We start from the raw sequence: 57,671 nt of genomic DNA on the forward strand, positions 1-57,671 counted from the left end.
AAGCAATTAGTTTGGGAATCATGGCGTGAGGGATACACCTGTATCCATGTCGAACACAGCAGTTAAGCCTCACCGCGCCGGATGTAGTTGGGGGTTGCCCCCTGTCAGATATGGGCGTTCCCAAGCTAATCGCCTTTTTTGTTATAATAGTTCATTTCAGATAAATGAATATTTTACTCTTTCATGGTATAATAATATGGAAGTTTAAAAAACATTGAGGTCCATTGGTCAAGCGGTTAAGACTCCGGTTTCTCAGACCGGCAACGAGGGTTCGACTCCCTCATGGACTATCTTTTCTTGTAATTCAGTTGACTTGGAGTGATGCTCCCCAGAGAGGCACTAGTTTGTTAACTGAGACGCATTATTCCGGCATAGCTCAGTTGGCTTGAAGCACTGCTTCAAGGTATACCGGATGAGAGAAGCGAGAGCTTTTCCCCTTGCTACCAACTGACAACAAAATAATGTTTTTTTATTCCGGCATAGCTCAGTTGGTAGTAGCGCATGACTGTTAATCATGATGTCGTAAGTTCGAGTCTTACTGCCGGAGTTCTTGTATCTTGGGTTGAGATGCAGTGTTTCAAGTATTTAGATGATGTGAAAGGAAATTTAACTTTCCTTGTTTGGTATGGCTAGCATTTGCTGGCTTTTTGTTTTCGCTCAGTGTTTGCCGGTTCTCGGGCCGAATTTTGTTGACTGAATTGTGTGCAGTGTTTCAAGTATTTAGATGATGTGAAAGGAAATTTAACTTTCCTTGTTTACTATGGCTAGCAATTGCTGGCTTTTTGTTTTCGCTCAGTGTTTGCCGGTTCTCGGGCCGAATTTTGTTGACTGAATTGCGTGCGCTTTTTCAATTGTTTTAATGATGTGCGAGGAAATTTAACTTTCCTTGTTTACTATGGCTGGCAATTGCTGGCTTTTTGTTTTCGCTCAGTGTTTGCCGGTTCTCGGAGCGAATTTTGCTGACTAACATGGGTTAGTGATTCAATTCTGTTAACTCCCATGATGTGTTGTTATCATTTAATTTGAGAGGGGGCAAAGTACTATTCGTTTTTATTGCGGACACGGGCAACGTATGCAGGAAGTTAAAAATCCGAGTGAATTGACTCAATATTCGAAGATATGAGCCGATTCATTCGGATTTTTCCTGTTTAAATGGGATTAGAGTTGCTTATTAACAAAGTCAACGAAGCGGTTCCAGCCGACGACAAAGGGATTTGCTTTCTCGACTGAGTTTTTGGCGATGAGCTGGACGGTGCTGCCGGAGTAGCCTGGGAGGTAGCCTAGTTTATCTGAGACGACAGCGTAGGCGGAGGCGACGGCATCGCCTTTTTTGACAGGGGCTTCAACGCCGCCTTTAACTTTATTGATTTTGATGGTGTATTCGGGATTGTCCATCTTGGTGGTGATGGAGAAGGCGGAAGCTGTGAGAAGCGGTACGGTGGCTTTTTTGCCGTCATTGACTGGGGCTTCGAGGTAGCCTTTGAGCGGCGCATTGTCGGCATTGATGTCGTAGACTTGCCAGGTGCCGAAGACTTTGTCCATGAGGGCACTGGTCTGGGTGAACCGGGAAGCTTCGCCTGAGCCGTCTTCGGCGTTGAGAACGACGGTGATGGCTCGGAAGCCGTTTTGCTGGGCGGTTCCGACAAAGGAGTAGCCTGCGAGTACGGTGGTGCCGGTTTTTAGGCCGTCAACGCCTGCACGTCCGGAGGCTTGTCCCGGCAGCATGTAGTTGGTTGTCAGCATGGTGTTTTGCGAGTCACCGTTTTCGTCAAAGATCATGCTGGTTTGTTTGGTAATGTCCAGAACTTCGGGAAATTCGCTGATTAAATGAGTCGCTATGATGGCGACATCTTTGGCTGACATGGTGTTTTCACTGTCAGAATTGGTGTTTGGATACCAGTTAGCCTCTGGCAGGTCGGCGTTGCTCAGTCCGGAAGAGTTAACCATTTTGGCATCTTCGATGCCCCAGGCTTTGAGTTTTGCGCTCATGAGGTCAACGAATTTCGGCTCGCTGCCGCCGATTTTCTCGGCCAGGGCAATGGCGGCTGAGTTGGCGGATGGAATGAGTGCAGCGTTGACGAGGTCTTTGACGGTGAAGCTTTCACCTTGGGCCATGGGGATGTTACTGGCGACGGTGCTTTGAGTGAGTTCGTAGGCATAGTCTGAAATTGGGACTTTGTCATCCCATTTGAGCTGTCCGGCTTTGATGGCATCGTAGACCATGTAGACGGTCATCAGCTTGGTGATGGAGGCAATGCCTTGTCCTGGCTTGTCACCGTTCTGATTATAAAGAATTTTCCCGCTGTCTGCGTCCACAGCAATGGCGGCAGAGGCCTGTACAGAAAATGTGTCGGTATCGTCAGCTTTTGCACGGATTCCTCCGGTTAGACAGGAGCCGATAATGGTGAGCAGCATCAAGAGTTTAATCAGTTTTTTCATTAACTTGATTATAACATATGAATGTCCATTTTAAAGTGTTTTCAATACTTTTATTTCTTAGATATTCCTCATCTTATGGTATAATGGTGCTTATATAATTACAAAAATGAGTGATTATGATTAGAAAGGCATTGGCAGATGTCTGATGAAAACATCAACTATCGGAAAGAGGTTAATTCATGAATTACATCAAGAGAGCTTTCACCAGCATTATTCGAAGACCCGGAAAATCTTTGATATTGCTTATATTGATTTTTGTTCTAGGGAATATTATTGCGGGGGCTGTGTCGGTGCAGCAGGCCGCCCGCCAGACAGAATCTTCTATCCGCAAGGGAATCGGCGCTGCTACAAAAATTGTGCCGAATTTCAGCAAGCTTGAAAAGATGAGCCCTGAGGAGACTCAGAATGTGAAGGGGCTGCCGGTTGCAACGATTGAAAAGCTAGGCAAATCTTCCTATGTGAAATATTACGATTATAATGCAACTGGATATTTCTACAGTGAGACGATGAAGCCGTATCGCGCGGAAGAAACGAAGGAGATGCGTTCTGGTAATGATGAATCAGGCCTCCCGGGATTTACGACAACAGGTGTGCAATATAATGAAATGCTTCCCTTCAGGGAGGGAAACGGAAAACTGCTGACTGGCCGGCTATTCAGCAAGGCAGAAGTGGATAGCGGTGCGAAAGTGGCGCTAATCACCAAACAATTAGCAGAGACAAACAATCTCCAAGTCGGCGACAGAATTCCGATGAAAAATCAGGTTTATAATTTCGAAGCTGAAGCTGACGGAAATGAGGGAATGCCAGCTCCCATTGCAGTTCAGGATTTGGAGCTGGAAGTTGTCGGTATTTATGAACCAAAGCAGATGGTGAAAAAAGACGACAAAAGCGGAATTACTTCCTGGCGCAATGAGGATATGGTCAACACTCTTTATGTGCCGAATAAAGTGGTGACAGATGCAAAAGACTTTTCAGACCAGGAAATGGTTAAAGCCGGCGGGAAAACATATGACCTCTTTTTTGAACCTGTCTATGTTCTGAAAGATCCGGATGATTCGGCGGCCTTTAGAAAAGAGGCAGAGGCAGTTATTGGAGAGATGTTCTTAGTCAACGATGGGGATGATAAAATCTCAAGTGTTGCGGGTCCTCTTTCGACGATAAAATGGATTGCCGGTATTGTTCTCTACGTGGCAATTGGAGCAACGCTGGTAATTTTAAGCCTGTTAATTACTCTGTTCTTGCGCGATCGTAAGCACGAGATGGGAATTTACCTGTCTCTGGGTGAAAGACGTGTGAAAGTTGCCGCACAAGTTGTCATAGAGACAGTTACAATTGCACTTGTCGGCATTACCTTAGCGCTCTTTTCCGGTAATCTTGTGGCGCAAAAAGTTTCGCAAACCATGCTTAAGAATCAGATGATTTCTGAGCAGCAGAAAAAAGAGAAGAGCGGAATGATGTCGGTGAGTTATTCTTCTGACGACGAGAGCGATTTGAGTAGCGAGGACGTGATGAAAGCCTATAAGGTAAGTCTGGATGCGGATGTTGTCGTCGCATTTTATGCGATTGGTTTAGGGACAGTGCTCATTTCAACTCTGATTCCAATCGTGTATACTGTGCGCTTGAATCCGAAGAAAATTATGTTGTAAGGGGGGAATGACAATGGCAAGTATTATTCAAACAGAGGGACTGAGCTACTATTATCAGGATGGAGACCGCAGGCGTTTTATCTTGCGCGATCTGGATTCGAGTTTTGAGGAAGGGACTTTTTACAGCATCTTGGGTGAATCAGGTTCTGGAAAAACGACTTTTCTTTCAATTGTCAGCGCCCTGGAGGAACCGAAAGAGGGTGAAGTGCTCTTTGACGGGACAGATATAAAGAAGATCGGCTATGAAAATTACCGCCGTGATAAGATAGGGATTGTTTTTCAATCCTATAATCTGATTCCCTATATGACAGCGGTGGAAAATGTGCTCGTTGCAATGAGTATTACCAGCAATGAACTGCCGAAAAATCAGAGGGAAGTTGCCTATAATCTGCTGGATTATATCGGAATTACAAAAGCCAAGGCGGATCGGCCTGTCACAAAGCTCTCCGGAGGAGAGCAGCAGCGCGTGGCAATCGCACGCTCTCTTGCGACGAACGTTGATGTGATTCTTGCGGACGAGCCGACAGGAAACCTGGACAGCGAAATGGAACAGGAAATCATTGACATTTTCAAAAAGCTGGCACATGAGCATCAAAAGTGTGTGATTGTGGTGACGCACTCGAAGGAAATCGCTGCGCAGTCAGATAAAACTTATGAACTACGTGAGGGACAATTCGTCAGTGAGTAAAATGAGTAAAGGGAATTTTTTAAATAATTTCGATAAAGACCATTATGACAAAAATAATTTCGGGAAAAACTTTCCTGAAACTGAAAAAGATGAGCCTGAAAAAAGCGGCTATGAAAAAAGGAACATTGAAGAAAGTCGTATTGTGAAAAGGACATCGGGAGACTTGCCTAGGACAAGAAGCCCAAGGAAACATGGCGGAATAGAAGAGGTAGACAAGTCTTATTTAAAAAAGAAAATACTGAAATATGCCGTGGCAGCAGGTTCAGTACTGCTTGTTGCGCTGATTGCTTTCTTTACTTTTCGTTACATGAATCAAGTTTCTGTGCAGAATTTCGTCAACAAGCCAGTCAACGAGGCGCAAACATGGGCTTTGAAGAACAATATCAATATTGAGACAGAGTCTGTTTTCAGCATTAAGCAAGATGAAAACATCGTAACAGAGCAGAATGTTTCAGCTGATTCAAAGATTCAGAAAGGGTCGACCTTGAAACTTAAAGTAAGTAAAGGCCCGAATCCGGATGAATTAATTAAAGTGCCGGATTTCTCAAAAATGAACCGGCAGTTAATCGAAAACTGGATCAGTGAAAACAAGGCAATCAATGTTAAACTTGTCCAAAACTATGACGACAGTCATCCCAGCGGAACATTCATAGGGATGGAATACAAAGAAAAAGATTTAACGGCCGATACCTACAGGAGAAAAGACATTCTGACGGTCACTGTTTCAAAAGGAAAAGAGGTTTTTGAGAAGAATATCACTGTTCCGGACTTTGTTAATAAGTCGAAACAGGAGGTTGAAAGCTGGGCAAAAACGAATAAGATTGAAGTGTCTTATGGTGAAGCAGGCTCAGATAAAGTACCAGATGGAATGATTGTCAGCCAGTCTATCAGTGCAAATGAAAAAGTAGCCAAAGAAGACAAAATGGCAGTTACTGTCTCAAAAGGCAAGCCGGGAATTGTTCCATGGTTTGGAAATGCTAATGCCGAGACGGCAGCGGATTTGGGTGCGAAAAGCAATTTGCAGGTGCTGGTAAAAACGATGTACAGCGATGTTGTCGCCTATGGTGAACTCATTAGTCAGTCGGTGGAAAAGGGAGCCTATTTATATGGTGAGGACAACAAGAAGGTGGAAGTCGTCTACTCAGAAGGCAGACCTTACATAAGCATTGTCGGCCAAAAAGAAAACAATATTGAATCCTATTTCTTTGATTTAAAGAGCAAGGGGGCAAATATTAGTTACGGTGTTGTTTATGTAGACTCGGAGCAGCCCAAAGGCACGATTGTCTGGGCCTCGAAGGATAATCAGTATGTTGGTCTCGTTGATTCTGTAGAGATTCATGTTGCAAATGGCGTTGGTGCAAATCCAAGTTTAAACACAGCCCCGCCTGAAAGTTCGTCAGGAAGCTAAACGGGAAGTTCATCAGGAGCTAAACGCTAGCAGCTGAGCGGGCGGATGTGTTTTTAATGCTGTGACAAACAGTATGAATCATCGTATATTTTCTTTGTTGTTTACCGAAACGACTACGGGAAAATGCGGTGATTTTTTGCTGCGGAAATGTCCAGCTTCATTTTATAACTTAAGGTTCTGAAATTCTGGTACAATAGGCGCATGAGGAAAACTTTGCTGGCTGTTTTTTTTGCGGGGATTGCTGTGATTGTTCTGGTCATCGGGGGCTTGGCTTTTGTGCTCTGGCCGAGGCCGATTCCTGCGGCGACGAATGAGTCTTTGCCTGTGGTTTCGTCGATTTCGGCTGGTCAGATTCCGCTTTATAAGATTGAGCGCTCGGAGAAGCAGTATGCGAGGGATTTTGTGGTTTCGGATATTCATGGGCGTTTTGAGAGCCTGAAGAAGGCGCTAAAGGCTGTGAATTTCAGTAAGTCGGACCGGCTTTTTGTGCTGGGTGATACGGTTGACCGGGGGCCGGATGGTTATGGGGCTTTGCTTTATTTGACGCATACTTTGCCGGCAGAGGGTTATCATGTGCTTGTTTTTATGGGTAATCATGAGGAGATGTGGCTGCAGATGGCGAATAATGGCGCAACGGATGGTGAGCGGCAGTCTAATCTGAATGGGCAGATTGATATTTATGAGGGGGGCGCTCCGAACGGCTGGGAAGAGTCGCGTAAGCAGTGGAATGCGTTGTCGGCGAGGGAGAGGGCTTTTCTGTTGAATGAGATGGCGACTGGTTTTGGGCAGCCGCATCTGCTGATTACACAAATTCACGGGGAGTGGGTTACTTTTTCTCATACGGCGGATTTTGCGAAGACTTTAGCTGAACAGACGGACAAGGATTTGAACTGGTGTGTGTCCATGAGGGACAGTCAGGATACTTTTCAGAAAAGTGTGGCGGAGAAGTTGGGTGTGAGCGAGAGCGAGCTGCAGGTGTTTATCGGGCATATCGGGGGTTTGCGCTTTGGTGTACATCCGCACTATATTTGTCTAGATAATACGAATACGCGCAATTTCAATGAGAGTCCGGGTGTGCCTATTTATGAGATTGAAAATGGGAAGTTCTATCAAGGAGCCGTGTGATATAATGGGGGGAGGGAGAAAAATGTCACAGGAACTTTCAAATTCTGAATGCCACGCCTGGCAGGTGATTCAGGATAATTATCAGGATATTCCCAGATTATCAATATCTGAAGTAGCAGATATGGCTTTTGTGTCGATTTCTACGGTGAATCGGACGGTGCGCAAGAAGGGTTATGCGGGCTACTCGGATTTTCGCTATTCGATTAAGGAAAAGGCGGTTTTGGAGCGTGAGGGCACGAAGTTTTCTCAGGAGGTGCTGAGTGCGATTGCGAAAAATGAGGAGGAGCTGCTGAAGACGATTAACGGGATTTCGGCGGATTCGATTGAGGCGGCTGTGAAGGCGATTGACAGGGCGGATGAAATCGTACTGCTGGCCTGTGGTCTTTCTATTAACCCGGCCAATGAGATGCTCAGGAAGCTTCAGCTTTTTCATAAGCATGTTTCGCTCTATAGTGAGGCAAAGCCGATGGCTTATTATGCAAAATTTTTGAAGCCGGAGGATCTTGTGATTGCTTTGTCGCTTTTTGGTGAAACGGACGAAATCAATGATTCTGTCAAGATTGCCAAGTCGCGGGGGGCAAAGACTCTGGTTCTGACGGCGACTGCGGATAGTCGGCTGAGTGCGCTGGCGGATATTGCTATTGTGGGCTACAAGAGTCGGCTGGAGGTGAATTATTTTGAGCTGGGTGTGCATAGTCGGATTCCTTTGCATATTTTGGTGCGCGTGTTGTTTGATTGTTATTCGATTTATAAGAAGAGGTGAGTGTTTGTTCTTCGGTGGGAATAATGTTTGATTCAGTTCTTTAAGAGGGCTGGATTTTTGTATTTTTACATGCAGGAGTTCAATATCAACTTGATTTCATTTCTGTTTTCTGAACAAATTCTGAAATACATTGTATAAAATGCGTTTTGAAGGAGGATTCATGAAAAAGAAAAATTTTCTAGTTATCATTATTTTGGCAGTGTTAACGTTATTGACGGGCTGTGTGCAGAAGGCTGACGAAAAGGTTAGGTTTTCAGCTGATAATTACCAGAGTTTTGTTTATAAGCAAACGGATTACTCAATTACGAATAATGAGATTCCCGAAAATCATATCACTGGGGCTTTGTCAAAATTTCATAAAACAATTATTGTGGACAGAGATAACCAGAGATTATTGTCAAAGAGTACTGAAAACAGCACAACTTTATCACTTGTCAATCTCTTTAAAACTTCAGATAATCTGATTTGCATCGGCATAAACAATAAATTTTTCCAAGTTCTGCCGGCAGTCAAAGTGCCAGCGGGAAAGCAGTTGAATATTCAAAGTTTTTCAAAAACTTATGGTGAGCATGATTTTTCAATCAACCGCAAAGATGTCAGACAAATCAATTTTGGAAATTCAACTTACAGAATTACCAATCAGACGGTGCCCGCAGAGGATTTGGATGATTACCTGTTTCTTTTTACAGAAGACAAGCTTTTTAATCCTGAAAATGGAAAAGAAATTCCAAAATCTGAATGGAAGAAAATTGACTGGTATGGTTCTAAATCAAAAGAGAAAAGGGTTGAGTGGAACTATGGAGAAATAGATTCTCTCAAGAATTATCCGCTGAATCAGGCTTTCGCGGTTGAGATAAATGATAAATTTGTGCTGGCCGAAAAAATAGAAAATCCAAAATAATTATGATACTTCTTTTAATTGTATATCATTTATATTTAATTTATAATAGGGGAAAGGAGAATCATGTATAAAATCCTAGTGATAGACGACGACAAAGAAATCCTGAAACTGATGAAAACAGTGCTTCAAATGAAAAACTACGAAGTGACAACCCGCTCTGAGGTTGCGCTGCCTGTCAGAATCGAGGATTTTCAAGTTTTTGACCTCATTTTACTGGACATTATGATGTCAAATGTTGAAGGAACCGAGGTCTGTCAATTGATTCGCAATCGAGTGGCGACGCCGATTATTTTTGTCAGTGCAAAAGACACTGAGGATGATATTGTCCAGGGACTGAAAATCGGCGGAGATGATTATATCACCAAACCTTTCAGCGTGAATCAGCTTGCAGCCAAAGTTGAAGCACATTTGAAGCGGGAAGAAAGGGTGAGACAGTCTGTCCAGGAATTCGAAGAGATTCGACGGACGCTTGGCCCAGTTACTTTTTACCTTGAAAACAAGCAAGTTTATATTAATGGTCAGCTTGTTCCGCTCACAAGTCGTGAGTATGATATTTTGGAGCTGTTGTCTGAACGTCCAGGTAAAGTTTTCACGCGGGAAGATATTTATGAGCAGGTCTATGATGATGACTCGGACGCGCTTTTTCGCTCGATTTCAGAGTATATTTACCAGATTCGGCTGAAATTTGCGCCTTTCGGCTTTGAGCCAATCAAGACAGCACGGGGCTTAGGGTATAAGTGGCATGAATAGGCGTTATTCCATTACCAAAAGAATTTATAGAGCCATTGCTGAGATTTTCATTGGTGTTTTTTTGCTTTTTCTTTTTCAGCTCGTTTTCATTTTTCTGCTGCATTTAACGGGGCAGCTTAACTATGCCGGGGAACCCAATATTTCCTTCGGTCAAAACGCAAGTGTTTCAGGGATAAGACGGGAAATGAAAACCAGGCCTTATGATTACGCCGTTTTTGACCGAAACACGGGAAAACTACTTGCCGGAAGATATGTGAAAACGGACCTGCCAGAATTTGAAACAGCATTCAAAAAATCTCGCAGTATCAAGCGAGGTCTCATTGATTTCAATTTTTTTGAAAACCGAAAACTTGTTTTTGTTCTGCGAAGCAGTCAAATACCAGAAGTCACGAGTCATTCACTGCGCCGCTTTTCGGTTAACAATTTTTCCTACATTTTCATGATTGCCGGTCTGTTCCTCCTCATTATCTACTCTGCCACAAAGCTTATTCGCGAATTTGTGAGAAATTTCCGGGCGGTGCAGACGATGTCTCGGCAGATGGGCTCATCTGAACAGGCTTTGAAGCCGGAACACTCAAAAATCATTGAATTTGACGAAGTTCTGTCTCAGCTTTATACAAAAGGTGAAGAATTGTCTACTTTGATTGAGGCTGAGCGGACAGAAAAGAAAGATTTGTCTTTCCAGGTGGCAGCCCTGTCGCATGATGTCAAGACGCCATTGACTGTTTTAAAGGGAAATATCGAGCTGCTTGAGATGACGGAATTGACAGTGCAGCAGCATGATTTTGTACACTCCATGAAAAATAGTATCAAAACTTTTGATAATTATTTCGGCGCCATGGTCAACTATACACGGCTATTAAGTGATGACGGTGACTACCGGGAAACAATCAGTTTTGAGGGTTTTATGGACGGCTTGCTGATTGAAATTGAAGATCTTGTGAAAACCTATCGGGTTGATTTTCAACTGAAAATAACCGGTCAGATTGAAACTTTTCATGGAAATCAGGTGAGTCTTGACCGGGCACTGATTAATATTTTTGTGAATGCCTGTCATTACGCGGAGGCTGGGGATAAGCAAGTGACGCTGGTCATTTCGGAGGATATGGGGCATGTTATTTTTGAATTCTGGAATAACGGACGGCCTTTCACGGAGTCGGCTCTGAAAAATGCTGGTAAATTATTTTTTACGGAAGATACGGGGCGCAGCGGGAAGCATTACGGTGTTGGGCTGTCGTTTGCTCAGGCGGTTGCGCTTAAGCATGGCGGTGCTTTGCTGCTTGAAAATCCGGAGATGGGCGGGGCAAAGGTGACTTTGACAGTATCTGCATAAAAATAGACAATCTGTCCAGTTTTTGGTAGGTTTGTCTACAATCTAAGTCAGTCTGTCTATTCTAGGCGGCCGGCTTTTTTCTTTGAAAAGATTTCCTAAAGAACACTCATAATTGGAAGCATTTTCATAACGAAATGAGTTATACTTAATTGTAATAATTTATGGAAAAGCGAGTGTTTGAGCGCTTCGACATTACTGTGGTGCGAATGCTATTAAAGTGTGAATTCAAATGGAATAAAAAAAGTTGTTACAGGGATACTGCTTGTAACAGTGTGATTTTGGCTTCTGCTCTGGGTGCACCTTAGACGCCGGATTGTGATATGATTATGGCGAGCCTGGTTATTGCTTCAGGCGTGCTGCGACTCGACTAGGCGCTTCAGCGTCGTAGCGAGAGTCGACAACAGCGTCCTTAGGACGCAGACAATTTCAGGAGCTTTAGCTTCTAGGAATTGCCAGAGCTTTAGCTCTGTGTGAACTCAGTTAAAAATTCAAGGAGGAAATAGATGAAAGTTGATGTAAAAGATTTTGGTGAGGATGCCAGTTTAATCACGCTGGAGAGTCAGGCGGGCGTTATGATTTCTTTCACGGACCTGGGGGCGCGGATTGTTGACTGGATTTTGCCTGACGGGAAGAATATTGTGCTGGGTTTTGATTCTGCTGCTGAGTATCTGGAAAAGGACGATTATCCTGGGGCGACGATTGGACGCACTGCGGGGCGCATCAAGGACGGGCGGGTCAATGTTTCCGGTCAGGATTTTCAGCTTTGTCAGAATGAGGGGGCGCAGACGCTGCATGGGGGTGAACATAGTTTTGAGACGCGTTTGTGGAAGTTTGAGACTTTCAATGACGGCGCGGTTGCGGGTGTTCACTTTGACCTCGTCTCTCCTGACGGCGACAATGGTTATCCTGGTGAGCTGAAGGTGCGCGTGACGCATAGCTTTGACGAGACGAGCAATCAGTGGCGGATTGATTATACGGCGACTTCGGACAAGGACACGGTGTTCAATCCGACGAATCATGTTTATTTTAATTTGACGGGAGACCCTGGGCAGACGGTGGATGAACATGAGTTGAAGCTCGCAGCTTCACGTTTTGTGCCTTTGAAGGATGAGTCGGAGATTGTTCGCGGGGATATTGTTTCTGTCGCGGGCAGCGATTTGGATTTTCGAGGCGGTGCGAAGTTGTCGCAGGCGCTGGAGAGTACGATGCCGCAGGTTCAGCTGGTGGGCGGTGTGGATCACCCATTCTTGCTGGATGCTGCGGGGGATTTGTCGTCGGAGCAGGCTTGTCTGTCGCTTGGGGCTTTATCTGTACATGTAAGGACAGATCGTCCGAGTTTGGTGATTTTTACTGCGAATTTCGGAGATTTGGGCACGGTTTTTCGCGGGCGGCCTGTTGTCCACCATGGCGCGATTACGTTTGAGGCACAGGTGGCGCCGGGTTCTCAGCAGATTCCGGAGTTGGGCGATATTACGCTGAAAGCCGGCGAGACTTATAAGGCAACTACGATTTATCAGGTAAGATGTGAAACACGCCCGGTTTGAAGCGTAGAAATTTGCGACTCGACTAGGTGCTTTAGCACCGTAGCGAGAGTCGACAGCAGCCCCATAGGGGCAGATAGGAAATCGCGGTTCTGCCCGTAGGGCAGGTTCCGATTTATCCCACGGTGGTGGGGAAAGCGATCTGTAAGCGGCTGAAGCCGCAACAGCCTGCTTTTCTAATTTCCTAGCTTCAGGCGTGTTGCGACTCGACTAGGCGCTTCAGCGCCGTAGCGAGAGTCGACAACAGCGTCCGTAGGATGCAGACAATTTCAGAAGCTTTAGCTTCTAGAAATTGCCAGAGCTTTAGCTCTGTGTGAACTCAATTGAAATTGAAAGGATAATGAAACATGTTGGATTTGAAAGAGAAATTTGCCGAGGTTTTCGGCGGTGCGAGTGGTGTGGAGGAGTTTTTCTCGCCTGGCAGGATTAATCTGATTGGCGAGCACACGGACTATAACGGCGGTTATGTCTTTCCGGCGGCGATTACGATTGGGACGACGGGGCTTGCGCGTTTGCGTGACGACAGCCGGATTCGGCTCTTTTCCGTGAATTTCCCTGAGGCGGGCGTGCTGGAGTTTGACCTGTCAGAGGTCGGCGAGAAGGTCGAGGGCAGCTGGGGGAATTTTGTCAAGGGGATGATTGTGATGCTGCAGGGCGCGGGATACACGATTGACAAGGGTTTTGAGCTGCTGGTCTATGGGGAGATTCCGACGGCTTCGGGGCTGTCTTCGTCGGCTTCGCTTGAGCTGCTGGTCGGCGTGGTTCTGGACGAGCTTTTTCAGCTTCATGTGCCGCGTCTTGAGCTGGTTCAGCTGGGTCAAAAGACGGAAAACGACTTTATCGGTGTGAATTCCGGGATTCTGGACCAGTTTGCGATCGGTTTCGGTAAAAAAGATGAGGCGATTCTGCTGGACTGCAATACTTTGAAATATGAGATGGTACCGGTGCTGCTGGGAAATCACAGCATTATCATCATGAATACGAAGAAGCCGCGGGCTTTGACGGAGTCGAAATACAATGAGCGTTTTGCGGAAACCCGCGAGGCACTGAAACGTCTGCAGACGAAGCTGGATATCAAGGCGCTGGGCGAGCTCAGTAACGAAGAGTTTGAGGCCAATAAGGATTTAATTGGTGATGAGACGCTGATTCGGCGGGCGCGCCATGCGGTCTACGAGAATACGCGTACCAAGCTGGCTCAGAAAGAATTGACGGCAGGTCATCTGGCAGAATTTGGACAGTTAATGAATGCATCGCACGAATCATTGAAAAATGACTATGAAGTGACTGGGATTGAGCTTGACACACTGGCAGAAACTGCTCAGAAACTGGATGGTGTGCTGGGCGCTCGCATGACGGGTGCAGGCTTTGGCGGCTGTGCGATTGCACTGGTTGAATCAGACAAAATTGATGAAATCGAGCAGAAAGTCGGCGAAGAATATGAACGTGTTGTCGGATATCCTGCGGAGTTCTATGTGGCGCAGATTGGAGACGGGTCTAAGAAACTAGACTAGAAAGGTTAATGTGTCAATATATCAAAACATTCAAGATTTTGTGAATATCGCCATTAATAATGGGACTGTCGAAGCAGCCGATGAAATTTATTTGAGAAATCAGCTGCTGCATTTTCTGGGCTTGCATGACTGGCAGTCTGTGCAAAAGGATGTCCCGCTGAGAAATTCTCTGGAATTAATGGACAAGCTTCTAGAGTTTGCACAAAAACAAGGCATGTACGAGCCATCCGAGCGCGACTTTTATGAAGCCGCCCTCATGAACTTTATCACGCCCATTCCCAGCAAGCTGAATCAGGCCTTCTGGGAGAAATTCCAGCAGAATTCCAAGCAGGCGACCGATTACTTTTATGCCCTCGCCAAGCAGGTTAATCAGGTCAAAACACGCGACATTGCCAAAAATATCGAGTATTTGCATCCGACGAAATATGGGGATTTGCAAATTACGATTAACCTGTCGAAGCCTGAGAAGGACCCCAAAGCCATCGCAGCAGCCAAGCAGCTTCAGCTTAAGGATACGAGCTATCCGAAATGCCAGCTCTGCATGGAGAACGAGGGCTTCTACGGCGGCGGGAACAAAGCCGCGCGGAGTAATCACCGGATCGTCCGGCTGGAACTCAACGGTGAAAAATGGGGCTTCCAGTACTCGCCCTATGCCTATTTCAATGAGCACGCCATCGTCCTGAACGAAAAACACCAGCCGATGGCCATTGATCACCGCTGTTTCAACAATCTTCTGGCCTTTCTGGACCAGTTTCCGCATTATATGATTGGCTCAAACGCAGATTTGCCGATTGTCGGCGGGTCGATTTTAACGCACGACCATTATCAGGCAGGGCGTCACGAGTTTCCCATGTCAAAAGCTTCACTGCGTGAAGCCGTACGTCTGAAAGACTTTCCAAACATTGAGGCAGGTATTGTCGACTGGCCCATGTCCGTGCTGCGCTTACGCTCAGAAAACCGCGAAGCCATGATTTGCGCAGCCGATGAAATTTTGTCCAAATGGCGCAGCTATGATGATCTCGGGCTGAGTATCCAGGCACGCAGTGCCGACGGTGTACAGCATCACACGATTACACCCATTGCCCGGAAAATTGCCTGCTGCTACGAAATGGACCTGGTCCTGCGCGACAATAATGTCAGTGACGCCTTTCCTGACGGCATTTTCCACCCGCATGCGGGGCTGCACCATATCAAGAAGGAAAATATCGGCCTGATTGAGGTGATCGGGCTGGCGATCCTACCTGCACGGCTGAAGGCAGAGCTGGCCGAGGTGGAGAAGTTCCTGCTTGACCTGCCTAATGACGTGCCGGACATGCACCGTGACTGGGCGGAGTGGCTTAAGTTGATTGGCGGCTATGAAGCGGACACTGTCCACGAATTTGTCCAGCAGGCGGTCGGTGAAGTGTTTACCGAAGTCTTACAGGATGCTGGCGTGTTTAAGACAGATGAGGCAGGACAGGCAGGCTTTCACAGGTTTATTGACTTTTTGAACGCAAACAAAAACAAGGAAATTGTATAATTTCCTTGAAGTTTTCTCAATGCTGATTAAGCATGATTTCGTATTTCATTGAACCGGGCGGTATCCTCCTTAAACACATAGCGGCTCAGCTGCCGGCTCAAGTACTTGCTGATATTGCGGTAGGCGATGGACGGCGTGTTCGGAACGACGTAGTAATAGAGACCGTTTTCCTTGTAAATCGAATCAGAAAGCTTGGTAAAATGGTCGCCCTGAATGGCATTTCCGGCATCCGCAGCAGTATCAATGATAAAAGCCCCTCTTTTTAACTTTTTCTGCTCCTGGAGGGACAATATCGGCTCATTTTCCGGGCCGACTTCAATGCCGTTGATGATAATATCGTAAGCATCAAGTGTGTCTTTGAAAACGGGCATGGTTCTGCGGTAGAACATTCTGACTTTGGAAGTGAATTTAGAGACGGCATAAAAAGCGCCTTGAGAGACATTTCCTGAGCCGAGAATGGCAATATTCACGCTTTCGTCCGGAATAAGACCGTATTTGAGAAGCGCGTCCATGGCTCCGGCAGCCCCGGCATAAAAACTGTTGCGGTAAAGAATACCTTGAGGAATCCCTGCATCGCAGACTTCGTCCTCATAAAAAATCTTTGGAGAATTATTGTCCAAATCCACAACGACCAAGTCTTTCGGCTTCGCCTGCTCTTTCATGAAAGAACTGCCGGAGCCGTATGGATGCGTCCAGCCGATGATTAACTGATTGTTCCGGATGTGGGGATAGTCAGACGGCTGTATCAGCTTCAGTGAAAAAATTGCCTCGGCCTGTTTGAAGACTTCCTCTCTGGATAAGATACGGCAGCCTTTGCGCTCGTAATCTGCATCTTCAATGTCCAACAGGCTTCCAAAGCCTTCTTCAACCAGCAAATCATTGTCGAAATCCTGAATATCTTTCGGCAGAAGCGGTACGCGCCGCTCCCCTGGAAAATTTGATTTAATTAATCCTAAAATCATGATACCAACCTTTCTTGAGACTTCATAGATTATAACCCCAGGCATATTTAAACTGGCTGTCTGTCGCTGTTTATAGCTTTTCTAAGTCAATGCTTTTTCTACTAACAATCTTCTCCGTCTTCGTTTATTATTTTATTATTGGCGAGAGGGGACTCGCTCCCTTAATTATAACACATTATTGATAAAAAAGATAGTTATCCTTTATATTATGGGGTTTTTGAGCGAGATAAAAATGATATTTTGACTGATGGGCTGAACGGTGAAATAAACTCACATTAAAAATAGATTAACGAAGTGACTGTGTTATAATTGTAAATAGGAATTTTTTAAAGCCGAGCGCTTGCGCGAATGCTATTTAAAGGAGAGAATATGACAGTTTTAGTACTTGGAGGCGCCGGCTACATCGGCAGCCACGCCGTAGAAATGCTGATGGACAAAGGCTACGATGTCGCCGTGATTGACAATCTGGTGACAGGACATCGCGAAGCCGTCCCGGAAAACATCCGCTTCTACGAAGGAGACGTGCGCGACCGTGCATTCATGCGCGCGACTTTTGCCGCAGAAAAAAACATTGAAGGCCTGATGCATTTCTGTGCCTACTCGCTGGTCGGCGAATCCATGGAAAAACCTGCCATGTATTTTGACAACAACGTCGGCGGCTGCATTTCCATCCTTGAAATCATGCAGGAATTCGACGTCAAGCATATCGTCTTCAGCTCAACCGCCGCAACCTTCGGCATTCCTGAATCCAGCCCGATTTCCGAGAAAATGCCTCAAAAGCCGATTAACCCATACGGCGAGTCAAAATTAATGATGGAAAAAATGATGCACTGGCAGTCAGAAGCGACAGATATGACTTATGTTGCCCTGCGTTACTTTAATGTAGCTGGTGCTTCAAGCGACGGCCACATTGGCGAAGCCCACACGAACGAAACGCACCTGATTCCGATTATCCTGCAAGTCGCCCTAGGCAAGCGGGATTTCATCACGATTTACGGCGACGACTACAAGACGCCAGACGGCACCTGCGTCCGTGACTATATTGACATGGAAGACCTCATCAACGCCCATATCAAGGCGCTGGAATACCTCAAAGCCGGTGGCAAATCCGATGCGTTCAATCTTGGAAGCAGTCGCGGCTACAGCAACCTCGAGGTGCTGGAGACCGCCCGCAAGGTCACTGGCAAAGAGATTCCGAGTAAAATGGGTGCCCGCAGGCCGGGAGACCCCGACGAGCTGGTGGCAGATTCGACGAAGGCGGCTCAGATTTTGGGCTGGTCGGCTGAGAATGGTTTGGAGCATATTATTGAGAATGCCTGGCAGTGGCACAGTTCGCATCCAGATGGTTATTAAGAAAAAAATCCAGTATTATTTGGTACTGGATTTTTTGAAGCTTTTCTCGCCTGTTCTGGCTACAAAGGGAGTAAGAGAGAATGCAATTGATTCATTTTAGTATCTTCCACGTTTTTATCCAAATATGGTTTATAAATTTTTGAAAAATATTGAAACAAACTCGGAAAAAATACGTATTAAATATTAAGGAAGTAAAATTCCTGTGTTCAAATCGCTCTGTGTGCGACTCCCCCATTATTTTCCACATTTTTTCGGAAAAGTATTTTTTCTTTGATTTTCTGAGTTTGCCATTGTTTTCTTGACCTTTGCTGGAATTTATGGTAAAACAAAAAGTATAAAAAAATCAGAAAGGATTATAAATGAGAAAGAAGTCTGGAAAAATAGTAATCTCAATTTGTATGATTCTTGTTTTTTTCGGGCTTTCGGGATATTTTTGTAGTTTTGTTGTAAAGAATTCATATATTGGTATTAGGGCTGTGAATCAACAGGGAACATGGAAAGTGAAGCGATTTTTTTTGAGTGGTGAGGCAACACGGCAAAATGTAAAAGTTGGTGATGTGATTGTAAAAATTAACCAAATTCCGGCTTCGAAGAATCAGGTTCTAAAAAAATGGCTCATTGTTGAACAAGCTAAAGATGTTAGTGTCAGGAGAAATGGGAAGAGTATAAATATCAGCTTTGATAAAAAAGGGGATAAGTTATCTCTGTATATATCCCTTATAGTCATAGCATCCATTTTAGTTGCTTTTTCAATTATTTTATTTTTGCGGAGTGCTTTCGGTTCTAGTGGCTATTATTTTATTAGCTTTTTGTATTTTTTTGGACTTGCACTGGTCTCAGCCATTCCGTCAAGTATGGGAGTTGATGCTGGAAGAGTACTTGTTATTGCGTCTATTTCATTTTTACCGTTATATTTAAATTTCTTTATAAAAAAATTGACTTTTAGAGAAAAAACGGGCTCATCGTTCTTCGATTACTTTTACCTTGCCTTAGGGGGAGTGAGTGTTGTGTCGGGCATATTAAATGCTTTTTTCGTAGACACATTAATTGTACGATTGTACTTGGCGACAGGAACCTATTATTTTCTTGGATTTTCGATTATATTAATTGCTTTACAATATGTTGTTGGACGATATAAAGAAAAGCGGGATGTATTTTCGAAGGTTAACATTTTTTTATTGGCAGTTTTAAGTTTATCTCCGCTTTTTCTTTTTTATGTATTCCCTACTCCGTGGACAGCGCCGGTTGAAGTTCTTATTTTATTTGTTCTGCTGCCTGCTGGAAGTATTTTTTATCTGTTAATCATTAATAAAATACTTGTCTATCAAAAAGGAATTCATCGGCTTGCGGGAAGGATTCTTGGTTCACTTTATGTTGCGGTACTTATTTCTTTATTAGCAATATTGGGAAGTTTTGTTCCAAGTTATGTTGTTTCCGTTTACAGTTGCTTATTTTTCTTCGTAATATTTCCAATGATTGATGACTTTTTTTCCACTTATAGAAAGGAAGATTCAAAACATAGAGATTTAGAACTGTTTTTTGCGACAGAAGAAGAAAGAGAGAGAATCTCATTACACATACATGACACGATAATACAGGATACAATTTTTGAGATGAAGAAAATTGAAATGGACAAGGAAGCTCTAAACAAGAAACGTGTGATAAACTTGCTGGATGATACAATTTATCAGCTCAGAGAAATATGTTCAAATGTTTATCCAGTTGTCTTAAGAGAAAATGGTTTTTTAAGAGCACTTCAATTCGAAATAAAGCGCTATAAGCAAAAGTACCCGGTGGAAATAGTTTATTCTTTCCCTGATGAGGGAGTTTCTTTAGGAATAAAAGAGGAAAATTTTGTATTACGTACGACTAAGGAAATGATAAACAACAGTATTCTTCATGGGGGAGCAACAGAGATTTCGATATGTGTTCGTGAAAATAATCATAACATAGAAGTTCATGTGGACGATAATGGAACCTTTGTTGAGAGTCAAGATAATTTAGTGAACCATTTTGGACTTTTTGCGATTAAAGAGAAGCTTGCTTTGTTAGGAGGAAATATTGATATCAGTGTTTCGGGTGGAACAAAAATAGTTTTTACCATTCCCAAATAGATAGGAGAAGTTTGAAAATGCCGATAAAAATCGCAATTATTGATGACCATAAATTAGTTCTTCAAGGAATATACAAGCAGCTTAGTGAAATTAAAGAATTTGAGATTTTGGGAACTTTTACTGAAGTAAACCAATTGATGCTTTTTTTGAGGTTTCATAAAGTTGAAGTTTTAATTTGTGATTTGATGCTAAAAAATGCATATGGTTTTGACCTGGTAAAGAAAATTCGTCAGGAGATTAGTCCAACAATAAAAGTAGTTTTAGTTTCAGGCTTCTATGAAGAAATTCTGCATAAGCAGGCACTTGAGTTGGGAATTGAAGCATTTCTACGAAAAGAAGTAAGCTCAGAAGAACTGATAGATACAATATTTGAAGTCAGTCGCGGCAATTTAGTAATTCCAGCGAGCATTATTGATATGGAAAAAAATCAATTGCTTACAGAAACAGAACGAAATGTGGTAAAACTTGTCATTGAAGAATACACAAATGAGGAAATTGGACAAAAATTATTCATAAGTAAAAGGACTGTAGAAAGTCAAATAACAAGTATTTGTCAAAAATTGGGTGTTAAAGGAAGAATTGGAATAGTTAGAGAAGGAGTAAAACTTAGCTTAAACTGATTTGTGTGAAACCGCAAAAAAACATGCGTGAAATACGGATGTTTTTTTATTTTGCTTTGATAAAATAACAAGATTGGGACGAAACTGCATAATGGCTATTAAGGAGGCTTCGGAGTTGAGAAAAACTGGTATTAATGCAAGTGTTGAAGATATTTATAAGTTCAGCAAAGAGAATAATCTAATTGCACAAGGAGATAAAAAACATGCATAAGAAAATTGTCATAGAAGTGAAGGAACTGAATAAAGATTTTACCTTGGGTCAAACCAAAAATCAAGTTCTAAAAGATATAAACTTTGAGGTTGATGAAGGAAGTTTCACAGTAATAATGGGGAGTTCTGGCTCAGGGAAATCTACTTTACTCTATTCTATAAGTGGTCTAGATTCCATAACGAGTGGAGAGGTTTATATTAATCAGCGGAATATTACAAAATTTTCAGAGAAAGAAAAAGCCAAATTTAGACAAAATGAGATTGGATTTGTTTATCAGGGAATTAATTTGATTCCAGATTTAACCGTATTTGAAAATATTGCAATTGTTGGTTATTTGAAAGACGATAAAAAGAAAGTTGATTATCAAGTGCAGCAACTATTGGAAGAGGTTGAGCTTGGTGAGTATTCTCAAAAATTTCCAAATCAGTTATCAGGAGGACAACAGCAGAGAATTGCTATTGTGAGAAGTTTGATTAATCATCCGTCAATCATATTTGCGGATGAACCGACAGGGGCTTTAAATTCAAAGTCAAGTGCCCGGATTTTAAATTTATTAAATAAGCTTAACGATAATGGGCAGACTGTTGTCATGGTGACTCATGACCCAAAAGCAGCAGCAAGATGTGATCAATTAATCTATCTTTCTGATGGAAAAATTACGGCTTCTAAGTTCATGGGAAAATTTTCGGAAGAAGACAAATTAATCAGAGAGGAAAATGTACTTTCTTTTTTGAAAACACAGGGGTGGTAAAATGAAGAGTTTGATAATACTTAGCTACCGTGATATTCTGAAAAACAAAGCCACTTCAATAGTTACTTATATATTGATGATGTTTTCAGCTCTCCTGTTCTCATTAGGACTGATTATTTTGTTCAACACGCAGGCACCGCTTACTAAAATGTTTCAACAAAGTCATGCCTCTGATGAGAGCTTAATTTTTTCAACCCAATTATATGATGAAGACCAACTTATGAATTGGTGGAAGAAAACCCCTTCAATCAGTGAAATTGAATCCTATCATACAGATTCTGATATCCAAATAGGGATAGGGAAAAATCAGTTTCAGAAGGTCTATCTTACTGAAAAGGCTGTTAACTCTCAACAAAATATTTTGAAAATAGTCTCTGGCCAAGAATCAAAAGCTCCGGCAAATGGAACTATCTGGCTTCCGACAAGCCTTTCAAATCTTTATAACCTCCATGTTGGAGACACAGTGAGAATCAAAAATGGTACGGATATAACGAGCTTAAAAATTAGTGCAGTCGTCGTTGACCCCTACTTCAGCGCAACTATGATAAACCCTAAAAGAATCTGGGTAAATCACAAAGAATTTGAAAATGTGACGCATTCGAAAAGCAACGAGACAACCTTAGCTATTAAATACAAGAACTATCAAAAAACAAATCTTAGAACCTGGAATGAATTCACAGATTATTTGAAGACTCCCTTTCTTGGCGTTAGATTTGAAATCAGTCTCGTTTCATATGTCTACAACATACAATTTTCATTAATCGGCGGAATTTTACTTTTGTTTTCTGTTGTGATTGCATTGCTTTCATTATTTATCATAAGCAGTAACGTTAAGAACATGGTTGCACAAGATGAAAAAATAAACGGAGTTTTAGCAACGTTCGGCTTTTCACTTAAGAGTATCAGGAGAAAATATTACATAAAATATTTCTTCCTTGGTATTTTATCCTTTCCTCTTGGTATCTTTATCAGTGTATTTCCGGCTAATTTTCTCATGAATTCTATGCTGAGTTTAATAGGAGAGGGCGGAAAAGGTTTAAATGTCCTCATTCCGATGGCAATCACTGTTATCGTACTAGTAGTGCTGCTTGCGCTTACCATTACTCTGGCGACTAGGAGAATAGTAAAACTTTCTGTAGTTGAGGCTATCACGAACAGAAAAACCAAAAAAGTAATAAAAAATAATTTCAGAAAAGGCCAGAGTATCTCTAAAAGGTTGTCTCTTAGCTGGATGATATCTTTCAAAAAATTATTACTGAATAGAAAACGTTTTAATTCTCAATTTATTGTGATTGTGATTTTGAGCATTGTCTTGATGTTTTCAGTCACTTTGATTAGCTCACTTAATAAACTGTATGAAAATCGGGGATATTGGGGATTCAGCAATGCCGATTTTGTGATAAATTCCAATACTGAAAATATCAGCAAGAATATTCTTCAAGATAACCCAGATGTCCAAAGTGTTGTAGCTATGACTCAATATACAAAAGTTGGGATGGACAAATCATATAAGCAATCCGCCTCATTTTATGCCACTGTGATTAGCGGAAATCTTAATACAATTGGTCAACCGAATTTGCAGGGGCGAAATCCCGGCAAAAATGGAGAAATCAGTCTTGCTTTAGGAAGCAGCAAGCTTTATCACAAAAACTTAGGAGATAATATTAGCATAATTATTAATGGACGAGAGAGAAAGTTTACCATTGTTGGTATCTATCAGACGATAGATTATGCCGGGAAAGGATTTAGAATCAATCGAGATGATATATTGAAAGATGATTATAGTTTCAAGGAATCTTCATTTTATGTAAAAGTAAAAAATAAGACTGATTTAGGGGAATTCAAAAATGTAATACAAGAGAAATATGGAAACTCGGCTGATATTACAAACATGCAGGTACTAATAGATGATGAAATTAGTCAAGCTGTAAGCGGGGCGAAATTGGCAGGCATATTTTTATCTGTGACCATGATTGTAGTCTCATTAGTGAATATCGTTGGAGAAGTATTGACAAGACTCTTTACAGAGAAAAAAGACATTGGAATACTAAAATCAGTTGGATTTACAAATTCAAAAATCATAAGTATCTATCTAATACAAAATCTTATTGTCACTCTATTTGCATTGGTATTGGGCGGTTTAATAATTACTCTTACACAAAAATCCATATTAAACTTCATTGTTGGCGGGATTGGACTTGGAGAATTTCCGGCGTATTTTAACTCTGGGCTAGTAGCGATAGTTTATAGTGTAGTTATAGTCATCATAATCCTTACAACTATAACAGTCTTAAGAAGAATAAGGAAAATTTCTTTGCGGGAACTAACTTCAGAGTAAAGGGCACCTCTAAAGGAAGGAAAAATTTTGAAAGTTTATTTTTTAGATTTGAAAGAATTTGAGGACAATTTGTCAAAATGGAGCTGTTACATCACACCTGACAGACTGGACAAGGCCAAAAGTTATAAACGAGAAATTGATAGGAAAAGATGCATTTTAGGAGAAATGCTCATCCGCTTCGGCTTTATGGAAAATCGAATTTTCCCTTCTGGCGGTTTATGTTTTGATTATAATGTTTTTGGAAAGCCTTATCTACGGAATTCAGATAAATTCTTTAATTTATCTCACGCCGGTCAATACATTGTTGCTGCTGTTTCAAGCTATGAGGTAGGCATAGATGTTGAGAGGATAAACTATCAAATAAATTTATCAAGTTTTGACAGAGTTCTTTCACAAAGTGAAAAAGATTCTCTACTGGCTGCCAGTACGGCTCAGGAAGCTGCAGTATTATTCTATCAACTCTGGACTCTAAAAGAAAGTTATATAAAATTTTTGGGTAGGTCAATATCGAATGATATTTCGAAGTACAGTTTTCAAATAGAAAATGACTGTATAAATTTCCCGACAGATTCGAGGCTAGAATTTTCTCAGTTTTCTGCAGATGAAGACCATGTTTGCTCAATTTGTTCAGCAAAAAAAGTTAAACTGGAAATAAAAAAAGTCACTGAGAAAGTTCTTTTTGAATCATGCATAGCGTGAACAACTCAGGAGGAAAAATGGAAAAAACAAAAATACTGATTTTGCCGCACGCTGGTGGAAATCCTTTGATGTATAACCGCCTACAGAAAGCATTTTCTCTTTATTTTAATTGTGAGATAATTCAGTATCCCAATAGGCCCGTTTTTTTCAAAGGAAAACCAAATACTACAATTCAAGAATATTCTGGCGCTTTAGAGAATACTATTTCAAAACTCGATGAAGAGCACATCATTCTTTTTGGCCATTCGATGGGGGGACTGATTGCATATGATTATCTAAAAACGGCATCGTTTTTTAACAATAAAAAGATTGTGCTTGCAATCATTTCATCTTTCGATTTTGAAAACCAGCCAGTTAATCTTATTAATTTGAAAAAAGAGGAAAGATTTCGCCTTTTAAGAAAACTTTTGGAAAAGACAGAAATGATTCCCTTGGCAATGACAGAGGATAAAAAGTTTTTAGATTTTGCTATTCCACCATTAGAAAACGACCTTTTAGCAATCAACCATTATCGGAATGATGGGAGGGCAATTGATGTTCCGTTGATAGTCAGTTACGGAACAGACGACGTATTTATTGATGAAAAAGGCATAGAATCTTGGCGCAATTACACTTTTAATAAAGTAAAGTTTTTAAAGTTTTCGGGGAACCATTTCTATTTCATAGACAAAGAAATGGAGGTCAGCAAAAGAATTTTCAAACTTTTCAAAGAAATGTGATAATCAACTGTGATTTTGGGAAAGTTCTCATTTTCAAATTGGCCAGCGACACGTTGTCAGTCGGAAAAAATACGTATTAAATATTAGGGAAGTAAAATTTTGTGTTCAAATTGCTCTGCGGCTTTCCCCTACAATATTCCAGACAAGCAGAGGGAAAAGGTTTATGACGATTGTCCGTTCTTTGCGAAAGGTTATTTGTGATTTCTTTGTTATACTCTAGTTAACAGCTACTGAACGGTGCGTAGTTCACCTTCCTTAGTGGCTTTTGAATTTAGACTGATATTGAAAAATCCGCAGATTAGCGGATTTTTTTGGTTACAGCCGCTTCACAGAATTCCGCTGAATCAGCTGCGGCTCATAAAGAATATTCGCCTCAGGCTTCCCGTTTTCAATCGTTTTGACAATCCAGTCGGCCGCGGCAATACCCATGAGCTCTTTCGGATGTTTAGTAGTCGTCAGACTGACGCCGCCCACGCGGCTCAGAGTCGAGTCATCATTGCCGACGACAGAATAATCCTCCGGAATGTCAAAGCCGAGTTCCATCAGTCTGCCGCAGAGGGTATTGGCAATGTTGTCGTTGTAGCAGACAATTCCTGTGATTTCCGGGTATTTTTTCAGCCGGTTGAGGACTTTGCTATAGACGCTGCTTTGGGTTTCGGTGGTGAAGGTGATGATGGAATCAGAGAAAATCTGGATGTGATTTTCTTCGCAGGCTTTGATGAAGCCTTTCATGCGGAGTTTGCCCTGCAGGTCATCGAGTTTTGTGACTAAAAGCAGGTTTTTGTGCTGATTGTCAATCAGGTTTTTGGTGGCAAGAAAGCCGACTTCGACGTCGTCTACGCAGATAAAAGGAGTGTTGAGCTCGTCGTAAACGGCGTTAATCATGACAATGGGAATGTTGTGCTCGCGCAGTGTGACGTAGGTTGCAAGGTTGGGATTGTACTGGTTGCTTTTGGTGGGCTCGACGATAAGGCCGTCCACACCGAAATCAATCATTTTTTCTAAGCATTTTTCCTCTTGGGCGTAATCGTTGTTTGTGCTTGACAGCATCAGCGAGTAGCCTTTTTCTTTTAGTTCCTGCTCGATGCCGCGTATGATGGAGGGGAAGATGTAGTCGGAGATGTAGGTGGTAATCAGGCCGATTGTCTTATTGCCGCTGCTGTTTGCCGATTCAGGCTTTGGCTCCGGGATTTCGCTGACGTAGGTGCCGGAGCCTTTTCTGCGCAGTAAAAGTCCCTCGTTGACAAGGATTGTCACGGCTTTGCGAACAGTGTCACGGCTGGCGTGGTATTCTGCCTGAAGTTGTGTCTCGGTTGGGATGGCAGTGCGGAGCGGGTATTGTCGGGAGAGGATTTTCTCGCGGATTGCGTCTGCAATGCTTTGGTATTTTGGCTTCGTCAAGGCGGCTTCTTTCGTGTTTTTATTAAATTACATTATAGCACAATGCGCATACATATTATAGACTTTTGTTCGAAAATACATACCTATTTGAGCGAAATTTGTCTTGTGAGGCTGGGCCCAATTAAATACAGAGTTTATACGTACAAGAGAATGAGAAAAATGTTATTTGCTGTCGTGATTCTGGAAAGGCTTTCATATGATTGGCATGATTTGGGAAAGATTTCCATTGTGATAAGTGTTACACTATAATTAATTGGTAAATATTAATATCGCATGAGAGAATGCGCTGTAATCAGGGCTTGATGATTGAATCCATGCAATTTGTACGTATACAAAGATAAAAAATTGTGAATTTTTCGCTCCATTACACTTGACATGTACGTATGTAAGTGTTATATTATGTTATGTAAGCGTTATCTCTAAAGAAAAACAATGAAAATGGAGGATACAATGGGAAGAACTCAGGCGGAAATTGCCTCAGAAATAGAAAATGTCCGTACATATCTCGGCATAGAATTCGGCTCAACCCGCATCAAAGCAGTTCTGATTGATTCAGATTTCCAGACCATCGCGTCCGGCAGCTATGAATGGGAGAATCAGCTGGAAAACGGCTACTGGACCTATTCGCTGGACGAAATGTGGGAAGGACTGCAGCAGAGCTATGCGGCACTTGCGACGCAGGTAAAGGAAGAGTACGGGCTGACGCTGAAGCGCGTCGCTTCCATCGGTTTCAGCGCAATGATGCACGGCTACATGGCCTTTGACGACGCGGACAAGCTGCTGGTACCGTTCAGAACCTGGCGCAATTCAACCACAGCCGAAGCGGCGGCAAAACTGACCGCACTCTTTCACTACAACATCCCGGAACGCTGGAGCATCGCGCACCTCTACCAGGCGATGCTTGACAAAGAGGAGCACGTCCCGCAAATCAGCTACCTCACGACCCTGGCGGGTTACATTCACTGGCAGCTGACCGGCGAGAAAGTCCTAGGCGTAGGCGATGCCTCAGGCATGTTCCCGATTGACCCGGCAAGCAAAAACTATGACGAAAAATTCATCGAGAAGTTTGAAGCCTTGGGAAATGGCCTGTCACTGAAGTCCATTCTCCCGAAAGTCTTACAATCCGGGGAAAATGCGGGTGCGCTGACAGAAATCGGTGCGAAGCTGCTTGACCCATCAGGAAATCTGGAGCCAGGCATCCCGTTCTGCCCGCCCGAAGGGGACGCAGGCACAGGTATGGTCGCAACCAACAGCGTTGAAGTCCACAGCGGAAACATTTCCGTCGGAACCTCCGCCTTTGCAATGGTCGTTCTGGAGAAAAATCTATCCGAAGTTTATCCGGAAATCGACATGGTAACCACGCCGAACGGCCATCCAGTCGCAATGGTGCACGCCAATAACTGCTCATCCGACATCAACGCCTGGATTAAACTCTTCGAAGAGTACACAGCCGCTCTCGGCATTGAAATCCCGCGCGACAAAATTTTCAGCCTGCTATTCAACAAAGCGCTCGAAGCCGACAAAGACACAGGCGGCTTAATGAGCTACGGCTATTTCTCAGGCGAAAACATCACACAGTTGTCGGAAGGACGTCCTCTCTTTGTAAGGCAGGCCGACAGCCGTCTGAACCTGGCAAACTTCATGAAAGTACATATCGCCAGCGCCTTCGGTGCCATCCGCCTAGGCATGGACATTCTTCACCAGGAAGGCATCCAGATTGAGGGACTGGTCGGTCACGGAGGCCTCTTCAAAACACCGGAAGTCGGACAAAGGATTCTGGCTTCGGCGTTGCAAACGCCAGTCACCGTGATGCAGACAGCAGGTGAGGGCGGCGCTTGGGGAATGGCTGTACTCGCAGCCTTTGAAGGGTCCACTGAGACGGACTTGAACCAGTATCTGAAAAGTCAGGTCTTCAAGAACGCCGCAGGAACAACAATTTCCCCAACGCAGGAAGACATCGAAAGTTACAACATTTTCATTGAACGTTATACAGCAGGCCTAGACATTGAGCGAAAAGCGGTTGAGGCCTTAAAGGAAGGAGTATAAGCCAGTGTTAGAAAAACTCAAAGAAGAAGTCTGGCGACAGAATCTGGAACTGCCCAAACACGGTCTGGTCAAGTTTACCTGGGGAAATGTCTCAGCCAGAGACCATGAGTCGGGCTGCTTCGTCATCAAGCCCAGCGGTGTCAGTTATGAGGATTTAACCCCTTCTGACATGGTGGTGGTCGATTTTGACGGACATGTCATTGAGGGAGCTTTGAATCCCTCGTCGGACACACCAACTCACGCCGTCTTGTACAAAAAATTCCCGGAAATCGGCGGAATTGTCCATACGCATTCGGCCTGGGCGACGGCCTGGGCAGAGTCAGGTGTGGATGTCATGCCGATGGGGACGACGCATGCGGATACTTTCTACGGCCCCGTGCCCTGCACGCGCTACCTGACTCAGGAAGAGATTGACGCAGGCTACGAGCACGAAACCGGCAACATCATCATTGAAACCTTTATGGAGCGAGAGCTTGACATCATGGATGTGCCGGCGATTCTGCTTCATGGCCACGGCCCGTTTACTTGGGGGAAAAATGCTGAAGAAGCTGTTTACAATGCCGTGGTGCTTGAAGAAATCTGCAAGATGAACCTTCTTGCGCGGCAAATCAACAGTTACGCGACAGAATTGCCTCAGCGTGTGCTGGATAAGCACTACCTGCGTAAGCACGGAAAAGATGCTTATTACGGACAAAATAATGAGAAATAAGGAGAAAATTTGTATTATGTCTGAAAAAGAATTCTGGTTTGTGACCGGCTCACAGTTTCTGTACGGCCCTGAGGCACTTGCCAAGGTAGAAGAAGATTCCAGAGAAATTGTAGATAAAATGAATGCCTCTGGAAGCCTGCCCTATCCGATTGTTTTCAAAATCGTCGGAACGACAGCTGAAAACATCACTGAAATCCTGAAAACAGCCAGCTTTGAAGATAAAGTAGCAGGCGTCATCACCTGGATGCACACCTTCTCACCAGCTAAAAACTGGATTCGCGGCACGCAGCTGCTGACAAAGCCCCTGCTGCATCTGGCAACCCAGTTCCTGGACTACATTCCTTATTCGAGCATTGACTTCGACTATATGAATGTCAACCAGTCGGCGCACGGCGACCGAGAATATGCCTTCATCAACGCGCGTCTGCGCAAGCATAACAAAGTCATTTTCGGCCACTGGAACAATCCGGAAATTCAGTCTCAAATCGCGAAATGGATGGACGTTGCAGTTGCCTACAATGAATCCTACAAGATTAAAGTCGTAACCTTTGCGGACAAAATGCGCAATGTCGCAGTCACAGACGGCGACAAAATCGAAGCCCAGATTAAATTCGGCTGGACCGTCGACTACTGGGGCGTCGGCGACCTTGTAGAATACGTCAATGCAGTGGAAGCAGCAGAAGTCGACAAGCTCTACATTGACCTTCAAGAAAAATATGATTACGTTCAAGGCCAAAATACACCCGAAAAATTTGAGCACAATGTGAAATATCAGCTGCGCGAGTATCTGGCACTGAAAAAGTTTATGGACGAAAAAGGCTACAGTGCCTTTACAACCAACTTTGAAGACCTGGTCGGCCTAGAGCAGCTGCCCGGACTGGCAGCACAGATGCTCCTCGCTGAAGGCTACGGCTTTGCAGGCGAAGGCGACTGGAAAACAGCCGCACTGGTACGCCTCTTCAAAATCATGTCGCACAATCAGCAGACCGTCTTCATGGAAGATTACACGCTGGACTTCCGCGAAGGCCACGAAGCCATTCTAGGCTCGCACATGCTGGAAGTTGACCCCTCCATCGCCTCGGACCGTCCGCGCGTAGAGGTCCATCCGCTGGACATCGGCGGCAAAGATGACCCCGCGCGCCTCGTCTTTACCGGCATGGCTGATGTTGAAGGCGTCGACATTACAATGGCCGACTACGGCGATGAATTCAAGCTGATTTCCTACGATGTTTCGGGAAATAAACCCGAGGAAGAAACACCATATTTACCAGTGGCAAAGCAGCTCTGGACACCTAAGATGGGCTTGAAGCCCGGCGCGGAAGCATGGATGCGCACAGGCGGCGGACATCATACAGTTTTATCCTTCAAGATTGACTCAGAACAGCTGCAGGACCTCTGCAACCTGTTTGGACTGACCTACGTTAACCTAGGATAATAGGTAAAATTAATAAGTTTTCTAATCCAATTGGAGGTTTGGGAAAAATAAATAAAGTGAGCGCTTGTAGCGCCAACACAAAAAGGAGTGATTTCAAATGAAATTGAAAAAACTAACAAAACTAGCCATGCTTGCAGCCGCTGGTCTCATGGTTGCTTCAAGTTTGACAGCCTGCAGCTCTTCATCAGGAAGCCGAGGCGGTTCCTCATCTGACACTGAGCTGAAAAAAGGTGATTTAGTCGGGATTTCAATGCCGACCAAAGCCGACCAGCGCTGGAACGTTGACGGCGCCAATCTGGTCAAAGACCTTAAAAAAGCCGGCTTCAAGACCAAACTGGCCTATGCCAACAACTCCACTTCACAGCAGTCTACCGATATCAACAACCTGGTGTCTGCCGGCGCTAAAGCCGTTGTTGTAGCCTCAGTTGACGGCACGGCCGTAGGCCCTGCAGTGAAACAAGCCGAGGACAGCGGAGCAACCGTCATTGCCTACGACCGTCTGATTATGAATACGGACTCAGTTGACTACTATGTCACATTCGCCCTGGAACGTACAGGTATTCTTGAAGCTAACACGATTATTGACAAGCTCGACCTTAAGAACGGCGGAGGCAAGACAACACCTTACAATATCGCACTCTTTGCGGGCTCGGACGATGACAACAATGCGCCTTATTTCTTTAAGGGGGCTTGGGATTTGCTTAAACCTTACTTTGAATCCGGCCAGCTGGTTGACCCATCGGGACTTGTAACGAAAGATACAACGAATGCAGACTGGAAGAAGATTTCTGTCCACGCTTGGGACCAGAATCAGGCTCAGAAGCAGATGGATGCCGTCATGACGAAGCTTGGCGACCAGCCTCTGGCAGCCGTGCTCTCGCCATATGATGCCATCTCACTCGGTGTCATGAAGTCAATCAAGAGTGCACGTCCGGACATGACCCCGTCAATTGCTTTTGACTCAAAGAATCCTGACAACAAGTCGGCTTGGCCTGTTATCACGGGTCAGGACGGTATGGACATTGCCATCACCAACATCACCTTCGGCGCTCAGGCACAAACTGTCTTCAAGGACGTTTCACTGCTGGCAAAACAGACCACAACGCTCTTGACAGACATTGCAGCCGGCAAGACACCTAAGTCAACTGAAGACCCAATGGATAACGGCAACAAGAAAGTTCCAACCTGGCTGATGCAGTCCGATGAACTGGTCAAAAACCCTACAGGTGACCAAAAAGATTTGCACTTTGAAGTAGAAACCGGCTTCATCACTGAAGAACAGTATCAGAAAGACATCTCAGCGCCAATTATCGAATGACCTTGAGCGCTGAGAATATTGCTTATACCCGCTTGAAACGCTCTCTCGGCGGGTATAAGCTTTTACTTAAAAGTATAAACAATCCTTGCAGAAAGGATGTTGAGCGGCCAAAACTAATAAGTGGCTCAATAAAAATACAGCACAATGGAGTGTAAAATGTCAGATTCTAATATGATTTTACAGATGCAGAACATCACAAAAACTTTTGGCCCCGTTAAAGCTCTGACAGATGTCAATTTGAACATTATCCGCGGAGAAATTCACGGAATCTGCGGTGAAAACGGTGCTGGAAAGTCAACGCTGATGAATGTTCTTTCTGGCGTATATCCTTATGGAACATACTCAGGGCGCATCTTATTCGAAGGAAAAGAATGTAATTTTAAAAAAATATCGGATTCAGAAGAGCTTGGAATTGTCGTCATACAGCAGGAATTGGCACTGAGCCCGTTCCTCTCAATTGCCGAAAATATCTTCCTGGGAAACGAAAAGCAGCACAATGGTGTGATTGACTGGAACAGAACACGCTCAGACGCAATTAAGGTCATGGGACGTGTCGGACTGATGGAAAGCCCGGAAACCAGAATCATGGACATCGGCGTAGGCAAGCAGCAGCTGGTAGAAATTGCCAAGGCTCTGTCTAAAAATGTCAAATTACTCGTTCTGGACGAGCCGACAGCAGCCCTGAATGACGAAGATTCAGCCCATTTACTGAACATTCTCCGTGATTTAAGAGATAACCACGATGTCACATCTGTTATTATTTCACATAAATTAAACGAAATTGAAGCCGTCACAGACAATGTCACAATCATTCGTGACGGGTCAACCGTCGGCCAGATGGAAAACAGCAAGGAACATCCGATTAACCAGGACGAACTCATTCACAAGATGGTCGGACGCGAACTGACCAACCTTTACCCGGAGCACACACCGAAACTCGGCGAAGAAATCTTCCGGATTGAAGACTGGACAGTGCATCATCCGCTAGACCAGCAGCGCGTCATCGTTGACCATGCCAATATTCATGCGCGTGCCGGAGAAATCGTCGGCATCGCAGGCCTGATGGGCGCAGGAAGGACAGAAATGGCCATGAGCGTCTTCGGCCGCTCCTACGGCTCAGGCGTCACCGGCAAAGTCTACATTCACGGAAAAGAGACCGACACCTCAACCACACGCAAAGCAATTGACGCCGGGCTTGCTTACGCAACAGAAGACCGCAAAGCTTACGGCCTCAACCTGCTGCAGAACATCCGCGAAAACACATCAATGGCTGCCCTGCTGAAACACTCAAAACACGGCATCATGGACGACAACGTTGAGCGCGTATCCGCGGAAAAATACCGCAAAGATTTCAACATCAAAACACCGAACATCGAAGAGCGCGTGTCAAACCTCTCCGGCGGCAATCAGCAGAAAGTCGTCCTGGCAAAATGGGTCATCGCAGACCCGGACATCCTAATCCTTGATGAACCGACCCGCGGCATTGACGTCGGCGCAAAATACGAAATCTATGAAATCATTGACCAATTGGCCGATGAAGGCAAAGCAGTCATTGTGATTTCTTCTGAACTTCCCGAGCTCATCGGAATCTGCGACCGGATATACACCGTCAGCCAAGGCGTCGTCACAGACGAAGTCCCAAGAGAAAAATTCAGTCAAGAATACCTGATGAAAGGAATGACTCAGGAAAAAGAAATACCGCCGCTGTCAGCTGATAATGTCAGCGAAGAAAGTCATTCAAAGGAGGAAGCTTCATAATTATGGAAACGAAAGAAAAAAAGAACGGCCTGATTGCATCATTTGCCGCAAATGCGCGCCAATACGGCATCGTCGGTGCGCTGATTGTCATCATCATTGTCTTTCAAATACTGACAGGCGGACTTTTGCTCCAGCCCAACACAGTTGTACAGCTGATTCAGCAGAACGCCTACGTTATCATCCTGGCCGTCGGCATGGTCATGGTCATCATCGCCACGCATATTGATTTGTCCGTCGGCTCACTGGTCGGATTTATCGGCGGCTGCGTCGCTCTGCTCATGCAGGACATGCATCTGAACTGGTTCCTGGCAATCCTCGTCGGTCTCGTGATTGGTATCGCCATCGGCATCTGGCAGGGCTTCTGGGTCGCATTTGTCGGAATCCCCGGCTTCATCACCACCCTCGCAGGCATGCTGGTCTTCCGCGGTCTCGCAACCACCATGATTAACGCCTCAATTCCAGTGAACAACTCGTCCTTCAACTCCATAGCGGCGAATTATCTGCCGAATGTTCTGGGCTTCTGGGGGCCCTTTGACGGCCTGACAATCGTCGTTGGAATTCTGATTCTCGCAGCCTTTGCCTGGTCAACACTCAATAACCGCAAGAAAGCCGATAAGATTGGACTTGAGGTTGAACCGCTGTCCACCTCATATGCCAAGATAGGGATAGCTGCCCTGGTGATTATATTCTTGACGTATGAATTTGCATCCTCAGGCAACGCTACACAAGGCGGGATTCCAATCATGCTGGTGATTGTCGGTGCTCTGGTTCTCATTTACAACTTTATCCTAACAAAAACCGTTTTTGGACGTCACGTCTATGCAGTCGGCGGCAACCGTCGCGCAGCCATGCTTTCAGGTATCAACACAAAACGCGTCGACTTTGCCCTGTTTGTTCATATGGGCCTGCTGTCATCCATCGCAGCCATTGCCATGCTCTCACGCCTGAGCTCAGCCTCAGCCTCCACAGGTACCTCATTTGAAATGGACGCCATCGCCTCATGTTTCGTCGGCGGAACCGCTGTAACCGGCGGTATCGGTACAGTTCCAGGCGTTGTCATTGGTGCCGTCGTCATCGGCGTCATCAACCAGGGTCTGTCAATCATGGGCGTAGACTCTGCGCTGATTCAAACGATTAAGGGACTCGTACTGCTCCTGGCTGTCGCCATTGATATTTATTCAAAGCGCAGAAAGAACTGATATGAATAAAGAATTAAATTCAACACAAAAATCACGATTATATGGACTGACAGCTATTGTTTGTGCAATTTGGCTGGGCCAGTCCGTCATGAAAGCCGTGCAGGACAGTCAGCTCTTTTCTGTCTACAATATCATCTTTTACATCTGTCTGCTTCTTGTGATTGCTTACACAGCCTTCTCGGCCTATCAGATGTGGAAACAAGCCCGGTCTGAGACTGAGAAAGCAGAGGCAGAGAATCAGAACATCACGGAGAAATAACAAAACGCCTCCTTATTTGAAAAACTCATGAATGCTGAATTCATGAGCTTTTTGGTCAAAAATAGAAAAAATGAACAGTGCGGAGCAGTTCACTTGATACATTGTCATCGCACTTTTACAGCACTCCAGAGCATAAAAAGAGACAATGTCCAACGGACTTTGTCTACAATCAAACTGTGACAAATTGTCACGGTTTCATTTCCCTCTTTCTTCAGGCGCTCTTTTATCTTCCTCCAATACGATGATATTTTTCCAGTCCCCACTTATGACTGCCGCGCTTAAGCTTATCCAGTGCCTCATCATAATCAAACCAGTAAATCTGATTAAAATCCTCCAGCGGCGCCTTGTCAAAATTGACCGAAGCCAAGCTGTAAATGTAGGCAGGATTATAAAAATGCTGGTCACGATGTGAACTATAAAAATATTCATCCGCCTGGCCGAGAAAATCACCGATTTCGCAGTCAGCGCCCAACTCTTCAAGGAGTTCGCGTTTCAGCGCTTCCTCATGATTTTCGCCAGCTTCAATTTCACCGCCGGGCAGAAAGAACTCATGATTCGGCGCCTGAACGAGACAGAATTGCTCATCCTTTTCAACAATCGCGTAAACACCGTAGCGTGCTTTATAGACTGCACCATTTACTTTTTCACCAAAAACAGGAATATTTTCGTTCATCATTTCCTATATTCTAACAAAATATCCTGAGAAATGTTAAAATAAACAAGATGAAAAAGTTTAACTTCAGTAAAATTGTCGTCATCGGCCTGCTCATTATCATAGCAAGCATGACCGCCATCACGATAACTGCCAAATCCTACAGCAGCGGCAGCACGCCCAATGCTTTCATAAAAGTCATCAATGACGGCACAGGCACAGCTGACAGCCTTTTGGCCGCGCCGGGGAATTTTTTCAAATCAAAAGTCAATGATTTCCGCAACGCGCTGAATGCTTTTTCGCAGAACCAGAGCCTAAAGAAAAAGCTGGCCGATTTGACAGTAGACCAGCAGAAACTAGCAGCGCTTGAAAATGAGAATAAAAAGCTGCAAGACGCCCTCCAGCTGCAGAATTCACTGATAGACTACCATCTGATTAATGCGTCAGTCATCAGCCGCACACCAGCAAGCTGGAACGACACGCTCATCATCAATAAAGGCAGCAGCTCCGGCCTGGCAGAAAAAACACTCGTCATGGCCAACGGCGGAATCATCGGTGTCGTCGGACAAGTCAATACTTCCACAAGTAAAGTCGATTTATTTACAAACTCTGACAGTTTGTCAAATAAAATTTCCATCAAAATCGGCGAAAACTCGGGTTTTCTGATGGACTTTGACAAAAAGACAAATCGATTTGTGATTTCCAACATGGGAACACTGACGGACATCACAAAAGGAAACAACGTTGTGACATCAGGCCTAGACGGTGTCTTTCCAAGCGATTTGCTGCTGGGCACCGTAGACGAAATCAAGACCGGCAGCTCAACTTATTCCGCTCAAATCTATGTGAAGCCGGCTTCCGACTTTTATAACCTGCAAGTTGTTTCGGCTGTGAGCAGAAAATAAACAGACAAAATATTCGTAGGTGTCCAAAAAAAGCTCGAAAATTCTAAGCACCGCGAACTTGAGAAATAAAATGTCAAAAAAAGCAGAGCGCTGACACGAACACTATTCAAAGGAGAACTATGAGCCGCTGGGCCTTCCAATTTTTCAGTCCAATCATCCTATTTTGCCTCATGCTGATTGACGGCCAATTCAGCAATTTTTTGGCAAACACATTTTCACAGTTCATCTTCCCAGTTTCACATTTTTTCCTGATTTTTCTGATGTACAGCACCTTGAAGCACCACTTGACCTATCTTTTAATCATGAGCACCGCTCTGGGAATCATTTATGACAGCTATTTTCTAGGCGTCATCGGCATTGCCGCCGCAATTTTCCCCCTGATAAGCCTATTTCTCTATGAAATCCGTGAAACCGTCTTTCAAAATCGCTGGACACGCATCTTTACAATCATCATCATTGTCTTTACATTTGAAGCCGCAAGCTTCGGCATCGAATACGGCTTTGGCTTAGCCACCATAGGCCCGCTGGATTTTGTCCTCAAAGAACTCGCTGCCACACTAGTTTTGAACATTATTTTAGCCGTCATCCTGCAATGGCCGCTAGAAAGCTTTTATCAAGCCGGAAAGCCAGAATCCGCGAAAAAAACGCTTAAACTGTAAACATCATAAAAGAAAATCGTAAAAAAGCTGTAACATTCTAAACAAGCGATTTGTGTTATAATAATAACAGTTATCCGTTTATCTAACTTTTTGGAGGAAAAAATAGTAAATGTCTTTTAAGAAAAAAATATTCTCCGGTGTGATGCTGTCAACAGTTGCACTATCAGCACTGGCTCCGATTACCCCTATAACCCAGCCGATTATCGTCCACGCAGACACAACAGCCGATAAAATCGCCGCCGCAGAAGCAACGATTGCCAATGCCCAGGCAAGCTCTGCTGAAGCGCAGGGCGCTTTGAATACACTGCAGGCCTCCGTTGATGCAGCCAATGCACGAGTGGCTCAGCTGACAGAAGAAAGTAAAGCGACCTCTGCACAAATTAATTCGCTTAATGAGATAATAAAGCAGCGTGGTGAAAGCTTGAAGACACAAGCGCGCAGCGCGCAGACCAATGGTACAATTTCAAGCTATATCAATACTGTTTTGAATGCGAAATCATTGACTGATGTGGTTCAAAAAGTAACGGCCATGTCGCAGGTTGTCAAAGCCAGCAATGACATGATGCAGCAGCAGAAGAAGGATGAGCAGAATCTGGAAGTAAAACTAGCTGAAAATGCTAAGGCCTATGACGAGGCAACAAAGCTCCAGCAACAGTTGAATGTTCAGCAGCATGACTTGGAAGCTGCCAAAGCCCTATATCAAGCAACCATTGCTTCCACTCAAGAAGAGAAAGACCAGCTGCTGGCTCAGCAGGCAGCAGAGGTTGCGGCAGCTCAAAAAGCAGCCGCTGATAAGAAAGCTGCTGAAGAAGCAGCAGCTCAACGTGCAGCAGAGCAGGCGGCTGCACAGGCCGCTGCGCAACAATCCAGCTCAAGCAATAGTAGCTCTTCAACAAGCTCGGTAAGTACTGGCGGAAATGGCGGAGGTTACTCATCTTCAGTAACAACTACAGTATCTACTTCACATGCTGCCGGAAATCCATACCCAGTAGGACAATGTACTTGGGGTGTCTATGAGATTCTTAACGGGAACATGCCTATTTATCAAGGAAATGCAGGTGATTGGGCGGTTTACGCTAATTCTTCTACCGCAGCCGCAGGTGAAATTATCGTCTTCTCACCAGGAGCTGCAGGAAATGGCTATGGTCACGTAGCTGTTATTCAAAGCGTCAATGCTGACGGCACAGTTAATATTTTGGAGGCTAATTATAATTATAATCCAAATGTGACTGCCCGCTCAAATGTTTCTACAGCTGGTGCTTCGTTCATTGCTCTATAAAAAAGTAATTTTACAAAAAACGATGTTAGTGATTATGCTGACATCGTTTGTTTATTTATATACGTGAAAAATTGCTTACAAAAAATATTAAGGAAAGAGAAATTAGCGATTAGTGTTTTCTAATTTTGAGCAAGTTGTAACGCTATCGTAATACTATCAGACTCAAAACTATGTTACAATAAATGCAGTTGTTTTTATATCTGTATACTTTAAGAGGAAGAAAAATCAATGTCTTTTAAGAAAAAAGTATTTTCTGGTGTGATGCTTTCAGCTGTTACTTTGTCAGCACTGGCTCCGATTACCCCTATAACCCAACCGATTATCGCCCACGCAGACACAACGGCCAATAAAATCGCCACTGCGGAGGCAACGATTGCGAATGCCCAGGCAAGCTCTGCGGAAGCTCAAGCGGCCTTGAATACGATACAGGCTTCTGTTGATGCTGCGAATGCGCGTGCTGCTCAATTGCAGACAGAAAGTGAGGCAACGACAGCACAAATTGATGCGCTAAGAGAAGTCATTATTCAGCGTAATGAAATTTTGAAAAAACAGGCGCGCAGTGCTCAGACTAATGGAAGTGTTACAAGCTATATTAATACTGTTTTGAACGCGAAGTCAATGACTGATGCGCTTCAAAGAGTGACGGCTATGTCCCAGGTTGTTCAAGCTAACAGTGATATGATGGAACAGCAGAAAAAGGATAAGGCTGAACTTGAGACAAAACAGGCTGAAAACGAAAAAGCCTATAAAGAAGCGACGGACCTTCAGAAGCAATTGGCTGTGCAGCAGCATGATTTAGAAGCGGCTAAGGCTCTTTATAGCGCAACTATCGCTTCTACTCAAGAAGAGAAGGACCAGCTGCTGGCTCAGCAGGCATCAGAAATTGCGGCTGCTCAGGCTGCGGCTGCTGCCCAAAAAGCTGTTGAAGATGCTGCAGCACAAAAGGCGGCACAACAGCAGGCAGCGTCACAATCAACACAGACTTCACAGTCTTCATCAAGCAGCACTGGTTCTGCGCCTGCTGTTAGCGTTACTGACACTGGAACTTTAGTGCCAACCGTATCTTCATCTAGCAGCGGAAATCCTTTGTGGCAATATGCGGGCCAATGTACATGGGGAGTCTATGAAATCTTGGGTCCCAATCTTCGGATATATTCGGGTAACGCGGGTAACTGGGCTGCCTATGCGAACACAGATAAACCAGCTCCGAATGAGATTGTTGTCTTCTCGCCAGCGCAAGCAGGAAATCCTTATGGTCACGTGGCAGTTATTCAGAGTGTGAATGCTGATGGTACAGTAAATGTCAGAGAAGCGAATTATAATAATAATCCGAATGTGACTTATCGTTCAAATGTTTCGGTGGTGGGCAGCGCATTCATCATTCCTACTTATAATTAATAGATATTTTAATGTTAAACGGTGCTGGTAATTCTGCCGACACTGTTTATTTTTTCACTCTTTCGAAAAAACTTTGCCTCTAGGTAAAGCTTTTTTTAAAACAACAAAGTTTGGATTGGCGCATAAACTCAGTTTACCTGCTGAAAAGACTCGAAAAAATTTTCTAATAAATTAAAGAGGTGTACGCAGCGTTCAAAAATCACAAATTATTTTCAAAAAGTTTTGTTTGAATTTAAAGACATTTAGACAGAATTTGTAAATATAATTTATACACACTTATTATATCTGTTTGATTTCTTTATTTTTAGGACTTTTTAATAAAAACCGTTTGACTTTATCGTTATGTGAAGGTTTATAATTAATACAATGTAAGCGTTTTAGTGGCGGCAAGCCATTTTATGAACGCCATTTTAAAGAAAGGGGGAGGGGATGTCAGACGAATTGTTTTCAATCGGCACTGCTGCAAAGCTTTGCGGTGTGTCTACGCGAACGCTGCGGCTTTATGCAGATTGCGGCTTGATTGTGCCTAAAAAAATTGATGAAGAGACAGGCTATCGCTACTATGATGAGGCGACGCTTGAGTGTATTTCGATTATTAAATATTACAAGCAGTTGGGTTTTGGGCTGAATGAGATAAAGAATTTGATTGAATCATCGGTTTGTCTTGAGCATTATGACAGTTTACTGGAGAGGATGAAGGTGCTTAAGAAAAAACAGGTAGTGATTTATAATTCCTATGTTGCTTCAAAGGACTGGGCGAAGCTGATTCATGAAGGAAGTATGGCGGCTTGCCAGAAAGAGCCGAGTGTGAACATGAAGTATTATCCTGCGGATAACAGCTATTGCTCTTTGGAGCAGTCATACAGCTATAATTTCCGGCAGTCCTGCATCAATCTGGCTTGGACGCAGCATTTGGAAAAGATGGATTGGGAGATTACGGGCCCGATTATTTTAAAGTTTGATTCTTGGCGGGAGAAGATTGCGGGAAAGGCCGAGAGGGCGACGATTCTGCAGGAGTGTCTGCAGGCGCTCGAATATCCGGAAAAGATGATTGTTTACGGCGGATTTATGGGCTTGAGCTGTTATCACCTGGGTGATTTGGAGGGGATTGAGCAGACTTATGAGCGAATGCGCGAGTATGCGGATTCACATCATTACAAGATTCATGATGAAAGTTATGAGCGCTATGTCATTGATTACTGGACAACGAGCTCAACGAATAAGTTTGTCACGGAAATTATCATCCCAATCTCTTCACCAGATATGAATGAATGAATAAATAATGGACAGAATTAATAATTTTCACAAATATTAACAGATGCATCAGGGAAAAAAGAACATTTTAGGAGATTTTGTATAATGAAAGTAGTAATTATCGGAACAAACCACGCAGGAATTGCTGCGGCAAACGTTTTGCTGGACAACTACCCGGCGATTGATGTGACTATGATTGACCGCAACAGCAACATGAGTTTTCTGGGCTGCGGGACGGCGATTTGGACGGGGCGTCAGGTGCCCACGACGAATGGTATGTTTTATGCACAGCCTGGGGATTTTGTGCGAAAAGGGGCGGAAGTCCTGATGGAGACGAATGTCACGAATGTGGACTATGGCAGTAAAAATGTCCATTATGTGAAAAAAGACGGTTCGGCTGGTTTTGTCTCGTATGATAAGCTGATTCTGGCGACGGGTTCGCGTCCGATTGTGCCGAATCTGCCTGGAAAGGAACTTGACGGGATTCATTTCCTGAAGCTTTATCAGGAGGGACTAGCTGTTGATACAGAGTTCTCAAATCCGGCAGTGAAGCGCGTGGCAGTGATTGGCGCGGGTTATATCGGCACGGAAATCGCTGAGGCGGCCAAGCGGCGAGGGAAAGAGGTGATTCTCTTTGATGCGGCGAAAACTTCGCTGGCAAGTTATTATGACCCGGAATTTGCCGTGAAAATGGATGCAAATCTTGCAGAAAACGGCTTGGAGCTGCATTATGACGAGTTAGCCACGGAGTTTCTGGGGAAAAATGGTCGTGTGACTGGGCTGAAAACCAATAAAGGCCAATATTCTGTTGACCTGGTGCTCAACTGTATCGGTTTCCTGCCGAATAATCCGCTCGGAGGAGAGCATCTGCGGACTTTTATGAAGAATGGGGCAATTCTGACAGACCGGCATAATATGACGTCAGATACGGATGTTTATGCAGCGGGCGACTGTACGACGATTTATGACGGTGCAACGCATAAGGAGGCGTATATCGCGCTGGCTTCAAATGCGGTTCGCTCTGGTATTGTTGCGGGGCATAACGCGGCTGGCACGGCTCTGGAGGCAATCGGTGTACAAGGCTCAAACGGCATTTCCATCTTCGGCCTGAATCTGGTCTCGACGGGTCTGTCGCTGGGAGCAGCGGCGAAAGAGGGAATGGTAGTCGGTTATACTGACTACGAGGACCTGCAGATGGAGGGCTTTATGCCGCACAATGATGAGGTGAAAATCCGCATTGTGTATGAGAAGTCGAGCCGGCGGATTGTCGGCTGTCAGATGGCTAGTCGGTCAGACATAATAGTGGGGAATATCAATATGTTCTCGCTGGCGATTCAGGAGGGCGTGACGATTGACAAGTTCGCTCTGACAGACCTGTTCTTCCTGCCGCACTTTAATCAGGCCTATAACTACATGACCATGGCGGCTTTGCATGCAAAATAAAGACATAATTGATGAAATTGTCCAGATGGAATGGGAAATGCTCCAGAAGGTGCGGGGACTGGATGGACGTGCGGCGTGCCAGAATGACCACGGGACCTTCTATATCATGCGCTTCAGTAATTATGCCCCCTGGCCGGAGGCGCTGCTACTTAGTTATACGCAGGACTTGAAGCGGGCAGTGGACGAAAATCGCAATCTTGTGCTGGAAAAATACGCATATATGATGTCTTTGTCCGATTCGGCTTATTATAAGGCAAATCTGGCAGATTTTCTGCCCCGGCCGAATCCGTATCTGGCAAAGATGATTCGTGAGATTGTGGACTATTTGCTGGATTGTGAGCAAAAACTGCAGGAAAAATATCCGAAGATTTGTACAAAAGGCCGAAAATTGAACACTTCTGAGTTTGATGTGCGATTTGCGTCTATCGAGACTTATGCGACGGGCGAGCTGAGGACTTATTCAGCGAAAACGCTGCGGCTTTTTCTGGACTTTGTTCGTGAGGAAAAGGCGCGCGGCGGCAATCTTGCCGTGGAAATTCGTACAATTATGGTGCAAATGTACGGTTACGCTTCACTGGATGAGGCGGAAGAGAGAATGTGATGGCAGCTGAAAATTTTTTTGAGAAATTTGACAGTTTACTGAAAATGCAAGGGATTCCTGCGGCTGAGAAATATGCTTTAAGTGCTTTGGAAGAGGCGAATCAGCAGGGTGACCGGAATTTGTTCGTATCGATTGCTAATGAGCTGGGCGGCTTGTATCGGGTTACCGGGAAGTTCGAAGCCGGAAAACTGGTCTATGATGCGGCACTGACTACTATGCGCGAGATGAACATGCAGTCGTCGGCTCCATATGCGACGACGCTGATTAATCTGGCGAGTGTGTGCTCTGAGGCGAAGCAGTTTGATGAGGCGGTCGGCTATTATCAGCAGGCGGAAGCAATTTACAGTCAGTTGGCTGAGGTTCCTGACTTTCAGAGAGCTGCGCTTTATAACAATATTAGTGCGGCACTGGGTGCCGAAGGGCAGTACGCATTGGCTCTGAGCTATGCCAGGCGCTCGCTTGAGCTGATTGAAGGGCAGCCGAAGGCTTTTACCGAAACCGCCACGACTTATACGACTTTGGGCACGCTTTATCTGCGGATGAATAATTATGCGGAAGCAGAGGCGAATCTGCTCAAGGCTCAGCAGATTTTCACGCAGAGGAGCGGGGTGAAGCCGAATATTCATTATAGCCAGACGCTGAATGCGCTGGGCGAGCTTTATTCTGCACAGCATAAATATACGGAATCGAAGCAGATGTTTGAGCAGGCGCTGGCGATGGTCAGTGAGGCTTATGGTGTGTTGAGTCCTGCAGCGCAGAGCATTCGGGCGAAGCTGTCGAAGTTTGAAGACAGCGATTTAGAGGTGTTTAGCGAAGCGCTGAAGAATACGCCGGTTACGGGCTCGTTCGGGCTTGACTTAAGTGAGAAATATTATTATTCTGTCGGAAAACCAATGCTGGAGCGGGAGTTTTCTGAGTATCTGCCCTACATCGCAGCAGGATTGGCGGGAGAGGGCTCGGAGTGCTTGGGCTACGATGATGAGTTCTCCCGTGACCATGACTTTGGGCCAGGATTTTGCCTTTGGCTGCCGGATGATATTTATGCAAAAATTGGTGCCAAGCTGCAGACGGCCTACGAGAATGAGCTGCCTGGGGAATTCATGGGCTGCAAGCGAAATGAGACGCGCGAAGGAGCGCATCGGGTAGGCGTGTTCTCCATCTCTGGCTTTTTCCATCAGTATATCGGAAAGCTCCCGGAGACGAACATTGACTGGCTGACGATTCCGTCTTCGCACTTGCTGACGGCCGTGAACGGGAAGGTTTTTGAGGATGCCTACGGCGAGTTTACGCGGGTCAGGGAGCGGCTGCGCGAGTTTTATCCGGAGGATGTGCGGCTGAAGAAGCTGGCTGCCAGTGTCTTTAAACTGTCACAGGCCGGGCAGTATAATTACACACGCTGTATAAAACGTCAGGATGAGGAGGCGGCTTTCATCACCTGCAATGAATTTGTACAGGGTGTGCTTTCTACGCTTTATTTGTTAAATCGAAAGTACATGCCTTATTACAAGTGGATGTTCCGCGGTCTGGACGATTTGGAGCGGCTGCCGGAAATGAAAGAAATGCTTCAGAAACTGATTGATTGTCCAAATAATTGTCAAGCCGGTGAGCAGAAAATTGCACAGATTGAAGCGATATGTGCGAGAATCCGGCAGGAATTAGCGGCTCAGCAAATTTCGAGCCTGGCGGATGATTTCCTTGTGAATCACTGCTCGGTGATTATGGCGGGAATTTCAGACCCGCAGATTAAACAGCTGCCTGTTATGGTTGACTTTGGAGGTTAAAATGTCAAATGTCGAAAATTTTGTTGCAAGAGCAACAGTGAATTCAAATGGTCAGGTCACACTGCCTCAAGCAGTTCTTGACCAGCTGGCTTGCAAAGACGGTCAGACTCTTGTTTTTACCGGCGCAAACGGTCGTATTACGCTGGCCCGGGAAGCAGGCACTGACGAAGAGGCTGTGTTTGTCCCGGATTATGAGGCTCTTTTGTCTTATAATAAGTGTCTGGACCAGTGTACGTTCTGCTGATTGAAATTTTTGCGGCAGAATTTTGTGCTTGAAATGCTATGCTGGTGCAATATATTTCTATTTTATTCTAGATATAAAAAAGAGATGCCCTGAGTCATCCGACAATGGCCACATCTTTAGCGGTGAAGTCAAGACTTTACCGTGTTTTGTGCTAATCGAAAGTTATAAAATGAAGTTGGAAAAGTGTCCAACTTCATTTTATAACTTTCGTGTTCATTCACAGATGAAAGTTTCCTAGCTGAAAACGCATTATTATGTTATCATAATAATGAAAAAGAATATTGGCGGTGGAAGCTTGAGTATTGCGTTAATTGTAACTATTTCTTTGGTCATGGGGGTCATTTTTGTGAATGGCTGGACAGACGCGCCGAACGCGATTGCAACTGCTGTTTCTACGCGTGTGTTGAAGCCGAAGACGGCGATTTGGATGGCGGTCGTGATGAATTTTCTGGGTGCGCTTGTGATGACTTATTTTAATGCACAGGTGGCGGAGACGATTAGTCATATGGTGTCTTTTGACGGTGCTGGAAATGCTGCGAAAGTGGCACTGGCCTCGGCGCTTTTCTCTATTGTGGTCTGGGCGGTTGCGGCTTGGTATTTCGGGATTCCGACGAGTGAGTCGCATGCGCTGATTGCGGGCTTGACGGGCTCGGCGCTGGCAATGGGCGGGCTTGGCGCGGTGAACGGCGGCGAGTGGTTCAAGGTGATTGTGGGTTTGATTGTTTCAACGATGATGGGCTTTGGCGGCGGCTGGCTGGTGACGAAGTTGATTGTTCTGATTTTCCGGAGCATTAACCGGCGAAAAGCTAATTATTTTTTCACGGTTGGTCAGGCGGGAAGTGCTTGTATGAATGCTTTTCTGCATGGGGCGCAGGATGGGCAGAAGTTCATGGGCGTTTTCATGCTGGTACTTTTTTATAATAATTTGGCGGAAAAAAGCGGAAACGGTTTTATTATTCCGATTTGGGTAATGGTGCTCTGCTCACTGACAATGGGCATCGGCACGTCGATTGGCGGCATGAAAATCATCAAGTCGGTCGGCATGGATATGGTTAAACTGGAAAGGTACCAGGGGTTTGCGGCAGATTTGAGCACGGCGATTTGTCTTTTCCTGGCCTCGATTTTCGGGATTCCGGTCTCAACGACGCATACAAAGACGACGGCGATTATGGGAACGGGCGCGGCGAACCGCATGTCCAGTGTCGACTGGCGGATTGTGAAAGATATGCTGATGGCCTGGGTGCTGACGTTCCCGGGCTGCGGCCTTATTGCCTTTGTGATGGCAAAAATATTTGTTGGTATTTTTTAAATCAAGATGTGAAGCACGCCCGGTTTGAAGCGTGAAAATTGCCGGAGCTTTGGCTCTGTGTGGGCTCAATTAAAAGTGAGGATTACTAAATGGCACGGAAAAAGCAATATAATTATTTTTTGGCGCTGGAAAAACTGGCTGAGTATTCGGTGAAATCGGCTGGTTTGCTGCAGGAACTGATTTTGGAATATAATAAGGAAAAATTCCTCAGTAAATCGGAGGAAATTCATCAGTTTGAAAATGAGGGAGACAGTATTACTGAAGAAACGAGCAATGAGCTGTATGACGCGTTTATCACGCCCATTGACCGGGAAGACATCGTGGAGATTACGAATCGGCTGGACGATATTTTGGACGGCATCAATGCGACGACTTATTCGTTCGAAAATTTGCAGATTCGTCGGCTGAAAGCGGATACGGATACTTTTGTTCAGCTGGTTGTGACTGCGACTGAGGGTGTTTTACGGGCGACTAAGGAATTTGCGAAATTTAAGAATTCTAAGCTGTTGAAGGAGTATATCCATCAGGTAAAAGTGACCGAATCTGAGGCGGACCGCTTGTATAGTGCGCTTATCCAGCGATTGTTTACGAGTGAAAAAGACCCTGTCGAAATTATTAAATGGAAGGATATTTACGAGCGTCTGGAAAAAATTATGAATGCCTGCGAGGAGGCGGCGGTTGTGATTGAGGGGCTTGTGATTAAAAATACTTAAAAAGCAGTGAGCAGCGTGTTTTCCGCGGCTACTGCAGGGCTTGTAATTTTATTATACACTAGATTTTTCAAAGGCTGAAAAAAGTTCCTGTCAGAAACTTTGAATTGTAAATAAAATGAAAAACAAACTCCGTTTTGAATCAAAATGGGGTTTGTTTTTGTTCTGAGTACTTGTTCCGATTTTATGTGGTATCAGCCTACCTTTTTTCTCTTGATAATTTTATTATAACATGGAATGAAAGCGCTGTAAAGGATTTTTTTATTCTGTGATATCTTTTACGCGTAATTTCCAAATATTCCGATGCCTAAATGCTCAGTAAACGCTGTATCAAGAAAAGATATGACAATAATTGACTGCGTCTGACAGGAATAAAGGAAGATGTTTTAATTGTAATGCTCTACACTTTCTAATTCAAGAACCAGCGGAAGTTTTCGGAAACGCTTGCTTAGTAGTACCAGTGCTGAGATAAGTGCCAGCGAAAGACCTGAGTATAAAATCACTTGGAAAGAGCCGAACTGCTCGACCAGGAAGCCGCCTAAGAGTGACGCGACGGGCATGGCGCTGCAGACAAGTGTCATGTTGATTGTATGGACGCGTCCAATCATGTTTTCATCTGGCAATTTTTGAAAAAGAACGGCGTAGGTCACATTCACCACTCCGTTGGCCATGCTTGAAATCACTGCAAAGAATGCGGCAAAAATAAACCAGCGGAGTTGTAAAGCGACCAGCGCAAGTGTCCACAACACGCCTGCGGTGAAATAACAACTGCTTACCAGATGGCCGATTTTGATTTTTGATGAAAGGTAGTCGCTGAGCATTGTCCCGAGCAGTGAGCCGACGCCGAATAGGGTCAAAATGATGCCGTAAATGCTTGCCTGGTCAAAATAGAGATTGACAAATTCAGGCAGGGCGACATAAAAAATGGCATAGACAATGTTCAGTAAAACTAGGGGGGCGAGTAAAAGTAGCACCAGCGGCTGCTTGACGAAACTCAGTCCTTCTTTTAAGTCTTGAAAATAAGTCGCTGAACCTTCATCTTCCGCTTCAGTAATTTCTGACCTGCTGTGATGATAGTGAACACGTCGGAAGAAAAAATAAGCGCCTGCCATGACAAAGAGCATTGAGAGAAGCAAATGCTCAAAAGCTAGAAAAGAAAGAATAAATGCAGAAATTGCGTTGAACAGGAGGTCCGCTCCAGTGCTCGCAGCCATAATCAGTGAATTCGCCTTTGTTAGGTCGTGTCTATTCACGACTTTCGGCAAAAGGTTCTCGCCAATCGGATAGGTCAATTCTGTTGAAAAGGCAAGAATAGGAATAAAAGTTAAAATCACCAGAGGATTCATTCCAAGCACTAATGTCAAGGCAAGCAAGAGGAAAAGACCAATTAAAGAAAAAAGTGCACAGCGTTTTAAGAGCTTTCTGTTATCAAAACGGTCTACAACCGGTCCCCAAAAGATTCCGATGACGGTTGGAAGGGAGAAAAAGAAGGCTGCTATGCCGGTGTATAAAGAGTTTTTGGTGATTTCATAAAGTATCCACATGAAGACAATATAAACGAGGCTGTCGCCGAAGTTGGTGAATAAACCGCCTAAAAACAGGTTTCTGAAATTTGTGTTTTTTCGCAGCATAAAATAAAATGATAACTTTCTAAGATTAAATAGAATAGAAAACGTTTTTTCACAATTGACCTCCATGTGTTCAATATCTATAGTTCAGAATATCTTTGTCTGTGTTTGTATTGTATAATATTATTTATACAATTGAGAAAACTTTTGAGTATATGCAAACAACTAAGGAGATAGATGAAAAAGAGAATTGACCCGAAAATTGGACAGCTTGTTAAGACGATAAAAGATAATAAGAAGTTAACTCTAAAACAGATGACTGGAGGAAAGTTTTCAGAATCCATGCTTACTCGCCTTGAAAAGGGGGAGAATAGCATCAGTGTTGAAAAATTCTTTACGATTTTAAGTAATTCCCAGATTTTTTTAGACGAATTTCAGCATCTTTATAATGACTATGAAGCGACGGATGATTTAGGCTTTCAGAGGGAGATGGCTATTGCTTATGCAAGAAAAGACATAAAGAAATTAAAAAGTCTTGTCCAGCTCTGGGAGGTGAGTGCAGAAGTGGAAGAGACTAATAAATTTATTCGGATTAATCGGCTTGTTTCAAGAGCTGTTCTCGCTTTGGCGCAGAAAAGTAAGCCCCTTGTAGAAGATGTGAGATTTTTGGCTGATTATCTTGATTCTGTAGATGATTGGGGACGATATGAGCTTTGGATATTTGGAAATTGTTTATATTTCTTTGATAAAAACTCACTCCAACATTACGGGGAAATAATACTGAATAAGACAAAGTTTTATAAATCTCTTCACATTAACCAGCAAATGGTTATTAGGATGTTATTGAATCTTGTTGATGCTTGGCTGCGCTATAATGAACTGTGGCAGGCTCGGAAGTATCTCAACCACGTTAAAGAAGTCGGTATTTCCATTGACTTTTTCTATGAAAGAATTCTGCTGGTTTATCATGAAGCGCATTATCGCTTTTTGCAAGGAAATGAATCTGGAAAAGAGGAGATGAGGGAATGTGCAAATACCATTGAGAGATATGGCTTTGCAGCTGAATCGGAGATTTTGTTTGTTGAGATTGAAAATTTATAGATGTTTTGCATATACTCAAATGGTTTGCGGCTAATAACTTGGTATTGAGTCTTTTTTGCGAGAAAATGGAAGAACTTTGTCCTTAGGATAAGGTTTTTATTGTGGAATTTCGGCTTTTTTGGGCTGGGAATAGGTTGACTGGCTGAAAGAAATGGGTTAATGGTGAAAAATTTATGTTTTTTTGCGAATGTAAGCCCTTTATTTCCCTGGGTTTCTGTTTAAATTTTCTAAATTTTACTAAAAAAATCGTAAAAAATATCAAAAAGCTGTTGACTTTAACATAATGGAAAGGCTTACAATGAAAATGATGAAAGGGAATCCTATTCCTAATCAGCGGAGCTAATTTCGCGAGTTAGCTTTACAAAAATTAAAAACGGGAATAGCTGAGTCTTAAGACGAGCGCTATTACTAGGAGGTAGCAAATGGAAAATGCACTTGGTATGATTGAAACGAAAGGTTTGATTGGTTCAATTGAAGCTGCAGATGCAATGGTTAAGGCGGCGAATGTCACTTTGATTGGTAAGGAGTATAGCGGAGCGGGGCTGGTAACTGTGATGGTACGCGGGGATGTCGGTGCTGTGAAGGCTGCGACGGATGCGGGTGCGGCGGCTGCTCAACGGGTCGGTCATCTGGTTTCTGTTCATGTGATTCCTCGTCCTCACACTGAGGTTGAGGAAATTTTGCCTCGGATTTAACGAGTCAGGAAGGGGGAATTTGTATGGAAAAAGCGACGGTTTCAAGCTCGAATCCTAATTTGGCGACGAGTGATTTGTTGAATGCGAAGAGAAAGTTGTCTTCGGACTTTTTCAAGAAGGGTGTGTTTATTGCGGTTCTGTCGGGTATGTGCTATGGGCTTTATTCTGCTTTTCTGATGAAGGCAACTGGAACTGGTGTCTGGAGTCAGTGGTATGACCCTGCACAAAAGGCGTTGTCGGCATTTGTGGTGACTTATGTTTTGGGTGCTTTGGGCAGTGCGATTAATGATACTTGTAGTGCGGTCTGGTGCTGGATTATTGCGGCGGGGAAGGGAAAATTGAAGGATTTCTTCCGCTGCTTGAAAACGAAGCCAGGTGTCGTCATGATTTGTGCGGCGCTGATTGGCGGTCCGATTGCGAGTACGGCTTATGTGGTAGCGATGCAGATGGCGGGCTCAATTGTGATTCCGATTACGGCGCTTTGTCCGGCGATTGGTGCGGTGCTTGGCCGTGTTCTGTTCAAGCAGAAGCTGAATGGCAGGATGGTCTTCGGGATTATTGTTTGTGTGGCGGCGAGCTTCATGATTGGTAGTACGAGTATTGGCTCGGATGCGCCGAGCGGACGTTTTCTCGGTGTTATTATTGCACTGATTGCGGCGCTGGGCTGGGGAATTGAGGGCTGTATTGCCGGTTACGGCACGTCTTTGATTGATTATGAAATCGGGATTACGATTCGTCAGACGACTTCTGGTTTGACAAATCTTATTATTCTGGTGCCTGTTATGTGTGCGATGGGCGGTAATTTTGGTCTTTCGCTCAAGCTGATTGGTCAGGCAATCAGCAGCGGGCCGGCGATGATTTTCTTTGCAATTAGCGGTTTCTTTGCGGTCTTTGCTTATAGTCTCTGGTACAAGGGAAATAGTATGTGCGGTGCGGCGCTTGGTATGGCTTGTAATGGCGCCTATTCGTTCTGGGGGCCGTTCTTCTGCTGGATTGTTCTTGGTATCGGCTTTGGCCAAAAGGGCTGGGGTCTGCCGGCGATTGCCTGGATTGCTGCAGTTGTCATGGTAATCGGTATCTTCTTTATTGCTGTTAATCCTTTGGATTTCTTCAGAAAAAAGGAGGATTCTCATGCGGCCGCTTAATTATGCGATTTTAAAATATTTTACTGTTGTGGACGAGGCTTGTGCGGACGATGTCATTGCTGCTTTGAAAAAGGATTATGGAAGTTTCAAGGCGCTTAAAAAGAAAGCGTTGATTGAAGCGCTGATGACGGCTGAGGCCAATGCCATTCTGGAAGAGACAAGGTTTGACCAGGATGACAAGGGTGAGCTGCGGGTTTATTACCGGGCGCCTGAAGAGGGCAAAGCCATGATTAACAGCTATATTAAATAGAGGAAGGACTAGAAATGAGATATTACGGTGGTGAAGCTCTGGGGTTGATTGAAACAATTGGACTGACCCCGGCGCTGGATGCGGCGGACAAGATGCTGAAAGCCGGAGATGTGAAACTAATTTCTTATGAAAATATCGGCTCAACTCTGGTGACGATTATGGTAACTGGAGACGTAGCGGCTGTGAGAGCAGCTGTTGATGCCGGTGCACATGCTGCAGCGGCAATCGGCAAATTGACGGCGCAGAATGTTATGCCTCGGCCGATTCAAGCGGTGGGCGATATCGTCTCGGTTCACGATATTGACTCATAAAAGATGTGAAGCACGCCCGGTTTGAAGCGTAAGAATTATGGAAATCGCGGTTCTGCCTGCAAGGCAGGTTCCGATTTATCCCACGGTGGTGGGGAAAGCGATCTGTAAGCGGCTGAAGCCGCAACAGCCTGCTTTTCTAATTCTTTAGCTTCAGGCGTGCTGAACTCAATTAAAATAATTATAGAGAAAGGAGAGTTCAGATGGAAAATTATCAGGCCATTGGCTCTATAGAAACTTTTGGTTTGGTTTTTGTACTTGAAGCAGCTGATGCGATGGTAAAGGCTGCCAATGTGAAGGTCATCGGTTATGAAAATGTCGCCTCAGGTTATATTTCTGTGATTGTACAGGGCGATGTTGATGCTTGTGAAACGGCAGTGACAGCGGGTGTGAAAGCGGTCAACGATATGGGCGCAGAGGTTTACAGCTCTGTCGTTATCCCGAGACCGCGACAGGAGCTGAATAAGATTATTGACCGTTATGCCTTAGAGGTTCTGCTGCCGGCGATGGATGAAACGAATGAGGCAGATGAGGCGGCAGACAATGAAGAATAAAGAAACCAGGGTCAAATACGCTCACCCTATTTGGCCGAGTGCACGCTCGAATGCAGTTTCGGGAGGTAAAGTTTATGCAATATATTGATAAAGACTTAAGCTCAATTCAAGAAACGAGAAATCTTCTGGAGAATGCACAGCAGGCCTTCTTGATGCTCAATCAGTATTCTGCTGACGAGCTGGACAAAATTTCTTCGGCTGTGATGCGGGAACTCTCGCTGAATATCAGTCGTTTTGCGACGGAGCTGACAGATGAGAGTGCCGTGGGCTGCCCGGAGGCTGAAACTCAGCTTTGTACGCAATTTCTCAAGGCGTTTAAAGAGAAAATTCAAGGTCAGAAGTATGTGGGGCTGCTGGAAGGAAGTGTGCAGGCGCGTGAAATGTCTGTCGGCATGCCGCTTGGCGTGCTTGGTGTGATTCTGCCTGAGACAACGACGCTGGCGCTGCTTGCAAATATTGTACTCATTACGATTAAGTCAGGAAATACAGTGGTTTTTCTGCCGAATGAAAAGAGTAAAGAGTCGGTTTTCCGTATTATTGACGAGATGTCTAAAATGGCTGCGGATGCGCATCTGCCAACTGGCGCGATTGCTTGTGTCAGTACGGTGACTTCGCTTGCGGTGCAGGAAATGATGAATAATCCTTATACGGCACTGATTCTGGACGTTGGTCGTCCGGAGTATGCGCATGGAAATGACAAGAACAGTAAACCGTTTATTTACGGCGGTGTCGGCTCAAGTCCTGTTTTTATTGAGCATTCGGCGGATTTGGAAAAGGCGGCCCAGGATGTGGTTGAGAGTCGTGCTTTTAATCATGGCATTCTGCCTGCTGCAGAGCAGTTTCTGGTGGTTGAAAATTCTGTGGTGGAAGAAGTGAAAACTTTCATGAAAAAGTATGGTGCTTATTTCATGAATAATGAGGAGGAAAAGCGCTTACTTGCTTTCATCAAGGTTTCGAAAGACTGGAAAGTCAATAATTATGTCGGTAAAACGGCTCTCTGGCTGGCTGAAAAGGCGCAGATAAATGTGCCCGCAGGCACACTGGTGCTTGTTTCTCTGCAGGATTACATGTGTGAGGACAGTGTCTACAATGAAGAGCTTGCCTGCCCGCTCATTGCCTTTTATCAGGAGCCTGACTGGCTGCATGCCTGTGAAAAATGCCTGAATATTCTGCGGGAAGAAAAAATGGGACATACCTTGACGATTCATTCCAGGAATGAGCAGGTTATCAGAGAGTTTGTTCTGAAGAAACCGGTGGGACGGGTGATTGTAAACGCGCCGACTGTCTTTGCAGCAACGGGACTTGTGTCGAATTTGCCTCCGTCCATGCTGCTCGGGGGTATCTCCACTGGGCGAGGTCAGAGTGCTGGCAATATTACCCCGAAAGACCTTACTTATGTTAAAAATGCTGGCTTTGCTTCGGAAGATTCTGGAAGTAATGACAGTCATGCTTCGCAAGATACACTTAATAAAGTTTTGGAACTATTTGTCTAAAAAATAATGCAAAGATAGATTCTTTGTAGAAAGAGAGAGAAAATATCAATGGATATGAAAGAATTTCAGGCTAAACTGGCTGAGGCGACGAAAGACTTGACGCCTAATGAAAAACAGTCTTTAGCAAAAATGTTCGAATCTGTTTCAGAAAAAATCACTGGAGATGATGAGGCAACTGTTCATGTTGCTTTCGACAATGACGGCTCAACAGATGTTCCCGACGGGATGACGCCAAGACTGAAGGCTTTGAAGGACAATTACCTGAAACAGGTTCCGTCCATCACGACTTATCGCGCACGCGTCATGACGGAGATTGCAAGGAAGAATCCCGGCATGCCGAAAATTGAACTGCGTGCGAAGGCTTTCCGCAAGAGTTGTGAAACGGCTCCGCTGGTCATTCAGGACAATGAGCTGATTGTTGGTGCCCCTTGCGGTGCGCCGCGTGCAGGTGCGTTTTCGCCTGATATTGCCTGGCGCTGGATGCGTGACGAAATTGATACCATCGGCACTCGTCCTCAAGACCCGTTCTACATTTCGGACGCTGACAAAAAGGTCATGCGTGAAGAGCTGTTCCCATTCTGGGAGGGACGCTCACTGGATGAAATCTGTGAAGACCAGTACCGCGAGTCCGGCATGTGGGAGCTCTCTGGCGAGTCATTCGTCTCTGACTGCTCTTATCACCAGATTAACGGCGGCGGCGATTCCAACCCTGGTTACGATGTTATCTTGATGAAAAAAGGCATGCTTGACATTCAGCAGGAAGCCCAGGAGCATTTGAAGAAACTGGATTACGGCAATCCGGATGATTTGGAGAAGATTTATTTCTACAAGTCCATCATTGATACAACCGAGGGCGTTATGGCATATGCACGCCGCATGTCAGAATATGCAGCACAGTTAGCCGCGAAAGAATCGAATCCAAAGCGCAAAGCTGAGCTCGAAGAAATTTCACGCATCAATGCGCATGTGCCTGCTCGCAAACCAGAAACATTCTGGGAGGCGATACAAGCTGTCTGGACCATTGAATCTCTTCTGGTTGTTGAAGAAAACCAGACGGGTATGTCAATCGGCCGTGTCGACCAGTACATGTACCCTTACTTCAGGAAAGACCTGGACGAAGGCCGCATGAACAAGTATCAGGCCTTTGAGCTGGCCGGCTGTATGCTGATTAAGATGTCGGAAATGATGTGGATTACCAGTCAAGGCGGTTCAGAATTCTTTGCCGGCTACCAGCCCTTTGTCAATATGTGCGTCGGCGGCATTACACGTGACGGTCGGGATGCAACGAATGAGCTGACTTATCTGCTGATGGATGCAGTGCGTCATGTCAAGATTTACCAGCCGTCATTGGCCTGCCGTATCAATAACAAGTCGCCGAAGAAATATCTGGAGAAGATTGTCGATGTTGTCCGTGCGGGAATTGGTTTCCCGGCTTGTCACTTTGACGATACACATATTAAAATGATGCTGGCTAAGGGCGTTTCGATTGAAGATGCGCGTGATTACTGTCTGATGGGCTGTGTAGAGCCGCAGAAATCCGGACGTCTCTATCAATGGACTTCAACGTCTTATACACAATGGCCGATTTGTATTGAGCTGGTGCTCAATCACGGTGTTCCGCTCTGGTACGGCAAGCAGGTCACGCCTGACCTCGGTCAGCTGAGCCAGTTTAAGACTTATGAAGAATTCGATGCAGCGGTCAAAGAGCAGATTAAATATATTACAAAGTGGACGGCTGTCGGTACTGTTATTTCGCAGCGTGTCCATCGCGATGTGGCGCCTAAACCTCTGATGTCCATCATGTTTGAGGGCTGTATGGAGCACGGTAAAGACGTTTCTGCCGGCGGTGCCATGTACAACTTCGGTCCTGGTGTTGTCTGGTCAGGTCTGGCAACTTATACAGACTCTATGGCGGCTATCAAGAAACTTGTCTTTGATGATAAGAAATATACTCTGGAAGAGCTCAACCGTGCGCTGGTGGCTGACTTTGACGGTTATGACTCAGTACTTGCAGATTGTCTGGCAGCGCCTAAATACGGCAATGATGATGACTATGCTGACTTGATTGCAGGTGACCTGATTAACTTTACGGAAGAAGAGCATCGCAAATACCGGACACTTTATTCAGTTTTGAGTCACGGGACTTTGTCAATTTCCAACAATACGCCATTTGGACAGATGACAGGCGCAAGCGCCGGCGGGCGTAAGGCTGGCAAGCCGCTGTCTGACGGTATTTCTCCATCACAGGGTATGGACATTAAAGGCCCTACGGCTATTATCAAGTCTGTTTCCAAGATGGCGAATGACAATATGAACATTGGTCTGGTGCATAATTTCAAGATTATGGCTGGACTTCTGGAAAATCCTCAGGGCCGCGAGAGTCTGATTAATCTGCTGAGAACCGCAAGTATTCTGGGGAACGGCGAAATGCAGTTCAACTATTTGGACAATAATACGCTGATTGAAGCTCAGAAACATCCGGACCAGTATCGTGACCTGATTGTCCGTGTGGCTGGCTACAGTGCTTTCTTCGTTGAACTTTGCAAGGATGTTCAGGATGAGATTATTTCTCGGACGATGCTGACGGATATTTAAGATGTGAAACACGCCCGTTTTGAAGCGTAGCGATTTAGGAAAATACGGTTCTGCCCGCAGGGCAGGTTCCATTTTATCTAATCGCCTAGCTTCAGGCGTGTTGAACTCAGTTACATTCCGAGAGGAAAGTTAAAAGCGAGGCGCGGCCATAGTGCTGTGTGAATGTCATTCAACGGCCTATGGCGGAGCCCCTTGCCCAACGAAAGGAATG

General features: G+C 44.6%; 49 protein-coding genes, 2 tRNA genes and 1 rRNA gene. 47 read left to right on the forward strand and 5 right to left on the reverse strand.

The annotated features are described in order from the left end of the window. Window positions 1-10 precede the first annotated feature (10 nt). From rrf to ACYQ2E_RS07075, 3 genes are all read left to right on the forward strand, one after another. A 5S ribosomal RNA gene (gene rrf, locus ACYQ2E_RS07065) occupies window positions 11-126 on the forward strand. Window positions 127-218: 92 nt separating this feature from the next. After that, window positions 219-290, forward strand: a tRNA-Glu gene (locus tag ACYQ2E_RS07070). A 183-nt stretch (window positions 291-473) separates the two neighbouring features. Beyond that, window positions 474-547, forward strand: a tRNA-Asn gene (locus ACYQ2E_RS07075). Window positions 548-1,158: 611 nt separating this feature from the next. Here the strand turns inward: ACYQ2E_RS07075 and ACYQ2E_RS07080 are convergent. Next, window positions 1,159-2,439 (reverse strand): serine hydrolase, encoded by a 1,281-nt coding sequence (locus ACYQ2E_RS07080; RefSeq protein WP_460017367.1) that lies wholly within the window; start codon window positions 2,437-2,439, stop codon window positions 1,159-1,161. A 179-nt stretch (window positions 2,440-2,618) separates the two neighbouring features. On the opposite strand from ACYQ2E_RS07080, the gene ACYQ2E_RS07085 reads away from it, so the two are divergent. From ACYQ2E_RS07085 to galT, 11 genes are all read left to right on the forward strand, one after another. Then, window positions 2,619-4,085 carry an ABC transporter permease gene (locus tag ACYQ2E_RS07085; RefSeq protein ID WP_460017368.1) on the forward strand — a complete coding sequence of 489 codons (1,467 nt, stop codon included), beginning with the start codon at window positions 2,619-2,621 and terminating at the stop codon, window positions 4,083-4,085. Between the two features lie 13 nt (window positions 4,086-4,098). Then, complete coding sequence (locus tag ACYQ2E_RS07090) at window positions 4,099-4,773, forward strand: ABC transporter ATP-binding protein (protein WP_460017369.1); 675 nt, start codon at window positions 4,099-4,101, stop codon at window positions 4,771-4,773. 1 nt (window position 4,774) lies between these two features. Next, the gene (locus ACYQ2E_RS07095; RefSeq protein WP_460017370.1) at window positions 4,775-6,181 is read left to right on the forward strand and encodes a PASTA domain-containing protein; all 1,407 of its coding nucleotides are present in this window, start codon (window positions 4,775-4,777) and stop codon (window positions 6,179-6,181) included. A gap of 201 nt (window positions 6,182-6,382) precedes the next feature. Continuing rightward, complete coding sequence (locus ACYQ2E_RS07100; RefSeq protein ID WP_460017371.1) at window positions 6,383-7,306, forward strand: metallophosphoesterase; 924 nt, start codon at window positions 6,383-6,385, stop codon at window positions 7,304-7,306. A 22-nt stretch (window positions 7,307-7,328) separates the two neighbouring features. Beyond that, window positions 7,329-8,069 (forward strand): MurR/RpiR family transcriptional regulator, encoded by a 741-nt coding sequence (locus ACYQ2E_RS07105; protein WP_460017372.1) that lies wholly within the window; start codon window positions 7,329-7,331, stop codon window positions 8,067-8,069. A 160-nt stretch (window positions 8,070-8,229) separates the two neighbouring features. Continuing rightward, entirely contained in the window at window positions 8,230-8,970 is a 741-nt protein-coding gene (locus tag ACYQ2E_RS07110) for a NisI/SpaI family lantibiotic immunity lipoprotein (RefSeq protein ID WP_460017373.1), read from the forward strand. A gap of 63 nt (window positions 8,971-9,033) precedes the next feature. Then, window positions 9,034-9,720 (forward strand): response regulator transcription factor, encoded by a 687-nt coding sequence (locus tag ACYQ2E_RS07115; protein WP_460017374.1) that lies wholly within the window; start codon window positions 9,034-9,036, stop codon window positions 9,718-9,720. Continuing rightward, window positions 9,713-11,053, forward strand: coding sequence for a sensor histidine kinase (locus ACYQ2E_RS07120; protein ID WP_460017375.1), 1,341 nt, complete (start codon window positions 9,713-9,715; stop codon window positions 11,051-11,053). The genes ACYQ2E_RS07115 and ACYQ2E_RS07120 overlap by 8 nt, the downstream gene beginning before the upstream one ends. Before the next feature lie 503 nt (window positions 11,054-11,556). Beyond that, window positions 11,557-12,597 carry an aldose epimerase family protein gene (locus ACYQ2E_RS07125; protein WP_460017376.1) on the forward strand — a complete coding sequence of 347 codons (1,041 nt, stop codon included), beginning with the start codon at window positions 11,557-11,559 and terminating at the stop codon, window positions 12,595-12,597. Between the two features lie 344 nt (window positions 12,598-12,941). Further along, a complete protein-coding gene (locus ACYQ2E_RS07130) occupies window positions 12,942-14,105 on the forward strand; it encodes a galactokinase (RefSeq protein WP_460017377.1) in 1,164 nt (387 codons plus the stop codon). Window positions 14,106-14,115: 10 nt separating this feature from the next. Beyond that, a complete protein-coding gene (galT, locus tag ACYQ2E_RS07135; protein WP_460017378.1) occupies window positions 14,116-15,624 on the forward strand; it encodes a UDP-glucose--hexose-1-phosphate uridylyltransferase in 1,509 nt (502 codons plus the stop codon). A gap of 26 nt (window positions 15,625-15,650) precedes the next feature. Here the strand turns inward: galT and ACYQ2E_RS07140 are convergent, their stop codons facing one another. Next, on the reverse strand, window positions 15,651-16,586 hold the full coding sequence (locus tag ACYQ2E_RS07140; protein ID WP_460017379.1) for a Rossmann-fold NAD(P)-binding domain-containing protein: 936 nt from the start codon (window positions 16,584-16,586) through the stop codon (window positions 15,651-15,653). A 369-nt stretch (window positions 16,587-16,955) separates the two neighbouring features. Here ACYQ2E_RS07140 and galE point away from each other — a divergent pair, with 369 nt between their 5' ends. The 7 genes from galE (at window position 16,956) to ACYQ2E_RS07175 (ending at window position 25,391) form a co-directional block, all read left to right on the forward strand. Beyond that, window positions 16,956-17,939 (forward strand): UDP-glucose 4-epimerase GalE, encoded by a 984-nt coding sequence (gene galE, locus ACYQ2E_RS07145; RefSeq protein ID WP_460017380.1) that lies wholly within the window; start codon window positions 16,956-16,958, stop codon window positions 17,937-17,939. 359 nt (window positions 17,940-18,298) lie between these two features. After that, window positions 18,299-20,053, forward strand: a complete 1,755-nt coding sequence (locus ACYQ2E_RS07150; protein ID WP_460017381.1) for a sensor histidine kinase — start codon at window positions 18,299-18,301, stop codon at window positions 20,051-20,053. Between the two features lie 17 nt (window positions 20,054-20,070). Then, a complete protein-coding gene (locus tag ACYQ2E_RS07155; RefSeq protein WP_460017382.1) occupies window positions 20,071-20,673 on the forward strand; it encodes a response regulator in 603 nt (200 codons plus the stop codon). Between the two features lie 203 nt (window positions 20,674-20,876). Beyond that, window positions 20,877-21,635, forward strand: coding sequence for an ABC transporter ATP-binding protein (locus tag ACYQ2E_RS07160; RefSeq protein WP_460017383.1), 759 nt, complete (start codon window positions 20,877-20,879; stop codon window positions 21,633-21,635). Between the two features lies 1 nt (window position 21,636). Continuing rightward, window positions 21,637-23,973: an FtsX-like permease family protein gene (locus ACYQ2E_RS07165; protein WP_460017384.1), complete on the forward strand. Its 2,337-nt coding sequence runs from the start codon at window positions 21,637-21,639 to the stop codon at window positions 23,971-23,973. 27 nt (window positions 23,974-24,000) lie between these two features. Continuing rightward, window positions 24,001-24,672 (forward strand): 4'-phosphopantetheinyl transferase family protein, encoded by a 672-nt coding sequence (locus ACYQ2E_RS07170; RefSeq protein ID WP_460017385.1) that lies wholly within the window; start codon window positions 24,001-24,003, stop codon window positions 24,670-24,672. Window positions 24,673-24,689: 17 nt separating this feature from the next. After that, the gene (locus ACYQ2E_RS07175; protein ID WP_460017386.1) at window positions 24,690-25,391 is read left to right on the forward strand and encodes a thioesterase II family protein; all 702 of its coding nucleotides are present in this window, start codon (window positions 24,690-24,692) and stop codon (window positions 25,389-25,391) included. 315 nt (window positions 25,392-25,706) lie between these two features. Here ACYQ2E_RS07175 and ACYQ2E_RS07180 read toward each other — a convergent pair whose 3' ends face one another. After that, a complete protein-coding gene (locus ACYQ2E_RS07180) occupies window positions 25,707-26,792 on the reverse strand; it encodes a substrate-binding domain-containing protein (protein ID WP_460017387.1) in 1,086 nt (361 codons plus the stop codon). 450 nt (window positions 26,793-27,242) lie between these two features. Between ACYQ2E_RS07180 and ACYQ2E_RS07185 the strand changes: the two genes are divergently transcribed. The 7 genes from ACYQ2E_RS07185 (at window position 27,243) to ACYQ2E_RS07215 (ending at window position 35,516) form a co-directional block, all read left to right on the forward strand. Continuing rightward, window positions 27,243-28,838 carry a xylulokinase gene (locus ACYQ2E_RS07185; protein WP_460017388.1) on the forward strand — a complete coding sequence of 532 codons (1,596 nt, stop codon included), beginning with the start codon at window positions 27,243-27,245 and terminating at the stop codon, window positions 28,836-28,838. A 4-nt stretch (window positions 28,839-28,842) separates the two neighbouring features. Continuing rightward, window positions 28,843-29,547, forward strand: a complete 705-nt coding sequence (locus ACYQ2E_RS07190) for an L-ribulose-5-phosphate 4-epimerase (protein WP_460017389.1) — start codon at window positions 28,843-28,845, stop codon at window positions 29,545-29,547. Window positions 29,548-29,563: 16 nt separating this feature from the next. Continuing rightward, complete coding sequence (gene araA / locus ACYQ2E_RS07195) at window positions 29,564-30,982, forward strand: L-arabinose isomerase (RefSeq protein ID WP_460017390.1); 1,419 nt, start codon at window positions 29,564-29,566, stop codon at window positions 30,980-30,982. A gap of 97 nt (window positions 30,983-31,079) precedes the next feature. Next, window positions 31,080-32,300 carry a substrate-binding domain-containing protein gene (locus ACYQ2E_RS07200; protein ID WP_460017391.1) on the forward strand — a complete coding sequence of 407 codons (1,221 nt, stop codon included), beginning with the start codon at window positions 31,080-31,082 and terminating at the stop codon, window positions 32,298-32,300. Window positions 32,301-32,456: 156 nt separating this feature from the next. Continuing rightward, entirely contained in the window at window positions 32,457-34,058 is a 1,602-nt protein-coding gene (locus ACYQ2E_RS07205; RefSeq protein ID WP_460017392.1) for an ATP-binding cassette domain-containing protein, read from the forward strand. 2 nt (window positions 34,059-34,060) lie between these two features. After that, on the forward strand, window positions 34,061-35,257 hold the full coding sequence (gene mmsB / locus ACYQ2E_RS07210) for a multiple monosaccharide ABC transporter permease (protein WP_460017393.1): 1,197 nt from the start codon (window positions 34,061-34,063) through the stop codon (window positions 35,255-35,257). A gap of 1 nt (window position 35,258) precedes the next feature. Further along, window positions 35,259-35,516 carry a hypothetical protein gene (locus ACYQ2E_RS07215; protein WP_460017394.1) on the forward strand — a complete coding sequence of 86 codons (258 nt, stop codon included), beginning with the start codon at window positions 35,259-35,261 and terminating at the stop codon, window positions 35,514-35,516. A gap of 223 nt (window positions 35,517-35,739) precedes the next feature. Here the strand turns inward: ACYQ2E_RS07215 and ACYQ2E_RS07220 are convergent, their stop codons facing one another. Beyond that, window positions 35,740-36,192: an NUDIX hydrolase gene (locus ACYQ2E_RS07220; RefSeq protein WP_460017395.1), complete on the reverse strand. Its 453-nt coding sequence runs from the start codon at window positions 36,190-36,192 to the stop codon at window positions 35,740-35,742. A gap of 47 nt (window positions 36,193-36,239) precedes the next feature. Here ACYQ2E_RS07220 and mreC point away from each other — a divergent pair, with 47 nt between their 5' ends. The 11 genes from mreC to ACYQ2E_RS07275 all read left to right on the forward strand — a co-directional run bounded on the left by mreC (window position 36,240) and on the right by ACYQ2E_RS07275 (window position 47,754). After that, window positions 36,240-37,073, forward strand: a complete 834-nt coding sequence (gene mreC, locus ACYQ2E_RS07225; protein ID WP_460017396.1) for a rod shape-determining protein MreC — start codon at window positions 36,240-36,242, stop codon at window positions 37,071-37,073. Window positions 37,074-37,192: 119 nt separating this feature from the next. Then, on the forward strand, window positions 37,193-37,732 hold the full coding sequence (mreD, locus tag ACYQ2E_RS07230; RefSeq protein ID WP_460017397.1) for a rod shape-determining protein MreD: 540 nt from the start codon (window positions 37,193-37,195) through the stop codon (window positions 37,730-37,732). Window positions 37,733-37,841: 109 nt separating this feature from the next. Further along, window positions 37,842-39,011: a CHAP domain-containing protein gene (locus ACYQ2E_RS07235; protein ID WP_460017398.1), complete on the forward strand. Its 1,170-nt coding sequence runs from the start codon at window positions 37,842-37,844 to the stop codon at window positions 39,009-39,011. 228 nt (window positions 39,012-39,239) lie between these two features. Then, window positions 39,240-40,409: a CHAP domain-containing protein gene (locus ACYQ2E_RS07240; protein ID WP_460017399.1), complete on the forward strand. Its 1,170-nt coding sequence runs from the start codon at window positions 39,240-39,242 to the stop codon at window positions 40,407-40,409. Between the two features lie 429 nt (window positions 40,410-40,838). Then, window positions 40,839-41,684, forward strand: a complete 846-nt coding sequence (locus ACYQ2E_RS07245; RefSeq protein ID WP_460017400.1) for a MerR family transcriptional regulator — start codon at window positions 40,839-40,841, stop codon at window positions 41,682-41,684. A gap of 84 nt (window positions 41,685-41,768) precedes the next feature. Further along, on the forward strand, window positions 41,769-43,106 hold the full coding sequence (gene nox, locus ACYQ2E_RS07250) for a H2O-forming NADH oxidase (RefSeq protein WP_460017401.1): 1,338 nt from the start codon (window positions 41,769-41,771) through the stop codon (window positions 43,104-43,106). Then, window positions 43,096-43,707, forward strand: coding sequence for a DUF4125 family protein (locus ACYQ2E_RS07255; protein ID WP_460017402.1), 612 nt, complete (start codon window positions 43,096-43,098; stop codon window positions 43,705-43,707). Before nox ends, ACYQ2E_RS07255 begins: the two co-directional genes overlap by 11 nt. Then, window positions 43,707-45,488: a DUF4037 domain-containing protein gene (locus tag ACYQ2E_RS07260; protein ID WP_460017403.1), complete on the forward strand. Its 1,782-nt coding sequence runs from the start codon at window positions 43,707-43,709 to the stop codon at window positions 45,486-45,488. The genes ACYQ2E_RS07255 and ACYQ2E_RS07260 overlap by 1 nt, the downstream gene beginning before the upstream one ends. 1 nt (window position 45,489) lies before the next feature. Next, window positions 45,490-45,732 carry an AbrB/MazE/SpoVT family DNA-binding domain-containing protein gene (locus ACYQ2E_RS07265; protein ID WP_460017404.1) on the forward strand — a complete coding sequence of 81 codons (243 nt, stop codon included), beginning with the start codon at window positions 45,490-45,492 and terminating at the stop codon, window positions 45,730-45,732. 268 nt (window positions 45,733-46,000) lie between these two features. Next, complete coding sequence (locus tag ACYQ2E_RS07270; protein WP_460017405.1) at window positions 46,001-47,041, forward strand: inorganic phosphate transporter; 1,041 nt, start codon at window positions 46,001-46,003, stop codon at window positions 47,039-47,041. Between the two features lie 89 nt (window positions 47,042-47,130). Continuing rightward, window positions 47,131-47,754, forward strand: coding sequence for a DUF47 domain-containing protein (locus ACYQ2E_RS07275; RefSeq protein ID WP_460017406.1), 624 nt, complete (start codon window positions 47,131-47,133; stop codon window positions 47,752-47,754). A 383-nt stretch (window positions 47,755-48,137) separates the two neighbouring features. Here ACYQ2E_RS07275 and ACYQ2E_RS07280 read toward each other — a convergent pair whose 3' ends face one another. Continuing rightward, entirely contained in the window at window positions 48,138-49,382 is a 1,245-nt protein-coding gene (locus tag ACYQ2E_RS07280; RefSeq protein ID WP_460017407.1) for an MFS transporter, read from the reverse strand. A 174-nt stretch (window positions 49,383-49,556) separates the two neighbouring features. Here ACYQ2E_RS07280 and ACYQ2E_RS07285 point away from each other — a divergent pair, with 174 nt between their 5' ends. The 8 genes from ACYQ2E_RS07285 to cutC all read left to right on the forward strand — a co-directional run bounded on the left by ACYQ2E_RS07285 (window position 49,557) and on the right by cutC (window position 57,460). After that, a complete protein-coding gene (locus ACYQ2E_RS07285) occupies window positions 49,557-50,420 on the forward strand; it encodes an Rgg family transcriptional regulator (RefSeq protein ID WP_460017408.1) in 864 nt (287 codons plus the stop codon). A 422-nt stretch (window positions 50,421-50,842) separates the two neighbouring features. Then, window positions 50,843-51,115: a BMC domain-containing protein gene (locus ACYQ2E_RS07290; RefSeq protein ID WP_460017409.1), complete on the forward strand. Its 273-nt coding sequence runs from the start codon at window positions 50,843-50,845 to the stop codon at window positions 51,113-51,115. Window positions 51,116-51,138: 23 nt separating this feature from the next. Continuing rightward, entirely contained in the window at window positions 51,139-52,260 is a 1,122-nt protein-coding gene (locus tag ACYQ2E_RS07295; protein ID WP_460017410.1) for a hypothetical protein, read from the forward strand. Then, on the forward strand, window positions 52,247-52,510 hold the full coding sequence (locus tag ACYQ2E_RS07300; RefSeq protein ID WP_460017411.1) for a hypothetical protein: 264 nt from the start codon (window positions 52,247-52,249) through the stop codon (window positions 52,508-52,510). Before ACYQ2E_RS07295 ends, ACYQ2E_RS07300 begins: the two co-directional genes overlap by 14 nt. Before the next feature lie 14 nt (window positions 52,511-52,524). Further along, on the forward strand, window positions 52,525-52,821 hold the full coding sequence (locus ACYQ2E_RS07305; protein WP_460017412.1) for a BMC domain-containing protein: 297 nt from the start codon (window positions 52,525-52,527) through the stop codon (window positions 52,819-52,821). Window positions 52,822-53,021: 200 nt separating this feature from the next. Next, window positions 53,022-53,372: a BMC domain-containing protein gene (locus ACYQ2E_RS07310; protein ID WP_460017413.1), complete on the forward strand. Its 351-nt coding sequence runs from the start codon at window positions 53,022-53,024 to the stop codon at window positions 53,370-53,372. A 74-nt stretch (window positions 53,373-53,446) separates the two neighbouring features. After that, a complete protein-coding gene (locus ACYQ2E_RS07315; RefSeq protein WP_460017414.1) occupies window positions 53,447-54,865 on the forward strand; it encodes an aldehyde dehydrogenase family protein in 1,419 nt (472 codons plus the stop codon). A gap of 48 nt (window positions 54,866-54,913) precedes the next feature. Next, window positions 54,914-57,460 carry a choline trimethylamine-lyase gene (gene cutC / locus ACYQ2E_RS07320; RefSeq protein WP_460017415.1) on the forward strand — a complete coding sequence of 849 codons (2,547 nt, stop codon included), beginning with the start codon at window positions 54,914-54,916 and terminating at the stop codon, window positions 57,458-57,460. Window positions 57,461-57,671 lie beyond the last annotated feature (211 nt).

The sequence above is a fragment of the Lactovum odontotermitis genome (assembly GCF_054658595.1).

Coding starts and splice junctions, on each gene's coding strand:
- ACYQ2E_RS07295 (WP_460017410.1), top strand. CDS start 51,139: ATGGAAAAAGCGACGGTTTCAAGCTCGAATCCTAATTTGGCGACGAGT.
- ACYQ2E_RS07260 (WP_460017403.1), top strand. CDS start 43,707: ATGGCAGCTGAAAATTTTTTTGAGAAATTTGACAGTTTACTGAAAATG.
- ACYQ2E_RS07300 (WP_460017411.1), top strand. CDS start 52,247: ATGCGGCCGCTTAATTATGCGATTTTAAAATATTTTACTGTTGTGGAC.
- ACYQ2E_RS07305 (WP_460017412.1), top strand. CDS start 52,525: ATGAGATATTACGGTGGTGAAGCTCTGGGGTTGATTGAAACAATTGGA.
- ACYQ2E_RS07125 (WP_460017376.1), top strand. CDS start 11,557: ATGAAAGTTGATGTAAAAGATTTTGGTGAGGATGCCAGTTTAATCACG.
- ACYQ2E_RS07255 (WP_460017402.1), top strand. CDS start 43,096: ATGCAAAATAAAGACATAATTGATGAAATTGTCCAGATGGAATGGGAA.
- mmsB (WP_460017393.1), top strand. CDS start 34,061: ATGGAAACGAAAGAAAAAAAGAACGGCCTGATTGCATCATTTGCCGCA.
- ACYQ2E_RS07160 (WP_460017383.1), top strand. CDS start 20,877: ATGCATAAGAAAATTGTCATAGAAGTGAAGGAACTGAATAAAGATTTT.
- ACYQ2E_RS07140 (WP_460017379.1), bottom strand. CDS start 16,586: ATGATTTTAGGATTAATTAAATCAAATTTTCCAGGGGAGCGGCGCGTA.
- ACYQ2E_RS07310 (WP_460017413.1), top strand. CDS start 53,022: ATGGAAAATTATCAGGCCATTGGCTCTATAGAAACTTTTGGTTTGGTT.
- ACYQ2E_RS07285 (WP_460017408.1), top strand. CDS start 49,557: ATGAAAAAGAGAATTGACCCGAAAATTGGACAGCTTGTTAAGACGATA.
- ACYQ2E_RS07155 (WP_460017382.1), top strand. CDS start 20,071: ATGCCGATAAAAATCGCAATTATTGATGACCATAAATTAGTTCTTCAA.
- ACYQ2E_RS07120 (WP_460017375.1), top strand. CDS start 9,713: ATGAATAGGCGTTATTCCATTACCAAAAGAATTTATAGAGCCATTGCT.
- ACYQ2E_RS07275 (WP_460017406.1), top strand. CDS start 47,131: ATGGCACGGAAAAAGCAATATAATTATTTTTTGGCGCTGGAAAAACTG.
- ACYQ2E_RS07175 (WP_460017386.1), top strand. CDS start 24,690: ATGGAAAAAACAAAAATACTGATTTTGCCGCACGCTGGTGGAAATCCT.
- mreD (WP_460017397.1), top strand. CDS start 37,193: ATGAGCCGCTGGGCCTTCCAATTTTTCAGTCCAATCATCCTATTTTGC.
- ACYQ2E_RS07110 (WP_460017373.1), top strand. CDS start 8,230: ATGAAAAAGAAAAATTTTCTAGTTATCATTATTTTGGCAGTGTTAACG.
- cutC (WP_460017415.1), top strand. CDS start 54,914: ATGGATATGAAAGAATTTCAGGCTAAACTGGCTGAGGCGACGAAAGAC.
- ACYQ2E_RS07270 (WP_460017405.1), top strand. CDS start 46,001: ATGAAAAAGAATATTGGCGGTGGAAGCTTGAGTATTGCGTTAATTGTA.
- ACYQ2E_RS07095 (WP_460017370.1), top strand. CDS start 4,775: ATGAGTAAAGGGAATTTTTTAAATAATTTCGATAAAGACCATTATGAC.
- ACYQ2E_RS07080 (WP_460017367.1), bottom strand. CDS start 2,439: ATGAAAAAACTGATTAAACTCTTGATGCTGCTCACCATTATCGGCTCC.
- ACYQ2E_RS07150 (WP_460017381.1), top strand. CDS start 18,299: ATGAGAAAGAAGTCTGGAAAAATAGTAATCTCAATTTGTATGATTCTT.
- ACYQ2E_RS07220 (WP_460017395.1), bottom strand. CDS start 36,192: ATGATGAACGAAAATATTCCTGTTTTTGGTGAAAAAGTAAATGGTGCA.
- ACYQ2E_RS07265 (WP_460017404.1), top strand. CDS start 45,490: ATGTCAAATGTCGAAAATTTTGTTGCAAGAGCAACAGTGAATTCAAAT.
- ACYQ2E_RS07130 (WP_460017377.1), top strand. CDS start 12,942: ATGTTGGATTTGAAAGAGAAATTTGCCGAGGTTTTCGGCGGTGCGAGT.
- ACYQ2E_RS07090 (WP_460017369.1), top strand. CDS start 4,099: ATGGCAAGTATTATTCAAACAGAGGGACTGAGCTACTATTATCAGGAT.
- ACYQ2E_RS07215 (WP_460017394.1), top strand. CDS start 35,259: ATGAATAAAGAATTAAATTCAACACAAAAATCACGATTATATGGACTG.
- galE (WP_460017380.1), top strand. CDS start 16,956: ATGACAGTTTTAGTACTTGGAGGCGCCGGCTACATCGGCAGCCACGCC.
- mreC (WP_460017396.1), top strand. CDS start 36,240: ATGAAAAAGTTTAACTTCAGTAAAATTGTCGTCATCGGCCTGCTCATT.
- ACYQ2E_RS07165 (WP_460017384.1), top strand. CDS start 21,637: ATGAAGAGTTTGATAATACTTAGCTACCGTGATATTCTGAAAAACAAA.
- ACYQ2E_RS07100 (WP_460017371.1), top strand. CDS start 6,383: ATGAGGAAAACTTTGCTGGCTGTTTTTTTTGCGGGGATTGCTGTGATT.
- ACYQ2E_RS07290 (WP_460017409.1), top strand. CDS start 50,843: ATGGAAAATGCACTTGGTATGATTGAAACGAAAGGTTTGATTGGTTCA.
- ACYQ2E_RS07115 (WP_460017374.1), top strand. CDS start 9,034: ATGTATAAAATCCTAGTGATAGACGACGACAAAGAAATCCTGAAACTG.
- ACYQ2E_RS07240 (WP_460017399.1), top strand. CDS start 39,240: ATGTCTTTTAAGAAAAAAGTATTTTCTGGTGTGATGCTTTCAGCTGTT.
- ACYQ2E_RS07185 (WP_460017388.1), top strand. CDS start 27,243: ATGGGAAGAACTCAGGCGGAAATTGCCTCAGAAATAGAAAATGTCCGT.
- araA (WP_460017390.1), top strand. CDS start 29,564: ATGTCTGAAAAAGAATTCTGGTTTGTGACCGGCTCACAGTTTCTGTAC.
- ACYQ2E_RS07315 (WP_460017414.1), top strand. CDS start 53,447: ATGCAATATATTGATAAAGACTTAAGCTCAATTCAAGAAACGAGAAAT.
- ACYQ2E_RS07105 (WP_460017372.1), top strand. CDS start 7,329: ATGTCACAGGAACTTTCAAATTCTGAATGCCACGCCTGGCAGGTGATT.
- ACYQ2E_RS07245 (WP_460017400.1), top strand. CDS start 40,839: ATGTCAGACGAATTGTTTTCAATCGGCACTGCTGCAAAGCTTTGCGGT.
- ACYQ2E_RS07200 (WP_460017391.1), top strand. CDS start 31,080: ATGAAATTGAAAAAACTAACAAAACTAGCCATGCTTGCAGCCGCTGGT.
- ACYQ2E_RS07085 (WP_460017368.1), top strand. CDS start 2,619: ATGAATTACATCAAGAGAGCTTTCACCAGCATTATTCGAAGACCCGGA.
- nox (WP_460017401.1), top strand. CDS start 41,769: ATGAAAGTAGTAATTATCGGAACAAACCACGCAGGAATTGCTGCGGCA.
- ACYQ2E_RS07235 (WP_460017398.1), top strand. CDS start 37,842: ATGTCTTTTAAGAAAAAAATATTCTCCGGTGTGATGCTGTCAACAGTT.
- ACYQ2E_RS07205 (WP_460017392.1), top strand. CDS start 32,457: ATGTCAGATTCTAATATGATTTTACAGATGCAGAACATCACAAAAACT.
- ACYQ2E_RS07280 (WP_460017407.1), bottom strand. CDS start 49,382: ATGCTGCGAAAAAACACAAATTTCAGAAACCTGTTTTTAGGCGGTTTA.